Origin of the sequence: Sphaerisporangium sp. NBC_01403 (assembly GCF_045040145.1) — a bacterium.
Classification (GTDB): Bacteria; Actinomycetota; Actinomycetes; order Streptosporangiales; family Streptosporangiaceae; genus Sphaerisporangium; species Sphaerisporangium viridialbum.
The window spans coordinates 7723833-7778983 of sequence record NZ_CP109534.1 but is presented as its reverse complement, the minus strand read 5'-3'; the positions used below and the strand labels follow the sequence as shown (position 1 = coordinate 7778983).

The window sequence follows — 55151 nt, the reverse complement described above, 5'->3', positions numbered from 1 at the left end:
GCAGGCTACGACTGCGCCTGCCCGCGCGCTGGCCCTGGGCCGGCCAGCTCACCGCCGCCATCGCCCGGCTACAAGCACTACCCGCACCGACCTGACCACCACAAAACCGCCCCAACAAGCACGAAAGGAGCCCGTCGGGCCCGTGGAACCCCGCCCACCCGGCGCGACAGCCGGGCCACTGGGCTGACCACAACGGCGAATTCAACTCCCAGCCGAACCGCTCAGCCGACCAAACGAAGATCGCGAAAGATCGAGGCTAATGGTAGAGGCATGATCAGATCTACCTACGAGGAGCGACGATGCCGGTGTGGTTACGGAGCAAGAACCTTTGGATGAATTCCGCGCTCCTTCTCGCATTGATCGCAGTGTCCGCAGCGCAGTTCCAACGCACGCAAGCATTGTCATGGATCGCATGGGTGCTGTTGTTGATCTGTTTGCCGCTCTGGCTGCTGCTGACGGCAGGCTGGGGGGGTCTTCGGCGTCCTGGCGCGTGGCTCGTTGGGTCCTATGCCTGCTTCGCTAGCGTTTACGTGTTGCATGACGTGAGCGTTCTGGAACGCGTCTCGTTCCTAGCCGGACTTGTCTGTGTGGTGGTCGCCTTCATCAGGGCCGGCATCCGGGCCGCTGTGAGGCACACTTTGTTCTGGGTGCTGCTGGCAGTTGCCTCACTTGCTGCTTTCAAGGTGTTCGCGGCCTTGTTGCCTGGGGTGGAGATGGTGATCCTTTCCCTGCTCCCAATCGGCTTCTTGTGGGGTGCTTCGTTCTCCGCCCGGACGAGCGTGCTTGAGCGCCAGGACAAAGCCCGGCTACCGTAGCCGGTGCTCTGAGAGCGCAACTCTCGGTTTCTGCACGCTCCGGCCCCTGGGAATCCGGTGGGTCGGGGCTGAGGAACGAAGTCCCGGCCCTTCGATCGCCCTCGGCCCCGTACGGCGACTGACCGCAGCGCGATCGCAACCTGTAGTGGTGGCGGCGGGCCGGTGGTTGGCGAGGCACTGACGTACGGCGGGGTGCGCCTACGGCGATGCCCCGCGCGGCGCCCGCGCCGTGACCGGCCCCCAGGCCGCATGCGCGGCGCGGGGACGTCGGCGCGGGGCGTACGGTGGCGCGGCGCGCCGCCGCTTGATACATAACAGAACAATTCGGCAAGATCCGAACTACGTCCGTCTACGTTTCCGACGAGGGAAGGGCGGACACGGCGAGATGCCACGGGTAGGCGTCGGTGTGGTCGGCTCCGGAGCTGGGGGCGTGGGGCTCGAACTGTCCGGGACCGATGAGGACCTGGACGCCTTCGGCGCGTAGATGGTCGACGCTTCGGCGGAACGGTGCCCGGCTCTCTAGGGCGGAGTTCACGAACGGCAGGATGGCGACGGGGATGCCGAGGCCGGGGGCTTCGGCTAGTAGGCCGAGGGCGTAGGTGTCGGCGATGCCTTGGGCGAACTTGTTGATGGTGTTGTAGGTGGCGGGGGCCACGATGATGGCGTCTGCCCTGGGCGACTTCGGTTCTCCTGGTTTGCGGTACTGGCTGCGGACGGGGCGGCCGGTCTGCTTCTCCAGGGCTGGTACGTCGATGAAGTCGAGTGCGGGCGGGGTGGCGATGATTGGGACCGTCCATCCGGCGTCTTGAGCCAGCGTGACGAGCTTGCCAACGTCTCCGGCGGGGCCGGCGGCGCACACGATGATGTAGAGAACCTTGCTCACGCGGACACTCCGAGGGATTCGGCGTACTCGCGGGTTTCACGCCGGACGGTGATGGGCGCGGTGGCGAGGAGGTCGCGGACCAGGCGCAGAGTGGCGGGTCGGGCGGTGATCTCTTCGGGGGCGATTTCGCCGGCGGCGCGTAGGACGTAGAGGGCTTGGTCGTGTTTGTTCCAGGTGAGGAACGCGCGGGCAGTGTCGAGCAGGAGTGTGGCTTTCCGCTCGTTGATCGGTAGGGCGTCGATGTTGACCTGCCTGGCGTAGTCGACCGCGGTGCCGGCGTCGCCCATGGTGAGGGCGATGTTCACCCGGTGGCATAGGACGTTGTTCGGGCCGAAGGCGGTCCACATGTGGTTGCCGTCGTGGCCGAGTCGGCGCCCGGCTTGGCCGGCCTCGTCGAGGAGTTCGGCGGCGGTGTGCCGGTTCCCGGTCTGGGCGGCGGCGACAGCTCCGCTGAGCAACAGGGATCCGTACACCGATAGGTCGTTGTCGCTCGGTTGGGTGAGGTCGGTGTCCATGCGCTGGGCTGCGGTGCTGGCCGTGGTGATGGCGGCGCGGTGGTGCTTGCCGTCCATGAGGGCGCGGGTGATGATGCGGGCGCTGGAGCCGATCACCAGGGAATTCTCTGAGGCATGGGCGGCTTGGGTGCTGCGGTCGGCTGCCAGCCAGGCAAGGCCCTTGTCATCTTGCTTGAGCAGGATGGAGGCGGCGACGTGGTGGGCTTCGGCGGACAGTACGTGTGCCCGGTGGCGGGCGTCCCCGGTCGCACGCCCATAGAGCCGGGGAACCTCAGTACGAGGTGGCGCAAGACCAGGGCCAAAGCGGGGCTCCACTGGCTGCGGCTGCACGACCTTCGCCACGCCTGCGCCTCGTTCCTGATCGCTTGCGGTGCCTCGCCGAGAACGGTGATGAAGACGCTCGGTCACAGTCAGATCGGGCTGACCATGAACACGTACGCTCACGTCCTGCCCGAGGTCGAGCGGGCGGCTGTCGACGCGGTGGCCAAGAGGCTGTTCGGGTGATCAGTGTGAAGTGCGAGGGTCGGGCTCCTGAGACGGGGTCCGACCCTCTTGGCTGTAGCGAGTGGCTGTAGTGCGGTCGAGGGCAAGATCCAAGACCGATGTTTTTGCTGGTGGGCCGCCAGGGACTCGAACCCTGAACCTACGGATTAAAAGTCCGCAGCTCTGCCATTGAGCTAGCGGCCCAGCTAGATTGCAGGGTACTGAGCGTACCGCCCCCTGCGCGACTGCCTTCCCCTCTCGCCCGTTTCGATACGGTCTGGAGCCGGGCGACACGGCCTTCACTCGACGTGGTTCCCTGTCAGGGTGAGGCCCAAGCGGTTCCTTGAACGTTAGCAGGCTTCAGGGAGTCACCAGGGTCGGGCCAGGGGGAATCCCGATGTGCGAACGGGGCCCCTCAGGGCAGTCTGGAGCCATGAACGAGATGAACATTCAGGGCCATTCCACCACCAAGGAACTCCGCCGCACCCGCGAAGGCAGGATCGTCGCCGGCGTGTGCTCAGGTGCGAGCGAGTTCATCGGCATCGACGCCAACATCATCCGGCTCGGACTCGCCGTCGCCACCTTCTTCGGCGGCCTCGGCGTCGGCATCTACGCGGTCGCGTGGCTGCTGATCCCCGAAGAGGGCAAGAACACCTCCATCGTCCAGGACCTCATCAACAAGCAGAAGAGCGGCTCAGGGTCCACCTGGCAGCAGGTCTCGTCCTACTGGCAGCAGCCGTCGCGGCCCCAGGACGCCTCCCCGTACGGCAACCGGCCGTCCTACGCCGACCAGTCGCCGTACTCGGCGGACCAGGCCCCCTACGCCGCCCCGGCTCCCCAGCCGCACCCGCAGTCGCCGACGAGCCGGCCGCAGTCGCCGGTGGACGAGCCCCCCACGAACGCCTAGGTCACCTGGGTGCGGACCCTGGTGATGATCTCGGTACGAGACTCGGTCCAGAGCATGGCCAGTAGCGCGGCCACGGAGAGCCCCGCCGCTCCGGCGAGGGCGACCACCGGCTCTGGGCCGAGTGCTTGCGCGGCGGCGCCGCCGATGAGGATGCCGATGCCCTGGGCCGCGAGCAAGCCGGACTGGACCAACCCGAAGGCCTGGCCCCGGCGGTTGGCAGGCACACACTGCACGAACGCGGCATTCGCCGCGAGCTGGTACGCCCCACCCACCCCGGCGAGGATCCACAGGGCCAGCACGACGGCCAGCGGAGGCCGCATCGCGCACCCGATCAGCGGGGCGCAGCTGAGCATCGCCATCCACCCCATGGCATGCAGGCGCCCGGTCGGCGCCACGAACCGGCTGAACGCGAAGGCCCCCAGCACCGTCCCCGTCGGCATGGCGGCCATGAGCAGGCCCGTGATCAGCGTGACGCCTCTCGGATCATCGCTGAGCGTCGCGGCGTACGGCACGGCGATGCCCTCGGGAAGCACGTAGAAGCCGCAGAGCCAGGCGAACAGGACGAGCGTGCGCAGCCGCCTGTCGCCGAAGACGAGCCGAGCCCCGGCCTTGGTCATCGCCCACATGGAAGCGTGCGTATCGTCCTCAGGGTCAGGCGCGGGACGCCGCCGCACGCCGGCCGCGAGGATGAGCGCCGAGGCCACGAAGGTCAGCGCGTTCAGCGCGAGGCCACGATAGGCGCCAATGGTCGCGATCACCCCGGCCCCGGCGGCGAAGCCCAGCATCTGCACGCCCTGGTTGGTCATGTTCTGCAGCGCCGAGCCCGCTACGTACCGATCGCCCTCCAGGATCTCCGGCAGCAGCGCCGCCCGGGCGGCCGTGAACGGCGAGCTGAGCAGCACCACGCAGAAGACCAGTGCGCACAGCACAGGGAACGGCATGGTGGGCACGGCCATCAGACCGACCAGAAGCGCCCTGGTGAGGTCACACACGATCATGATCTGACGCCGCGCGAACCGGTCGGCGAGCCCCGCGAGCAGCGGTCCGCCGACGATCGGCGGAAGGTAGGTCAGGGCGTAGACCCCGGCGGTGGCCAGCGGGGAGCGAGTCCTTTCGAACACGAGGAGTGCCAGCGCGACCTGGGCAAGCTGGTCGCCGAGCAAGGAAAGGCACTGACCGACCCACAGCGCACGGAACTCGCCGATGGCGATGACCTCGCTGTACGTCGCTTGGCTTTCCGGCGATCGGCGGTGCCGCCCGGGCAGCCGGCCTGGCCTCGTGGCCGCCATATGTCTCCGCTGCGCTCGCTGGGCCGTTCCTGACAGACCGTGTTCAGTATGTCACCTACGGTGCCGACTGCGGGCGCGGTTGCGCAACCCTGCTGGCCGTACGGATCTCAGCGCAAGGCCGTTATCAGCGGATATGTCCAGAGGAGTCCCGCCGGGTAGGCGAGCTGTAACAGAGAAGCCGCCGTTCCGGGCCTACCAGCCGAGCTCGTGGAGACGGTCATCATCGATCCCGAAATGATGAGCGATTTCGTGGACCACGGTGATCTGAACTTCTTCGACCACCTCATCCTCTGTCTCGCAGATCCCGCAGATCGAGTTCCGGTAGATCTCGATGCGGTCGGGGAGGACGCCCGAGTACCACTCACCCCGCTCGGTCAGCGGGATGCCGGTATACAGCCCGAGAAGCCCTGGCTCGGGTGGATCGTCCACGACGACCATCACCACGTTCTCCATCACACGCGCCAGCTCGGGCGGGATCGTGTCCAGCGCCTCGGCAACGAGCTCCTCGAACTTCTCCCGCGAAACCTCGATCACCGTTCAATCGTGTCACCGGTACGCGAGGGTGCGGTAGCTCGTACGGTCAGGAGGGTGCCGGGCGCCCGAGGCGCGGCAGAAGCTTTCTTGACTATCACCGACACCGAGCATGACTCGTGGCTGCTATGAGTCGGACCGTGTTTTCGGGTAGGCAAGACGACGATGAATTTCATGCGCTTAAAGGAAGCCGCCCGGCGGGTGAACGAGCGACGTGCCGTACGCCGGACGGCCAACGTCCTGCTGATCGGCATCGTCGCGGTGGCCGGGGCCTGGCTGGGGATCGCGATAGGCGCCCACGTGAGCACCACAGTGGGTCCCGCACAGATCGGGATGAGCCTGCAACCGTCCTGGGACGGCCAGACGGTCGTGGACGTACGGCCCCTCGGCACCCTGAGGTTCGACTCCCACCACGGGCCCTTACGGCTGAGCCTCAGCCTCGACGGCATCCACGCGGACGTCGCCCAGCAACTCCTGGAGAGCCCCCGCTGGGCCGAGACGCTCCCCGACCTCATCGAGGCCGACCTTCAGGCGGGACTGCGGGAGCTCGTCATCAGAGCCGTCGTGTTCGCGGTCATCGGCGGTCTCGTGACCGGCCTCATCGTCTTCCGGAAGTGGCGGCGGGCGCTGTGGACGGGTCTGGGTAGTTTCACGGCGGTGGCCTTGGTCGGTCTGCTGTCGGTGATGACCTTCAACCCCCGGTCCATCGCCGAGCCGAGGTACACCGGCCTGCTCACCGGTGTGCCCTCGCTCATCGGCAGCGCGGAGTCGATCGTCTCGCGCTTCTCGGAGTATCGAGGCCAGCTCGCCAAGCTGGTCACCAACGTCTCCCAGCTCTACCACGCCGGAACGACGCTCCCGGTGTACTCGCCCGATCCGAACACCCTGCGTGTCCTGCACGTCTCGGACATCCACCTCAATCCGGTCGCTTGGAACATGATCCGCTCGCTGAAGGATCAATTCAAGATCAACCTGATCCTGGACACGGGTGACATCGCCGACCACGGGACGAAGGCGGAGAACAAGTTCGTCGAGGAAATCGGCACGCTCAGGGTTCCGTACGTGTACGTCCGCGGGAACCATGACTCCATCGCCACCCAGCGGGCGGTCGCCCGGCAGAAGAACGCGATAGTCCTGGACGGCGCTGAGAAGACCGTGGAGGGCCTGCGCATCTACGGCGTCGGTGACCCTCGGTTCACGCCCGACAAGACCGTCGACGTCAAATCCGACGCCCAGATGCTGCTGGATCTCGGACGCGCTCACGCCGCCCGCCTGACACCCGCGGGCGACGACGGGAAGCCGGCCGCCTCGAAGCCCTCGATCGAGGCATCCCCGTCTCCGTCGTCCAAGCTGACGAACAGCACGACGAATCCGGCAGGTTCTGGCACTTCCGGAGATTCCGGTGGCAACAAGATCCCCGTAGACGTCGTCGCCGTCCACGACCCCACGGTCGGACGGGCGTTCGGCGGGGCATCGCCGCTGGTCCTGGCCGGCCACGTCCACGAGCGGTCGACCGAGATGCTTCCCTCGGGCACCCGGCTGATGATCCAGGGATCGACCGGAGGAGCGGGCCTTCGGGGACTCGAACACGACGAGCCCACGCCGATCCAGGCCACGGTGCTCTACTTCGACAGGACCTCCCGTCGCCTCCAGGCCTGGGACGACGTGACGCTTGGAGGCCTCGGGGAGCAATGGGTGCAGATCCAACGTCACGTGGAGAGCGAGCCTGGCCGTACAATTTCCCCGGAGCCGGTTCCGACCTCGTCGCCAACGGGAGAGGGTTCCGGCACCGAGTCGCCGTTCCGGCGATGACCACTTTGGCATCGAGGGCCCACGTCCCCTATGCTTCAGAGGTCTCCGACGGAAGGCGTCACGGAACCAGGGCGAGAGTCCTGAGCCCCCATCGTCTAGCGGCCTAGGACACCGCCCTTTCAAGGCGGCGGCACGGGTTCGAATCCCGTTGGGGGCACGCGTGAGCTGACGCTCACCAGTAAGACGGAAGGTCGAAGATCTCCGGAGAGCTGGTAGGCTAAGCGAGCGCAAAGGCCGAGAGTCACAGACTCCCGGCAAGCAAGGTCCTGTAGAGCAGTTTGGAGTGCTCGCCACCCTGTCAAGGTGGAGGTCGCGGGTTCAAGTCCCGTCAGGACCGCTCTGGTGGATGTCTCATCACCACCGGGTCAGGTAGCTCAGTCGGTACGAGCGTCCGCCTGAAAAGCGGAAGGTCGGCGGTTCGACCCCGCCCCTGACCACAGTAACTGAGCAGCACAAACGCCCCGAGCCAATCAAGGCCCGGGGCTTTTTGATGTCCAGTGACAGCAACGCTGACAGCAACGTCATCAGATACCCCCGTTGTACATCTCCCGGGCGATCTCGTCACGCATCCTGAAGTGTTCGGTGAGACCCACATCCGATCCGGTGAAAAGCTGACCACGCTCTCCATGGCGTCATGGAAGGTACGCATGTCGAGATACAAGACGTTGGTAAGCGTGGGAGAACCCCTTGTGGTGATTGGATAGCGCGACTCCTGCGCTGTCGGGTCCAGTTCGTGGAGCTGGAGAATTAGACGCTCCACATTCCGCATCGTCTCGTCGTCTTCACCGAAAGCGTCGGCCTGATCGAACAAGGTCACAGCTTCGCGCCAGAGCTTGTCGATTCTGTGGTGCGGAGGAGTCTTGATCGTCAGGTGAAGCCCTCCCTGCATATCCTGGGCCTTCACCCAGCGCGCCAAGGCTTCCGGCCTGGTCCCGTCCATGGGATCGATCGGTGACTGCTTCGATAACGCCGTCATCGAGTCGTTCTGGGGACGGATGCAGACCGAACTGCTCAACCGCAAACGGTGGAAGACCCGCATCGAGCTGGCCAATGCGATTTTCGAATACCTGGAGATCTTCCACAACCGGTAACGACGCCACAGCGCCTTGGGGATGCTCACCCCCATCGAGTACGAGATGCTCTACCCGAACGCCCAGCTGGCATGAGAGTCAACCAAGCCGACTCCACCGAACTCGGGGTACACCAGAGTCTCCACGAAACCCGGCGCGGTTCAAGCGACAAAGTGAGGCGTTACAGCCCGACGGCGGTGAGGGCGCCTGCTCGTGGTTTTTTTCGATACCCGTTTCGGTGGTGCTCAATTGTGGGTAGGTTGAGGCTTCCTCAGTGTGCGGCCACGGGGGCTTCGTCAGGTGGCCGGTCTTGGGTGGCGCTGAGCGGACAGGGGAGGCCCTTTGGATGAAGATCGTTGCGTTGTCCTGCACGCAGAAGCGTCTCCCGTCGCTGACCGACGCGCTGCTCGAGGCGGCGATTACCGGCGTCGTCCGGGAGGTCAGTGACGCGGAGATCCAGCGGATTCGGTTGATCGACCATCGCATCGCGATGTGCGAAGGCGAGGACACCTGCCTGGATCCCGAGGTGGGCCGGTGCACGCTCGACGACGACTTCGAGCATGTCGTCGATCTGGCCGAGGGTGCGCAGGCGATGCTGCTCGCCATGCCGGTGTACGCGGGGAACGTACCCGCGGTGCTGAAGATCTTCCAGGAACGCTTGAAGAGCTTCATGAACGCCAGGCAACGCCCGTTCGGCAACCTGCTGGTGGGGACGATCGTGCATTCGCGCACGATGCTGACCGAGCCTGCACTGGGATCGTTGTTCCCGTGGTACCTGCGCCTACGGAACAAGAACGTGGCGTCGGCGTGCTTCACCCAGAACGATCATCAGGACCTGACCCGCACCGCGGCGCTCGACCTGTGTGTGGCCGTGGGCCGGCAACTCGGCATGACGCTCGACGGCAGCCGGTCGCCGGCCAACGACCGCACGGCACTGCCGTTGGTTCAATCACCGGCTCGTCCACGGTGCGGTGACCCGGCCGCGTCCTCTCCTGGAGCGTGAGGAGATTCCGCGCGCCAGGTGCACCCGCCGCCCGCCTGTTCGCACGACACCGTGACGTCCGGTTCCACGTAGCGGGCGGCGATGGCGGTGTTGAGTTCCTGGCAGTACGGGCACGGTGACGAGAACGTCAGTATGACGCCGGCGCGGGCGGCCCGTTTGCGGTACCGGAGGATCCCACAGTCGGCGTTGCGCAGGACGGTGCCCGAGGGCTGGGGCTCACTGGTCACTGCCGAGTCGTACAGCAACAGCTGACGCTGCAGCCGGGTCATGAAGTGATCGGTGGCGGATACCCCGGCGGGCCGTTGCGCTTGCAGTAGCTCCGCGGTGATGCGGGAGTTTGCCTGGATCCACGCAGCCAGGCCTTCTTCGCCGTGCTCTCCCAGGATGAACTCCTCTGCGGCCGCCTGGGCCTCGAAGAACCGCTGGCGCCACAGGTCGACCTTCTCGGCCGGGTCGAGGGGAGACAGTTCACTGGTCATGGTCCGCGTCCCTCCCGGTGGCGCCGTCCAGCTCGGCGAAGACCTCCTGGGCGACGCGCAGCCCGTTGTTGGCGACCGGCCAGCCACCGTAGTAGGCGAGCTGAATGATGACTTCGACGATCTTCTCTCGCGACATCCCGAGGTGCAGGGCGGCACCGATGTGGCCGCGCAACTCCCAATCGGTCCGCGCCAGCGTGACCGCGGTCAGCGCGACCAGTTCGCGCTCCTCGACGCTCAGGTGCGGGCGGGTCCAGATCTCACCGAACAAGTGGTCGACGGTGATCTGCAGGAACTCCGGGTAGGAACCCGGGCGCGGTTCGCGGCCGAAGACCTGCTGGAACATGGCCTCACCCCGCTCATGTCGGGCAGACGGCTGATTCATCGATCAACTCCTTCGTGTTGGCCGAACAGTTGTCAACGTCCACGACGCCACGAAGGCGACGACCAGCAGCGCGGCGCCGCTGCCGAAGGCGGCCGGAACACTCACCCGCTCGGCGATGAGCCCAACGACGACCGGTCCGACTACGGCGCCGACATCGGTGCACATCGAGAAGACGGCGACGCCACTGCCGGCCCGGCCGGCGACGACGTCACCGATCAGCGCGGCCGGTGCGGCGTTGAGCAGCGCTGATCCCGCCGCGTACACACTGAGCAGGACGACGAGCCAGGCGTACCCGTCCACGAACACCAAGGCTGTGATCGCCGCCGCAGCCACACCGGTGCCGGCGATCATGGCGGGCCGGCGGCCGGCCCGATCGACAACCCGGCCGGCCGGCATGATCAGCAGCGCCTGAACGACGGCGGATATCGTGAACGCCCACCCGACCCACGTCACGTCATGTCGCCACGCCACAACCACCGTGGGGACCAGTGCGCTGCGCAGCCCGAACAAGACCCATCCCTGCGCCAACGCTGCGAGGCAAGCCACCAAGTAGCGTCGATCCCGCAGCAGGACCGGTAGCCGGACCACGTCACGGCCAGGCTCTGCGCCGGCAGTTCGGCCGGTGCGGAGCACCGCCAGTGTCAGTACCGCGGCGGCCAGCAACAGCACGGCGTACGCCACGAACGGCGCGGACAGGGCGATGAGAGCGAGGAGCCCGCCCAGTGCTGGTCCGCAGATCCCGCCGAGCAGGAAGCCTGCTTCGAACACGGCGCTGGCCCGGCCCCGCTGGTCGGCCGGCGCGATCGCCAGGAGTGTCGCCAGTGCGGACACCGAGAACAGCACTGAGCCGACGCCGCCGAGGCTGCGGAACACGAGCAGCTGCCCGTAGGACCCGGCGAACGCCGTCAGGGCCGAGGAGACCGCACATAGCAGCAGGCCGGCGACCAGGACTCGCCGCTCCCCGAAACGAACTCCGAGCCGGCCGCAGAACGGACTGGTGGCCAGCCGCATCAACGCGAACAGGGCGACGAGCGCTCCGATCTGGGTGGGCCCGGCCCCGAACGTCGCCGCGTACACCGGGAGCACCGGGAGCACCAGTCCCAGGCCCAGCATGACGCAGCCACCAACGACACTGAGGACGTAGACCTCGCGAGGGAGACTCGGCTGGGCGGCGGCAACGGGTGGGACGCTGCCAGGGCCGGCCGCCGTCACTGTCCGATCACAGGATGATGCTGAGCTTTCCGTGCTCGTACAACGTCTCGTGGTCGAGCACCACGACCCGTCGCCGGACCCGGAACGACTCGCCCTCGACGACGAGCTCGAACCGGCATTTTCCGACGTAGGCGTCAGAGCGCCCGTGCCCGAACCGGTACACGATGACATTCGCCGCCACGTCGAGGTGCGTGCCCCGATCGGTCAGGATCTCCACGTTGCTGATCATCCGATTCGTCCGCGACCGAGGGTTCTCGCACCACACCTCACCGTTGAGGAGTTGTTCGATCCGCTGGCGTAGCCGGGCAGCATCATCGTCGATGAGCCCGAGCGCATCGGCCGTCTCGCCGCGGACGTCGGTGGCCGGCACCGAGTAGCGGATGTCGTCGGTCAGCATCTCGTCGTACCACTCGAGCAGGCGCCACTCGTCGAGCAGCCGCGCCTCACGGAAAAGGAACTGGCTCACCCGGTGCCACAACCGCACCTGGGCCGCTTCGTCGACCGTCAGCTCGGTGGTCATCGTGGTTCTGCCCCTTGCATCTCGGCCCGGTGAGCGACCTCGAGGTGACCGTCGTCGCCGTGCATCAGCCGGTCCCACTGCCGCCAGAACTCGCGGGCGGGAAGCTCGTCGGTCGTCTCCGGGACCTCCTTGTTCATACCGCGTGACAGATCCGAGTAGCGGACCGTGCGGTTGAGATAACCCCGCTGGCACGACTCGACGATCTCGATGTCGTCGGGAGTGGCGAAGCCGGCGGGGCCGAGGAACGTCAGGTAGTGACTCTTGCGGAGTTCCCGGATGTCCGGATCCTCGTCCTTGGGGGCCAGGGCGACCGAGGTGATGGCCATCTGGCCGGCGCCGATCGGGTCGATCTTGCGGATCGTGATCGCGATCGCGTCGATGATCATCAAGTTGGGGAAGATCAGCACCGCACGATTGGTGCCGGTGATCCGTTCGGCGCGTTCGGCGCCGAACCGGTCGACGAACCGTGCGGCCGTCGCCTCGATCCGCGGCCGGACCTCGGCGCCGAACATCGGCGTCCAGTAGGCGAGCGGGCGGGCTGCCGCCGGTGGCAGCTCGTTGGCTCCATGCCCCAGTCCGAGGGCGCAGCCGAAGCCGCCTCGTCGTCGTGGTGGCACTGACCCCAGCGACTCCATGTAGCCGACGTAACGCTTGTGCAGGGCCCGGAAGTGGTAGATGTCGACGCTGTTCTCCATCATGAGCTTCCAGTTGGCCCGAGCCCCGTGGAGTTGCGCACCTTGGATCACTTCCATCCCGACCTCGGACTGGTCGTCGATCAGATCGAGGTACTCCGTCGCACCCGCCAGGTACTCGGTCAAGGTGCGCGGCTGCTCCGGATCGAAGGTGACGAACACGAAACCGCGGTAACTGTCACTACGGTGCTGCGCCAGGCCGAAGTCCGCCTTCCGAAAGCCTGGCCCGTACCCGTCCGGGATCGGGACCCCGACCAGGTCGCCCTGGTTGGAGAACGTCCAGTCGTGATACGGGCACCGGAACGATCTGGCCTGCCCGGCCGGCTGCGAGCAGATCAGAGCCCCGCGGTGAGTGCAGCTGTTCGCAAACACCCGGATCACCCCGTCGGACCCGCGCGCCATGACCACCGGGCGCCCGCCGACGTCGCGTGCCACGTAGGAGCCCGGCCCGGGCACCTCCGATTCGTGCCCGACGTACAACCAGCAGCGATCGAAGATCCTGGTCATCTCCCGTGCGGCCAGGTCGTCGTCGGTGTAGGCGCGGCGATCCACCCGGAACGAGAGGCGCTCAAGATCATCGACCACGATCGGGTCGCCCACCGGCCGCTGCAGTTCGATCGTCACTGCTCCCCCTTTCGCTGTAGCGTCTCGACCGTGCTGATGACCAGCTCGGCCGTGCGCACGGCAGAATCGCCGCACTCCGGCTGCGCAGCGCGCAGCCGGGCCCGGTAGTCCCGGGCGGGATCGAGCAGATCGGTGACAGCGTCAGCGACCGCCTGCTCGGTGACGCCGGCCGGCTCCAACGCCGTCCCGAAGCCCGCGCTACCCACGAAGTACGCCTGGACAGGCTGATCCACAGCCAGCGGGATCACCAGCATCGGTGTCGCCGCCCGGATCGACTCCGCCACGGAGTTGTACCCGCCATGGGTGATGAACAGGTCGGCGCGCTCGAGCACCTCACGTTGCGGCAGATACGGGGCGGTGAGCACTTCGTCGGGCAGCGCGAGCTCCTCGGCGAGATCTCCTACCGCAGCGATCACCTGTGCACCGGTCGCCGCCGCCCCGGTGATCACCGTGCGCAGCAGGTCCGGCCGCCGGTAGAAGATCGTGCCGAAGGAGACGTACACCACCGGGCGGTCGGGGTCGATCCGACCCAGGCCCGAGAAGGCGACCTCGTCGCCGCGGGCCCCCGCCGCACCCGGCAACCCGACCAGCTGCACACCGTCATCGGTGACCGCGTCGTCCCCGACGAGAGCAGGAATCGTCGGCATCAAATTGAGAATCGGCGAACGAGCCGAATGAGTCCGGGTCGACCACAACACCCCGTGCCTGGTCAGATAGTCGCCGACCTGCTCGTCGTACGGCCAGCGACCTCGTCGATGCTCGCTCGGGCATACTCCACCCAGGTTAGCCCAGATCATCCCGTACGGCACGCCGGACGCCTGTGCGCCGACCATGGCCGACGCCGTGACCGGCAGCGAATCGACGAGCACGAAGTCCGGCGCCGTCGCACGGAGCGCGTCAGCTGTCTGGTCTGCCACCGGCGACGACTGGAGCATCGGGCCGATCTTCGCCGGGTCGCCGCTCCACGGCGCCATCTCGACCTGCCCGATCGCGTGGACCTGCGCCTTGCCCAAGGCCTGGCGACGCTGCTCGTCGAGCGCGCCACCGTCCGCAGACAACAGCAGCAGCGCAACCTCACTGCCGGCAGTTCGGAGCGCATTGACCACCGGAACATACGGGTTCAGGTGACCATGCTGAGTCGTGGTGAGGAGGGCGACGCGCATCAGATCTCCGATCCATCGAAAGAAGACGACCAGGCCAACTCAAGATCTGGCTCTGGATGCACCACAGCAGCCACGACCGCGACACCCCCCTGCCTTCAGAAACGAGTCGAGACGGCGACGCACGAACGGCAGAACTCCGCCCCCGGACAGGCGAGAACGCCCGGCAGGCGAAAGGGACCGTCGACGTCCAGGTACTGCTACGAGGCTCTACGCATTCCCCACCATCGCTGAGGGGACACATCGATCGACGCTATTCGGAACAACCTCGAAACAACCGAATTCACCACCTGCCGCCCAGGCAGTTTCGTAAAGCCTGCCGGGATGTGCAATCGATGTCAACGCCTCGCAACTGTCAGCTACCACCACTCTGCTGGACGCAACTTCGTCAAGGACGGCTAATGGGACGTCTTACGCGACAGATGAGCGTCCCGCGACAGAGTCAGTGCCCTCTCAGTAGGCGAGACCGAGGTCACCCAACTTCCTGTTCGCGAAGCATTTGCGAAATGATCAAGCACGGTTCAAGCACGGTCTCAGCCATAGCCGCAGATCAACAGACCTAAGCGGCCCTGATCGCAACCGCTCTCCTAACGCGGGTGTCTTTGTCGAGTCCTATGGCAGAGCCGTGACGATCGCTGACTTCGGTAGCCGCCGTTGACTGCTGGGGCGATCGATGCCAAGCCCCTCCTTCGTCGGAGCTTGCCACCGGCGGCCATGGTTAAGGTGACAGCAGCGCTGACAGCAACGTCCCCACACACGGACTCACTTCGGCCACCGTCCACCGCTCTCTGACCACGGTCTCCGCTACCTGACCAGGGTGATTGGTCCGCCTGAAAAGCGGAAGGTCGGCGGTTCGACCCCGCCCCTGACCACATTCTGACCAGCGAAAACCCCGAACCATCAATTTGGTTCGGGGTTTTTACATCAACGGGCACATCAACCCGCTAAGCGATCTCTTTCCCGAGCCGCTTGAGCGCTTTGTCTTCTCTTCCAATGACGCGTGCGCGTACACGTCCATTGTGACCTCTATGGCGCTGTGTCCGACGATCTCGCGGACCACGTGCGGAGGCACGCCCAGATCGAGGAGGAGCGAGACGGCCGTGTGCCGGATGTCGTGAAATCGGTACGTCTCCAGCCCGGCACGCTTCCGGACCGCGTAGAAGTGCCGCAAGAGGTTGCGCGGATCGATCGGCCTGCCCGACGAGGTAGTAAAGATCAGTCCCGTGTCTTCCCACTCCGAGCCCGCCTCTGCCCGCTCCTCCGCCTGGATCTTCCGTCGCTCCTCCAGCGCAGTGATGCAGAAGTCGGGCAGAGGTACGACTCGCTTCGAGCGCCTGGTCTTGGGGATGTTGATCCGAAGTTCGCCGGCGACCCGCTGTAAGGTCTGCTCTACCCGCAGCGTGCCCGCGTTCAGGTCGACCGCGGACCAGGGGAGAGCGAGGATCTCACCCTTGCGAAACCCGAGCAGCGCCAGAAGGCGTAAACCGCGTGAAGCCGATCTTTCCGAACCGTCACGAGCAGGTCCCTCACCTGAGTCCTGCTGAGGCCCTTGCCAGCTTCGTACTGTGGACCCTGCACGGTGACGAGCTGAGCGACATTGCGGGGGATGATCTCTTCCCGGACAGCGTTCTGAAGGGCGTTCCGTAAGACAGCGTGAATGAGCTGCACCATCCGGGCGGACAAGGTCTCCTTGCAGCACTCGGACGAAGCCGTGGGACACAGCCGCCGGAGTCCTCATCGCCAGAGAAGCAGGCGCCCTCGTCACCGACATCGACGGGACCCCGCACACCACCAACTCAAAAGCGACCGTCTCCGCCGCACCCGGTCTCCTCGCGGAAATCGTCGCACTCGCACACGAGGCACAGTCCGCAAACCCGTAACGCGGTCCTAGTCTCACCAGATGCTTGACAGTTGACCTTGATGCGCGACACTTCGGGTCGGCGATGTTGAGGAGGACGGCGTGGATTCTTTGGACTTGGAGCTCTTCGCGGACTACCACCAGATCCACCTGCTCGACGACGGTTCGACGAGCGACCTTGGTGAGGCATGGACTAGCGAGGCGTATGCCGACCGACTGGCCGCAGCCGATGACGCGATAGCGGTCGGCACGTCGGTCAACGTGACGGTCGCTGTCAGAGTCGAGCTGTTGGACGCGCCGCCTGCGGACGACCTCGCCGACTTCGACCATGTAGTCGAGGGAAGTATGCAGGTTCCGTCAGGCCGAATCGTGATCATGGGCTGCACTGACTACGAGCCGGACGCTGCAAGATTTAGGGTGCCTGTGGGGCCGGTCCGTGTCCGGGTGGCGAGTAGCAACCTGGCCGAGGCAGAGCGCTTAGGGGTCGACTCCGACGACGCCCAGCAGACAATGGAGCGGCTGCGGGTGCAGGTCTGGCCTGCCCCGACCGGTGTGCCAGCTCTGTTGAAGCGCTGGAAGCCGTCGGTCGCTTAGCGAAGCGGCGACGAAGGCTCTGCCCACTGTGATCACGTCAAGTATCTGGTGGGACGCGAGTGTCAAGCATGTCCCGGGACAGGACAGACAGGACATCGCGGATCTTTCCGAATTGTTCTTTAGGTATCAAGGGCGGCGCTTCGCGCCGCCTCGCGGCCCTGCGCCCGCTCGGCGGCCGGGCATGCGGCCTGGGGGCCGGTCCCGGCCGCCGGCAGCTCGGGCCGCCGACCAACTCGTCTACCCTCACCACATGGAATTCGGCGACGTCGCCTCAGTACTGGTGGTCTTCATCGAGGACCGCAACGGCCGCGCATTAGTCCGGCTGCCGAACGGATCAAAGACGAGCCTGCCCTACGCCAGCCTCGATCCCGTCGTGACGTTCGATGAACTGGAACGCTTCCCGACCATCGACGATCTCAACACCGGCCCTCTCCTGGAGCCTTACCGCCGCAGCACGTCCAGCCAGTAAGCGCCTCCGGCGGGGGCCTCCGGCTCCAGGATGATCCACCTGCAAAGCCCGAGGGCCGTAGATGGTTGCGGACGCCTGATCGTCCCGCCGCCATCGCCCAGGACAAGCCGAGCGGGTGGGACGATGGCGACGGGAAGATCAGGCAGGGGAGGGGTGCGGCTTGTCGTCGAGGAGTCGGACGCTGCGAGCGCTCAAAGTTGAGTTGCTGACACTCGTGGGGTGTTTTCTGGGCCTGGTGCTAGTGGATCTCTTGGATGAGCCCATGAGGGCCAGCGGTTGGCAGGCGGTGGGCATAACCTTGGCTCTCCTGTTCACGCTTGGGATCACCATCTGCTTCGTATTCGCTGTTGTGGATGGCCTGAAAGTGGTCCTGAAGGGACGACGCGGGCGATCTCGCGACTGATTCTGCTCATGCTGCTGGTGGCTTGGGGTACTGCAACGAGTACTGCAACAGAGGCAAGCCACCGCTCACCTCTACATCCGTCCAGCACCGGTCAGGAGCGCGGTGCGATCCTCTGATCACGGCGTGGACAGTCCTGATAAGCGGGACGGGCACATGCCCATCTGGTGATGCCGCACAGGCCGTACCGTCTCACGAACGCCTGGCGATGGCTGTTCTCTCCTCAGAGCTGAGAATGCTCGGTGGGGACCGTCGCATAGCCAGACGTCCACAAATCATCATCCAAGTCGTACTCGTCCACGACGAAACAGTCGGGCTCATTCTTGAAACCCGGGAGAGTCCGCGCTCGCTCGATTCGCGCTTGTGCCAGGTCTTCGCGAGAGTAGACGCCCAAGATCTTGAAGTCGTCCTCCTCGTCTAGATGCGCGATCGGACTACCGTCTTCCTCGAAGTGCTGGACGTTACCATCCTCGTCTGCATTGAAGTGGTGTATGTGCCACAGGAGGTAGACCTTCACGAACGCAGGCTAGCCGCAGGGTGTCACGCTTCGACCCAGTGCCCTGCGCCTCTACGGCAGCGGTCTGCTTCCCGCGCGCGAGCCATCACGGACAAGCTGGCCAGGTGGAAGTGCAGAAGGCTCGCCTCTTCAATATCCGGAATATGTCCGGAACCCCCTCCCACACAAGAGACCCGGGGCACGGCTCAGCCGCAGGTCGGCGAGCTTTCCGAGGCCGTAACCGCGACGCCCTGTAAAGCCGCTCCCGATGCTCTCCGGTACATCAACCGCTACATCAACCCGGGCTCACGCCAGCCCACGCAGCCACACGCCAGCGATCACCTAGAGTCGAGGTCAGGCCGTAACGCCGAGGCGAGCGATCATGGTGCCTACTCCTGAAAAGCGGAAGGTCGGCGGTTCGACCCCGCCCCTGACCGCATCATATGACCAGCCAAAACGCCCTGTAGTGATCATCGCTCCGGGTCTCGACGACGGCTGAATCCTGACCCCGTAGCGGCGGGTGGGTTCAAGTATTTGTCGCAACACTCCTGGTATGTGAAGGGGTGTGGAGTTGGGGAGACGGGGACGTAAGCGGCAGCTGGAGATCCCATTCCTGCCAACGGTCAGATCGTTCGGCGAACTGCCGCTTACGGTGCTCTCTGAGCGCCTCCACACAGATCGAGGGCAGCGGGACGGTACGCGCTGAGTCTGCTGTCTTCGGTCGGACGAATTGAAGACGGCTGGCGACACGCTGAAGAGTCTGGACGACCTCCAACTTCTCACCATCGAGGTCGACGTCTTCCCAGCGAAGCCCGAGCAGCTCACCGCGCCGCAGGCCGAGGCAGACCGCCAGGACGCACAGGGCGTAGAGACGGTGTGACCGAGCGGCCTTGAGCACCGCGCGGGCCTGGGACACGGTCAAGCCGCGGTTCACCTTGTACTTGGGTACGGGGACCTTGACGAGCTTGGGGGCGTTCCGCGCGATGATCTCTTCCCGAACGGCGCACTCCAGGGCCTTCCGGAGTACGGCATGCACCGACTGAACCATGCGGGTCGACAATCGCGACTGGACAGTCGAAGGTCGGCCGTTCTGGCGTGGTTGACGACGCCATGTCCGTCACTCCCACGCCATGTCCGTCGACTTCCACGGCGAGGTCGTGGGACCACGAGGTAAGGTTCCGCCCCGCACTCAACAGATGCACTCAGAAGACTTGAGGGCCATCGTGGCGAGGTGGCGGGCGATGCCGTTCGTATCGGTGTCCTGCACGTTGCTGAGCACGACTACCGCGATGTCGTCATCGGGCAGGTACATGTTGCTCGCCGCGTAGCCCTGGAGAAGACCTGGGTGGTAGCGGAGTCGGTGCCCGTCGAGCCGGTCGACGAGCCAGCCGAAGGCGTACGCGGTCGATGGCAAGTTGAGGCAGCCATTGGAGGGGCACGTTGCCTGTGGCGTGAACGCCTTCTTGACGGTGGCGGGTGGCGCGACCAGGTGCGCGCCGAACGACCGGTCCCAGCGGACGATGTCGTCGGCATTGGAGTAGATGCCGGTCGCGGAGAACGCCTGGGAGCCGTTGATGGGCGGGGCCGGTGATCCGAGCGTGAAGTAGCCCTTTGCGTACCCGTCGGGCGGATTTCCCCTGCTGTAGCCGGTGTGCTGGAGGTTCAGCGGGCCGGTGATCTCGTTGTGCAGTACGGTGCCGTACGGCTTGTGCGTCACCCTCTGGATGATCGCCCCGGCCAGGATGTAGCCGGAGTTGCTGTACTTCCAGCAGGTGCCGGGCTTGAAGTCCAGGGGCTTGTGCACGAACCGCTGGATGATCTCCCGGGTCGTGGTCGGTTGCGAGAGCTTGAGAAAGAAGTCGGGAAATTCCTGGATGTCGGGGATGCCGGAGGTGTGCGTGAGGATCTCGCGGATCGTGATGGGCCGCCACGCCTTCGGGCAGGCCTTGATGTATGACGGGACGAGATACGGGCAGACCGGGTCGTTCAGGCCAAGCAGCCCACGGTCGCGCAGCTTCAGCACGAGCATCGAGGTGAACTGCTTGGTTACCGAGGCGATCCGGAAGACCGTGTCCGGCCGGACGGGGATGTGCTGCTCCTCGTCGGCCTCGCCGGCGGCGAACCGCACCAGCACCTCTCCACCTCGTACCACCAGCGCCGAGCCGGTGAACTCCTTCTTCGCGGCCAGATCCTGCAGGTACTCCCGCATCGCTGCAGCGGTCTGATCATCCTGCGGTGCCGGCTCGGCACCCAGCGGGTCCGATTTCTGGGGAGCCGCGCGATCGACACCGAGGCCGGTCACGACGGTGCCCCCGGCGGATACGGCGATGGCAGGAGTGGCCAAGGGTATGGCCCCGCCGGCTAGTGCGGCGCTGATCGCGAGGAACCTGACAACATTAGGACACTTGGGCATTTTCTCCCCCTTGAACGTACCACTGTCCCGAAATTCCGACATTTCTCCGAATCTAGTGAGTCCCGTTCGAGAACGCCCGGCGGACCATTCTTATGGGGGCTTGCTTTCCGTTCCTCGGAGTCACAAACGGCGATCGACGGCATTTTCCTTCCGCATATCTCCTTGTTCACGTCGCTGGCCACCTCAGCCAAAATGACAGCCATTTCCGGACTCGATCGCAGCCGTCCGGAATTACACGCCACGGAAGGTGCCATAGAGGAGACATCGCGGGGCCGGGATGCCGCCACCGTGTCTCAGCCGATGGGCTTCCGCACCCTTCAGAGGATGTCCGGGCGGATGCCGGGCGCTCCCGCGAGCATGGGGGTGGCCTCGTAGGATCGCACCGTGCAACGGCTGGCGCTCACTCTTGTGAACCTCGACGAGGCGTTCCGGAGGTGGGTCGAGGAGTTCGCCGATGAGCATGGCTTGGGGGCTGACGCGGTTGATTGGCTGGCCGCTCTCGACTGGGACGGCTTTCCCCACCGTGAGGTGTTTTCGCTGTGGCCGGCCATCACACGGGGTCGGGGGCGATCGGAGGTCCATGACTTCGTCCCTCAGCCACGGCCCACCGGGAAACCTGGTAACTGTCGTGCCTGCTGCTGATGCCTTGGGGTACGTCAACCGCTACATCACCCCAGGCTCACACCGTCCCATGCGCCCACATGCCAGAAATCACCCAGGGCTGTGGTCAGGCGTCGAGGCGTACGATGATCACGCTGCAGCGCCGAGGATGGGGAGCCGTCATGGGGCACGTGCTAGTCACCGGAGCCACCGGCGGGATTGGGGTGGCGCTGGTCGGCGCGCTGGTAGAGGCCGGGCATCGGGTGACTGCCGTGGGGCGCGATGTCGGGCGGCTGAACGTGCCGGGGATCGAGGTGGATCTAGCCGAGCCCGGAACGCTGGCCGCCGCGATGGGAGCGCTGGAGGATGCGAGGGAGTTGGGGGATGTGCAGGCGCTGGTGCATTGCGCCGGTATCTCGCCCGTTGCAGCCGTCGCCGACGCCGACCCCGAAACGTGGCGACGGACGCTCGCGGTAAACGTGGCCTCCGCCGCCGAACTGGCCCGGCTGACGTTACCCGCGTTACGGCGCTCCCACGGTCACGTAATCTTCGTCAACGCCGCGCCTGGAATGACCGGGGTCGCGCGCTGGTCGGCCTTCGTCGCCAGCAAGGCAGCGCTACACGAGCTGGCCGATTCACTGCGCGACGAAGAAGCAGCCCACGGAGTACGCGTTACCACGATCTATCCCGGCCCGACTGCGACCGACCTGCTGGGCGAGGTCAGGAACGCCTTTGGTCGCCCGTACGATCCTGAACTGTGCATCCGACCGCAGACGCTCGCTGCAATGATCGTCTGGGTGCTGAGCGCACCCGCCGACGCCTACGCCTGCGAATTGTCCGTACTGCCGTCGCACTGACCTCTCAGTCGCCGAAGAGGGCCCTGGAAAAGTAGAAGCAGCTTTCGTACGCCCCCAAGGGTTGCAGTTCAAGGTGGCCCACAGCCGTTCAGGTTCGACCGCGTATGCCCGCTGACCTACATTGAACTGTCTGGAACCATGCTCGTCCGAGCCGCACCGTCCGCTTTGCCTTGCCCTTCGGCTTCACGAACGCCCAGCCGCCAATGCCGCATCAGGCACGTGAATCAACAACACCGCCCATCAGGGGTCCGCTCAAGACGTCCTGTGTCAGGACGACGCCGGTCAGCCGAGCCGCGAGCAGTAGAGCTCCATCTATCGTCGGGCGATGGGCGTTGTCGTCCTGCTCGTCGTCTCCCCGGTGTTCGGGACCGAAGCCCGCCTCCATCATCGCGGCCACCAGACGATCCGGATCACTGCCGTACCGTCGTGCAGGGTGCATGTAGTTGAAATACGTCACCAACCCTCCATCAACGGCATACATGAAGTCGTTGGCGTAGTAGTCGTGTCGTAAGACGGACACGACCTCTGTCCCGGCCGACAGCGCCCGCAGAACATCAGGTTCTGTTGCCTGCCAGCCGTACACCTCGATGAGCACGGTCCAGTCATCCAGACGCCCGGCAAGGACCATGTCCTCGAACAGCCCCTCATCCATCAGCGCCTCGTAGGTCAGCGGCCGGATGCTCTCCTCCTTGGCGCCCATGCGCCGAAGTGCCTCAGCCTCATCGAGCCCCCTTACGAAGGCCAGACACCACAGATCGCCCAACTCGTCTTCCTCGACCAGCCAAGCGATGTCCGCGTAAGTGGTCTCCACCCGCAACACTCCCCGTCTCTGCGCTCCTCAGGAATACCGCCAAGGTAAGGCGATCGCCGGACAGGCAGAGGGACTTCGGCTCCAAGCTGGCTGATGTCCATGGACGATCTTCCGCCGGCTTGTAAACAGCAGGTCATGGCTGTGTGGGCCAGAACTGTAGCCGGTACGTTTCCAATCCTTCGGGAGGCCGCTCTTCGGCCTTGCGTGCACCAGGTCCGGGGCGAACGCTTGCGCGCATGAGCCAGTTGCGATCTTGATCATGCAGGTTCATGACCTGCTCGGAGGGGCCGCCACAGGTTTCGACCAGGCGCAGTTTGCCTGAGCTGGAGTAGAGCTCTGCTGTCTCGTTCCTGGTCCACTTGCTGTCATCGGCGGGCGGTTGCCCGTCCCAGAGTTCGAGTGTCACATCGACGACGTGCCAGTTGGACCCCTGGCTAATGAGGAAGGCGAGATTCGCGGTCGTGACGAACCAGTTGGTCACGTTCGCCCGTCCAGCGAGCTCGGGCAGATCCTGGGCTCCTTCCGGTTGTCCGTTGGCGCCATCAAGGTCCACAAGCATGAACTCACCAAAGTTGACGGTGACCGTGTCCAGAAGACGTTCGATCAGACGGGGCATCTGCGTCCTTTGGGGCCAAGCGTCAGAGGCGAGCCGATGGTATCCCGGGTGATCACATGGTGTGGTCGGCTACGACGGGGGCCGTGCCGGCCTGCCGATTTGGGCCTGCATTAGCAGCAGGATGCCGCCGGCTGATGCCCGCCGATCGGCACCTGATCGGCATGCCAACCATCCGCCGGCGGGCTCTGCCGAACAGGGAATGTGATCAGCGGGTCAGTGTGAGAAGCGGCTGAGGAGCAGTGCCAGCCGCCGCTCGTGGTCCTTGCGCCGGAGCCTGCCGTTGCGCATGAGCGTGAGGAGCCCGTGCAACCCGCTCCAGAAGGTCTCGGTGAGCGTCTCCAGGTCGTCGTCTCGCGCCAAAGGCCGTAGGGCCTCGCGTAGCTCGCCGAAGGCTTCCTGCAGGGCCGGCGGCGCCTCGGCGGTGGCGAACGGCAGGTCGACAGCGTGCGTGAACATCGCGTCGTACAGCGCGGGCCGCTGCTCGGCGAATACGGCGTACGCGGCGCCGACGTCGGCGAGGGCCTGGTGAGGGTCGGTCACCGCCATACGGGCCGCGCGGAGTTCGGCGGCGAGGTCGGCGAAGCCCTCGACCGCGACCGCGGCCATGATGGCGTCCTTGCCCTTGAAGTGGCTGTAGAGCACCGGCTGGCTGTACTCGATCTCCTCGGCGAGCCGCCGCGTGGTCACCGCTTCCCAGCCTTCGGATTCGGCCAGTTCTCGCGCGGCCGTGACGATCAGCCGTTCCCGCTCTGCTCGCTCGCGCTCCCGGCGCGCCTGAATGGACATGACAGTCATCCTAGCGCCGCTAGCGTTTCTGTCGATGATTGGCTAGTGTTGCTCTTGTACCTAGCACTGCTAGCAAGGAGAAGGTCGTGCTCACCCCCATCGCGTACGGACTGGCGATCCTGCTCAACGTCTTCGTCATCATCATCGGCGCCCGGTTCCTCCTGGCGCCCCGCGCCGCGGCCGCCGGCTACGGCGTCCCCGCCAAGAAAGACGGAGACCCGGCCTACCTCACCATCAAGGGCCTGCGCGACTTCAGTTACGGCGTGCTCGGCCTCGCCCTGCTCGCCTTCGCAGGCGCCCGCGCCGAAGCCTGGTTCATGCTGATCGTCGCCCTGCTACCCCTCGGAGACACCGTCATCGTGCTGCGCCACGGCGGCACCAAGGCGATCGCCTTCGGCGTCCACTTCGCCACCGCCGTGATCGTCCTACTCAGCGCCGCCCTGCTGTTCGCCGTCTGAACGCGAATCGATCCCCACAAGCAAGGAGTCACACCGATGTCGCTGATCGTGCCGAACTTCGACGAGTCCGTGATCGTCCGTTCCGCGGAGGCGGAAGTGATCGGCCGGGCCCCGACCACCATCCGGCTGCTGGCCGACAGCAGCTCGACCGGCGGCGCCCTGTCGACCCAGCGGGTCAGCCTGGTCGACGGTGCGGACGGTGCCAGACCGCACCGGCACGACGGCTCCGCCGAGCTGTTCTACATGCTCGACGGCACCGCGCAACTGCTGTCCGGCGAGCAGGTCGTGACCGCGGAACGTGGCGACCTGGTCATCGTTCCGCCCGGTCTCGCGCACGCCTTCGCCGCCGCCCCGGGAGAAGACGCCGACATCCTCATCGTCATCACCCCGGGCGTCGAACGATTCGAGTATTTCCGCCATCTGGAGCGCATCGCCTACGGGAAGGTGCCGCCGGAAAGCCTGCTGGAGGTCCAGGAGCTCTACGACACCTACTTCCTCAACAGCACGAGCTGGAACGACGCAAGGTCCTGAAGCCGCCGGCCGACTGACGCCGGATCAGGCATAAGGATTGAACGGGATGCCTGCCGGCTTGGCCTTTGCGAGTTCTCCTTCGAAGGATCCGTCCTTGAGGCCGAAATGGGGGAGTGGCGCCTGTCGTGCCTCAGTCCCGGTTGTTCCGAAACTGCCTGGTGATCCCCGCATCATGAGAACATCACTCTGAGGGGTCAGCGCCACACGTGAGGGGGCCGAAACGTGTTTCTGGGCGGAGTGGTCGCGATGTATGGTCCCCCGCTGCTCCTGGCCATCGGGGCGCTTCTGATTCATTCATCCCGCGCCTTGCGTAAGATCGTCTACCTCACTGTGTTCATCGGGTTATCGATCTTGCTGACGCTTCTGATCAGCGTCTTTGGGCCTAGCGCACTTGGCCCATGGATCTTCATGATCGGTCCTGCGATTGTCATCACAGTGGTACGACTGGTGATGGCACTCGTCATTGATCCGCGCTCCAGGCGGTCTGTCGGTGAGTAAGCATCGCCCTTGCGAGGCCGAAGGCCGGCGCGCCGATTTCCGGCTAGCCGAAGTGGTGCTCAAGTGGGAATTGTTCGCCGGTTGACGATTCCACTGCCGCTTAGGCGACTGGAGCCGGTTAGTCGTTCTCGGCGAAGTCGATCCCGAAGCGAGCACTGAGGAATTCGAGTCCCGCAAACATGGGTTCGAGCCTAAGGGTGCGATGCCCCGGGGGCTCCGGGGCATCGCTCTCTGGGTGACGTTCTCGCACTTCAGCCGTACGTACGCACTGGTGGTCCTGTGAAAGAGTCGGCCTCACCGCCTACGGCCGGTGTAGCGGGTCAGATGTTGAATCCTCCGTCGACATTGAGCATCGCGCCTGTTACGTACTGGCCGTCGTTGCCGGTGAGGTAGGCGACGGCGGCGGCGATTTCGGCGGGGGTGCCGTAGCGGCCGAGGGCGGTGAAGTCTCTGATCATGCCGGCGTGGGGGCCGTCGGCCGGGTTCAGGTCGGTGTCGGTCGGGCCGGGGTTCACCATGTTGACAGTGATCCCACGCGGGCCGAGTTCGCGGGCCAGGCCCTTGGTCAGCCCGATGAGGGCGGTCTTGCTCATCGAGTAAAGGGCGAAGCCCGGGAACACCACCCGCTCGGCGGTGTTGCTGCCGATGTTGACGATCCGGCCGCCGCCGGCCATGTGGTCGACGGCGGCCTTCGACGCGACGAACGGAGCTCGTACGTTGACCGCGACGGTGGACTCGAATTCCTCCAACCCGAGTTCTCCCAGCGGGCCGGTCAGGTAGACCCCCGCGTTGTTGACGAGGATGTCGAGCCGGCCGAACTCGGTGGCGGCCCGGTCCACCGCCGCGGTCACGGCCGCGATGTCCGCGCTGTCCGCCTGTACGGCCAGTGCACGGCGTCCGATGGATTTGATCTGGTCGACCACCGCGTCGGCCCGTTCGGTGTTCTGCTGGTAGGTGAACGCCACGTCGGCGCCGTCCTCGGCCAGGCGCAATGCCACGGCCGCGCCGATACCGCGGCTGCCGCCTGTCACCAGCGCTACTTTGCCGTCAAGGTTGTTGTTCATGACGCTCATCGTGGTCGCTTCACCCACTGCGGATCCGGCGGCATTCGGACCTCTGATTGGCATGAATACCTTGATGGCAAAGGCTGCCGTGGGCGTGGTTCAGGTCTCGATCCCCGCCAGGATCACCTCGTCGAGTACCACCGAGGCGGTCGGCTGGTCGGGCAAGTCGTACTGTCCCGCGGTGATGGCGACCGCGAGGTCCAGCCCGGGCGCCACGTAGAGCCGCTGGCCGCCGTTGCCGAACCCGCCCACCCACGTGTCGCCCATGTACCAGTGGTAGCCGTACGAGGAGCCGTCGCCGAGCCGCACGTGAGGGCGCAGCGCCGTCGCCAGCCAGGACGCGGGAACGATGCCGCGACCCCCGTCGAGCACCAGCCGCCCGATCGCGAGGAGGCCGCGAGGGGTCAGCCGCAGCCCCGAGGCGGCCAGAGCCGTCCCGTCCTCGCCGGTCGACCAGGCGAAGTCCGCGATCCCCAGGGGCTCGAACAGCTTGGCACGGCCGTAGTCCTCCAGCGCCAGCCCGGTGCCCTTCTCTATGAGCCGCGCCACCAGCGCAGAGGCGCCTCCGCAGTAGGACCATCGGACACCGGGCTCGTCCACGATCGGCTGTCGCAGGATGTAGCGGAAGCGGTCGGGAGCGAGTTCCATCGCGATCTCGCTGTTGGCGGGGCTCGTGTAGGGGACGTTCTCGTTCCACTCCAGGCCGAGCGTCATCGTGAGCGCGTGCTCGACCGTCAGCACGGCCCGTCGGGGGTCCTCCGCGAGGTCCGGATACTCGGGGAAGTGCGCCAGCAATGACTCGTGCGGCTCCGGGACCTGGCCGTCGGCCAGGGCGATGCCGTACAGGAGGCCGACGACGCTCTTGGTGACCGAGCGGATGTCGTGAAGCGTGCCGGGTGTGAAGCGCACGTGGCCGAGGGGCTCGTTCAGGATGAAGTCCTCGCCTTCGCCATAGTGCTCCAGGACCACCTCGCCGTCCCGGACGGCGACGACGGCGTGGAGATCGGGCACCCGGCCCTGCTCGATGGCCAGGCTGAGGCGGTCGGCCGGTGTGTGGCTGCTCATGATCCCGTTCTATGCCATACCCCCGTGGCAGAGTCGACCCGGGCCGTACCGGCTGAACCTATGCCTCGGACGTGCCTGCCTGGTCTGGGGCGCCGAGCAGTTCCTCCAGCCTCAGCAGGGTGTCGGTCACCGTGCGGTGGTCCCGTTTGAGTTCTTCGAGAACAGGGCGCAGCGCCGGGAATCGCTCCGCCAGGACGGGGAACCCGCCGTCGTCCTCGCCGGTGTGGTGCCGGGTGAGCGCCGAGCAGAATGCCAGGCAGTGCGCCCGTAGCTCGCGTGGCCGCTCGCCGTGGCCGTCGAGGTAGGAGTCGACGTTCTCACGGAGCCGGGCCAGCTCTTCGCGGAGCCAGAGGTGGACTTCGATCAACTGATTACCGAATGCCGCGAGGCGGCCAGAGTGTTCCATGGTTGTCCCATGATTCGGCGCCTCCATGCCCTCGGCGGTCTGTATGCCGGGTACACCGCGACGCTGACGTGGGATTTCACCATCCTTTGGGCGGGCCGTCAAGCAGACCATGCCGTCCGGCGGAAACCGTGCCGTCAAACGGTGCCGTGCCGTCAAACGGTGCCGGGCCGGCGAGCGGTGTCGTACCGGAGATGACGCAACTGGCAAAGGTTCGGAGTTCTCGTGGTGGCGCCGGGTGGAGGCCGGGCCATGGAGCCGGATATTTTCTTGCTCAGCGGCGTGAATCCGATCGGCACGGGGTGATCCTTTCCAGTGCCTTTTCATGACGTCGGGTCGCCACCTGATTCGGCGGAACAGTAAGGCGTATGATCACGGCAGGCCGAGGAGGGGGACTCGCGTGGTCGTAACCCGTGGTGGCCCGCCCGGAGAACGACGGATCGGCACGATTGTGGATCCGGATGTGCCGTGGGATGTGGCCAACATGTTGCGCGGCAACGAGCGGCTTCTTTCCCGTATCCGCGCCGGATGGACCCCCGAGCACCAGGCGGACTTCGGCGGTCCGCGAATTCCGCGTCGCATTCGCGTCGTCAGCGCGGGCCTGGCCTCATTCGCCACCGTGCTCATGCTGTTCAGCCGCCTGATCGGCACGGCCGTGTTCGTGCTTCTCATGGGGGGCGTGCTGGTGGCCTATCTGCTCATGGGCGGCGGGTCGAACGCACAGGAGGAGGACGAAATACCGGAGCGGATCGTGTACGGGCACGCCCGCCGGTACCAGGGCCGTTTTCTCCTTCCCGAGGATTTCGACGCGGCGAGCAGGGAGCTTCTCGCCCGTTCCAGGACGGCGGTCGATTCGGTCCTGCGGTCGCGGGTGAATCAGGAGGGCCTGATGGACGACCTCGGCAACGCGGTGATCCTCCCCGCCCATGAGTGGGAGATAGCACGCCTGCTGGCCAAGCTTTCCGCTCTGCGTTCCGAACACGCCGAGATCGTCGGTACGGACGTCTCGCACGAGGTGTCGGCGGTGGTGAGCCCGCTGGAGCGGGTGCTCGCGGCGAGCGAGGCCGCGGTCACGGCCCGGGTCGAGGCGCTGGAGCGATACTCCCGTCATATCGCGCAGGCCGAGCGCGCGTATCACGCCCGCAACCAGATCGAGGCATTGCGCGAACGGCTGCCCCGTTACGAGGAACTGCTGGCGGAAGCCGGTTCAGACAGGCTGGCCGTGCCCGAGATCGCGATACTCGCCGAGGACGCCGACCGCTTGGAACAGGCGTTGAAGGACAGCGTGAAATCCGCCCACGAGGCGTTCCGCTACCTCGACGACCCTGGATATGAAGACAGCTCCGCGAGCTGAATTGGAGGACTCTTGGACCCGTTTCACCGCCTTCGGGCCGCCCAGGGCGAGGTTCTGCCCGTCGCCGAATACCAGGAGGAGTTCGACCGGGTCTACGAAGCCTCCCGCGACACCGTCTGGAAACTCGAACGAGCGCAGGAGTTCTACGAGCCCGACGTCGAGAGCTGGCGGGCCATGATGGACGGCGACTGGGATCGCTCGATGGCCCTGCTGGAGAAGTGGCGCCCGCCGCTGCAAGAGCTCTACGCCAATCGTTCCGAGTTCCGCAGGCTGCGCATCGTCGAGACCCCGATCACGCCCTATCTGCAATGGGAGATCAACGGCCTGGCCGGGCGCGTGGCGGCGGGTGAAGGGGTCAAAGTGCTTCCCGCGGACGCCGTACGCGTGCACGAGCAGGCCGCCCCGCTGCCGGAACTCGTGATCTTCTCGCGCTCGTTCTGCTACGAGGTGCTCTACGACGAGGTGGGCGGGCATACCGGGGCGCGCAGGGTGACCGATCCCGAGGTGGTCGGTCCGTGCCTGGACGCGCTCGTCGATCTCTACGACCAGGCTGAGGAGCTGACCGGCTACCACGAGCGGGAGGTCGTACCGCTGCCGCCGCCGGCGATCAGCGCGGAGATGCGGGCCGCCTATCCGGACTACTCCTGATCCCGCCGAGCCGCGTCCGGACGTAGCCGAAGTGGAAACGAGGCCGGACTGAAGCGAGGAGCAGAGAGGTCAGCGGGCCGACTGGAAGGCGCGGCCCGTCAGCGTCGCGGCCCCGTCGTGCCGGAAGAGCCCGCTGTTCGGTTCGGTGGGCGAGGACGGCAGGCCGAACCACCCCCAGCGTCGCACGTACGGCAGGGAGGACAGCATCTTGGTCGAGGCGGTGAGGAAGGCGGCCTGCCGCGCGTCGCCGGGGTAGCGGGTGCCGTTCGAGAAGTCGATCAGCGCGTACTCGGTGAGCCAGATCGGCTTGTGGTAGCGCTTGTAGATGGCCCGCAGGTAGGACTTGAGCTGGGCGACCGCGTTATCCGTACGGAAGTCGGAGCCGTACCAGTGCACCGCGACGAAGTCCACGCGGTACCCGCGGGCGGCCGCTCCCGACATGAAGCGGTCGAGCCACCCACCGGGTTTGTCCCCGCCGAACGCCACGGACGGACTGCCCAGCACGCGCCCGGTGGCCATGAGCTTGGGCCACAGGGACAGCGCCTTCTCCACGCTCATGTTGGCCTGGGCGGGCAGGTCGGGCTCGTTGAATCCGAGCAGGTACGGGCCGGCCCGCTTGGCCTCGGCGAGCTTCGCGGGCGTGACGCTGGCGGCTCCCCACACCATGGGGACGAACTCCACCGAACTGGACGTGCTGACGCCGTCGTGGTTCGTGTTCCAGGTGTAGTACCAGCTCGCGCCCGACTTGGCGAGCGCCGCGCTGACGCCGGGCATCTTCCACACGCCCACCCCCTTCTTGGCCGGCACCCCCACGGGAGCCGGCTCGCGGGGGGCCTCGCGCCGGCTCGGGGACGGGGAGGGGGAGGGGGTCGCGGACGGCGAGCGCGACGGCAGCACCTTCGAGGTCGTCCGAGGCTCCACGACGGGCTCGGCCACCGGGGCGGGCGTGGTGGCGAGATGCCCGGCCACCACGGCGGCGACGACGACCGCGGCCACGCCGGCCGCCGCGGCCGGACCGTGCGGTATGGCGGACAGCGGCCCCCGCGAGCCGGCGGCGTGGGATGCCCGGTGCGCGCCGCGCCCCGCGAAGAGCTGCGAGGCGACATGCCTGATCGCGTCGGTGGCGGGCGGTATGACCTGGATGCGTTCCAGCAGGAAGCCGGCTGGCACGGGCAGCAGCGGCAGCCCGCTGAGCAGCCGGTCGATGGGCAGCAGCCCGGCGGCGCGCCGCCCGCAGATCGGGCAGCCGCGCACGTGCCGGGCGAAGCGCTTGCGCCACAGCGGGCTCGGCGCACCGTCCCAGTTCGAGGTGAGGGTGCGCAGCTCGGGGCAGCCGGAGTCCGCACGTAGCGCTCGCACGACCGTACGAGCCGTCTGGACCTGTTCCTTCATGCGCTGCACGCGTACGGCGGCGTGGCGGCCGGACAGGCCGAGCGCGCCGGCGAGGTCCGCGCGGCCGAGCTCGCCGGTCTCCTCCAGCCACCACAGGGCAAGAAGCGACCGGTCGTCGTTGTCGAGCCACCGGGTGGCCTCGGCGACCTCGCGGCGCTGGTCGGTGAGCCCGAGCCGCAGGACGGTCACGGCGGCGAAGTCCGACTCCGGGTCGGGCACCTCGGTCGCGGTGTCCAGGTCGGCCCTGCGGTTCTGCGTGGTCCGCCGGTCCTGCTCGTGGTCGCGTACCTGGCGGACGGCGATCGCCACCAGCCAGGAGCGGTACGCCTTCGGGTCCCGCAGGTCGGGAAGGGCGCGGACCACCCGCAGCAGGGTCTCCTGGACCACGTCGTCGACGTCGTTGTGCCCGTTCAGGGCCCTGCCGACGATGTTGTAGACGAGCGGGAGCGAATCGGCCACCAGAGCGTCCAGTGCCTGCTGGTCTCCGTCGCGGGCGGCCGACACCATCGCCGTGTCAGGTCCGCCCCTACCGGTTCCGGGCATCGCGCTCCGCTCCCTGTCAGTCGTCCCTGCGTCGGGTCGGGCAATTCTCTCGACAAGGGACGATCCTCTCCACCTACGAGGAGTCCCTCCTGAGAGGAGACCCGGCGAGCCACCCTCGGACAACGAAAATTCGGGGTTCTTGTCAAGGTTTCTGTTGTCGCCTGGCCGCCCCCCGGTCTCCTGTGCAGGAGCGAACGCGTCCGGCCGCCGGACGTGACGGCTCCCCATTCCGACTCCCTGTACGAAGGACCTGATCAGCATGGGTAAGACCATTCCGCGCGGTACTTCGCCAGGTCGCCGAGCAGGCCGCCGGGCCACGCTCCTGAGCGCCCTGGCCGCCGTCCTGAGCGCCTGCCTGATGAACGTCACGGTCCCGGCCGGCGCGGCCGAGGCTCCGCTCTCGCAGGGGCGCACCGCCACCGCGTCTTCGAGCGAGAGGGGCGACCTGTCGCCGTCGGCCGCGGTCGACGGCAAGCCCGGCACCCGCTGGTCGAGCAAGTTCAGCGACCCCCAGTGGCTCCAGGTCGACCTGGGCGCGACCAGCACGATCAACAAGATCGTGCTGAACTGGGAGCACGCCTACGCCACCGCCTTCACCATTCAGGTCTCCGACGGGGGCGGGCAGTGGAAGACGATCCGGTCCACGACGGCCGGCGTCGACGGCGTGCAGACCCTGAACGTGTCGGGCAGCGGCCGGTACGTACGGCTCTACGCCACCAAGCGGTCCAGCCAGTACGGCGTCTCGCTGTGGGAGTTCCAGGTCTTCGGGACCGGCTCGACCAAGCCCGAGCCGAGCGCCTCGCCGACCAAGCCGGCCCCGAGCGGCAGCCCTACCAAGCCCGTCCCCAGCGCCACGCCCACCAAGCCCGCCCCGAGCGCCTCGCCGACCAAGCCGGTCCCGAGCGGCGACCCGAGCAGGGGCCCGGTGCCGCCCGGCGCCGTGCGGGTGGCCGAGTTCGTTGCCGAGTGCCCGTTCACCCATCGCCTTGCCGACGACCCGATCGTGCTTCCCGGCCTCGCGGGCGCTTCGCACATGCACAGTTTCTTCGGCAACACCTCCACTGACGCCGGCTCCACGCTGACGACCCTGCTGAAGGGCAACAGCACCTGCAGCCCGAAGGCCGACCTGTCGTCGTACTGGGTGCCCACCCTCTACAACGGGGACAAAGCGGTCGAGCCCACCGGCACCACGTTCTACTACCTGGGCGAGGGCGTCAGCGACAGCGCGATGGCGAAGACCCGCGCGCTCCCGCAGGGGCTGAGGATCGTGGCCGGCAACGCCAAGGCCACCGGCGCGGACGGCACCAGCAGTGCGCGCTGGTCGTGCCTGCACGCCGGGGAGGTCGGCTCGTCCAAGAACTTCGTCAACTGCCCGGCGGGCAAGATGCTGGAAAGCTACCTGGACTTCCCGCACTGCTGGGACGGCAAGAACCTGGACTCCGCCGACCACAAGAGCCACATGTCGTACCCGGTGGGGAACGCCTGCCCGGCGTCGCACCCGGTGATCGTGCCCAAGCTCCGCATGGTGCTGCGCTACCCCGTCAGCGGCAACCCGGCCGCGTTCCGGCTGGCGTCGGGACCGGGCTACACGATGCACGGCGACTTCTTCAACGCCTGGCCCGAGGCGGAGATGGAGCGGCGTGTGCGTGACTGCATCCGCCCGATCGTCAAGTGCGGCGCCGACGGCACCCCCTGACACAGGCGGCACTTCCTGAGAGCGCGGGAGTTCGCTCCCACCCGAGACCACCCGAGCAAGAGGGGGATGCGATGAAGACGGCCGCCATCGGCTTACCCGTGCTCGCGGTACTCACAGGGCTACTGGTGACGCGCTGTGTCGCCGCAGGCCCGACCGCCCATCCGGCCGCGGACCACCTGCCCGCGCAGGAGGTCCGCGCGACGGCGGACACGGCTTCGGGCGCGACGGCGGACACGGCGGGCTCGTTCAACGTCACCGACGTCGCGTGGTTGCAGCTGATGATCCCGATGACCGAGCAGGCGGTGCGCCTGCTCGAACTGGCCCCGGCGAGGTCCGCCGATCCGGACGTCAGGCGCTTCGCCGCGGAGGCCGGTGGCGACCGCCGTACGACGCTCCATCGGCTGCGCGAGCTGCTGCGGCGGGCGGGCGTGCCGGAGTCCAAAGAGCATGACGGGCACGACATGCCGGGCATGGTGACCGCCGCCGACTTCGCGGTCCTGAACAAGGCGAGCGGCGCCTCGTTCGACCGGCTCTTCAGGCAGGACGCGCGTGAGTACCTCAGCCAGTCCGTGGTGGTGGCCCGAGGAGAGCAGGGGTCGGGCGCCGACCGGGAGACCAAGGCCTTCGCCGCGTCGATGGAGAAGCTCCATGCGGCCCAGCTCACCCGGCTGAGGCCGTGAGAAGCGCGCGTGCGCAACCTCCAGAAACCGGGAGAAGCGCCCGTCCGACCGAGGCTACGAGAAGCGCCCGTCCGGCCGAGACCGCGAGAAGCGGCGGCTCGGACGGGACGGCGAGAAGTACCCGCCCGGCCGAGACCGCGAGAAGTGGCGGCTCGGACGGGACGGGGAGAAGACCCCGTCCGGCCGGGGCCGTGGGGGGCGCGCGGACCCGGCCGCGCGCCAGGCGCTCCCCGGCCGGACGGCCACCCGCCCGGGGAGCGCATCGGACCCTGGTGCTCGTCCTGATCTACGGGGGAGCGGCCCTGGCGACGGCGGGATGCTGGTCCGGCCTGGCCTCGGTCGCCGGGCTCGCCGGCTGGCTCGGCTGGGCAGGACGGCTCACCGGCCTGCTCGCGGGCTACGCCTGCGCCGTCCTGCTCGGGCTGGTGTCGCGTGTGCCCGTGCTGGACCGCGGGGTCGGCACCGACCGCCTGGCCCGCTGGCACGGGATGGGCGGCCGCTGCACCATCGTCCTGTCAGCGGCGCACATGGTGTTCGCGATCGCGGCCCACGTCGCCCGCTCGGGCACCGGCGTGCCGCGAGGGACGGTCACGCTGATCCTGGACGGCCCCGCCGTGCTGGAAGCGACCGCCGGCCTCCTGCTGCTGGCCGGTGTCGCGATCATCTCGGTACGGGGCGTCCGGCGCCGGATGAGGTATGAGATCTGGCACTACCTGCACTTCGTCACCTACGGCGCCGTCTTCCTGGCGTTCGCCCACCAGCTCACGGGTCCGGACTTCGCCGGGAGCGTCGTCGCTAGCGTGCTCTGGCGAGCCCTGTACGTCTCGGTATCGCTGGCCCTGGTCTGGTACCGCTTCCTCACCCCCGTGCGGCGCGCCCTGCGCCACCGGCTGCGGGTGGCCGGGGTCCGCCTGGAGTCGCCCACCGTGGTGTCGGTCTACCTGACCGGCGAGCGCCTGGACGAGCTCGGCGCGGAGCCCGGCCAGTTCTTCCGCTGGCGCTTCCTGGCCTCCGGCCTGTGGTGGACGGCCAATCCGTACTCGCTGTCGGCCCCCGCGAACGCGAGGTTCCTGCGCATCACCGTCAAGGCGGTCGGAGGCCACAGCCGCGCGCTGGCCGCCCTGCGCCCCGGCACCCGCGTGTGGGCCGAGGGGCCGTACGGGGCGCTCACCGCCGCGCGCCGCCGCAGGCCCCAGGTGCTGCTCATAGGCGGTGGAGTGGGCATCAGCCCGCTGCGCACGCTCTTCGAGACGCTGCCCGGCCAGGTGACCCTGGTCTACATGGCACGCCGCGACGAGGATCTGGTGCTGCGCCACGAGCTGGACGCCATCGCCGCCGCGCGCGGGGCCACGGTCCACTACACCGTCGACGAGATGTCGGGCGGACGTACGGTGCCGCTGACCGGGCGTGCCCTGCGGACCCTGATCCCCGGGCTGGCCGTCCACGACGTGTACCTCTGCGGTCCCACCGGGATGACGATGGCGGCGCGTCACGCCCTCCGCCGCGCTGGTGTCCCGAACCGCCGCATCCATCTGGAGTGCTTCGACTTCTGAGCGGTTACTTGGACAGGTAGAGGACCTTCCAGGTGCCCGCGTAGAGGCAGTTCAGCGAGGGCTGGGCGGACTTGGCCTCGGAGCAGACCTTCAGCTCGACCTCGTACACGTCCGGGTAGCTGAAGGTGAAGGCCTTCGGCGAGCCGTACGTGCAGTCGCGGACGGTGTGGTGCTTGAAGGGCAGGTTGCCGGAGTTGTCGCGGTAGGTGATGCGGAAGACCGCGAGGCCGCACGAGGAGCCGCGCGTGAGGTCAGTGACCTTGCCGGAGATCTTCACGGTGTCGGCGGTCGGGATGACCTCGTGGTCCTCGCCCGTGGCGGACAGGGAGCCGGAGGTCTTGGCCCGGTGACCGGGGGCGTAGTACGTGCCCCAGCGGGAGGAGGAGGCCGAGGCGGCGGCCGCGTCCGATGTGCCGGTGCCGGCCTGGGCGGCGGCGGGGGCGATCGCGACGAAGGCGGCGGCCACGGCGAGGCCGGTGAGGGTGCGGGTGATCGTCATCGGAGCGGTCCTCTCTGTTTCGTGATGACCGCAGTATGTGATCGGCCGCTTGCAATCGCCTTGACCGCTCGCTGCAAACGGGTATCAACCACCGTCCATCGGACGGCTATCGCCGTCGCGACCGGCCGTCGACTCGTGGCGCGCGTTGATCGTCGCGTCGATGCTGTCGGTGAGGAAGCGCTCGATGACCTGCCGTTCCTCGTCGGTGAACTGACCGAAGGCCGCCGACAGGTGGCGGGCGAGCGGGGAGAAGAACTGGCCGCCCAGGGTGACGGCCTGCTCGTGCAGGGTCAGCTCGACCTTGCGGCGGTCGGTCGCGCTCCTGCGCCGCTCGACGTGGCCCGCCTGCTCCAGCCTGTTGAGGAGGGCCGTGGTGGCCGGGGGGCTGAGGTTCAGCGCGGCGCCGAGGGCGCCGGGGCTGAGCGGCCGGCCCTCGTCGGCCGCGTCCATGATGACGACGACGGCGTTGACGTCGGTGCGGTGCAGGCGGTGGTCCGCGGCGAACTGCTCGGCGAACCGGTCGAGCTCGACGTTGAGGCGCCGCATCAGCGTCATCAGCTCAAACGGGCTGCCGGCATCCCTGCCTGACGTGTCTGCCGACACGGCTGTCCTCCTTCGTGTTGCCGACAGCGCCCGGGTGTGCCTAACCTTCCGCCATAGAAATATTCCATGGCGGAAAGAGTTGCTGTGACGCGAGCAGAGCATATTAGGTGGGCGGCGCTGTGGGGGGCACGCGGCAAGTGGGTCACGGTCGCCGTGGCGCTGGTCCTCTCCGGTCTCGCGCTCGCGTTCGGCGGGGCGGCGAAGGTCGACAGCGATCCGGCGGCGTCCCTCCCGAAGGGCGCGGAGTCGGCGGCGGTCGCGCGGCTGCAGCAGCGGCTGCCGAGCGGCCGGCTCCTGCCCGCCCTGGTCGTCTACAGCCGTGCCGGGGCGCTGACCGGACAGGACAGGTCCGCCATAGAGTCCGGCGCCGGGCGGATGGCCGCCCTCGCCGTGGGGGGCCGGGTCCCGCCTCCGGTCTTCTCGCCCGGTGGCGACGTGGCGCTGGTCTCCGTACCGCTCGCCGGGTCGCTCACCAACGCCGAGCTGGCCAAGGTGGTCGGCGAGATCAGAGCCGAGGCCCGGCGGGGACTGCCCGCGGGGGCGCGCGCCGATGTGACCGGCGGCGCCGGCTTCAAGGTCGACCTCGCCTCGGTCTTCGAGGGCGCCGACATCACGCTGCTCGCCGTCACCGCGGGCGTGGTCGCGCTGCTCCTGCTGCTGACGTACCGCAGCCCCTGGCTGTGGCTGGTGCCCCTGAGCGTCATCGGGGTCGCCGACCAGGTCGCCTCCAAGGTGGTCGCCCTCCTGACCCGCACGACCGGCCTGACCGTGGACGACTCCACCCTCGGGATCACCTCCGTGCTGGTCTTCGGGGCGGGTACGAACTACGCCCTGCTGCTCATCGCGCGCTACCGCGAGCAGCTGCGCCTCCACGGGGACCGCCACGTGGCGATGACCGGGGCCGTCCGCTCGGCGGCGCCCGCCATCCTCGCGAGCTCCGCGACCGTGACCCTCGCCCTCGGGACGCTGGCCTTCGCCCTCTCGCCGTTCAACCGGAGCATCGGCATGGCCGGCGCCGTCGGGATCGTCACCGCCGTGGCGTACGCGCTGCTCGTCCTCCCCGCCGCGATGGTGCTCTTCGGCAGGGGCCTGTTCTGGCCCTTCGCCCCCAAGGTGGGCCAGGCCGACCCGACGCGCACCGGGCCGTGGTCCCGCGTGGGCCGCGCGGTGTCGGACCGGCCGGTCGTCATGACCGCGGTGAGTCTCGGGGTGCTGGCCGTGCTGGCGTCCGGGATCGCGGGCGTGCGGAGCGGCCTGTCGCAGACCGAGCGGTTTCGCGACCCCGTGGAGGCCATCGCCGGTCAGGAGACGCTGAGCCGGGCCTTCCCGGCCGGAAGCGCCCAGCCCGTGGTGATCATCGCCCGCACGCCGGCCGCCGAGGCTGTGCGCGCCGCGGCCTCGGGCATCTCGGGGAACCCGCGCGTCACCATCGCGGAGGGGACGCCCGAGTACACCCGGGCCGACGTGGTGCTGGGCGCCGAGCCGGGCAGCGAGGCGAGCTTCGCCGCGATCAGGGAGCTTCGTGCGGCCGTACACGCCGTGCCCGGCGCCTCCGCAGTCGTCGGCGGACCCGAGGCGGGCGACCTCGACGAGCGGGACGCGGCCGTGCGGGACCAGAAGCTGATCATCCCGATGGTGCTGGCCGTGGTGCTGCTCGTGCTGCTGCTCCTGCTGCGGTCGGTCGTGGCGGCCGTCACGCTGGTGCTCACGGTGGTCGCCAGCTTCGCCGCGAGCTTCGGCGCGGGGTGGTTCGCCTTCACCCACCTGTTCGGCTTCCCCGCCCTCGACCTCAGCGTGCCCCTGCTGAGCTTCCTGTTCCTGGTCGCTCTGGGGGTCGACTACAACATCTTCCTGACGACGCGTGCCAGGGAGGAGACGCCCGGCGCCGGCACCCGCGAGGGGATCGTCGTGGCCCTGGCGGTCACCGGCGGCGTCATCACCAGCGCGGGCGTCCTGCTCGCGGCGGTGTTCGCCGTGCTCGGCGTGCTCCCGCTCATCACGCTCACCCAGATCGGGGTCATCGTGGGCTTCGGTGTGCTGCTCGACACCCTCCTCGTACGCAGCGTGCTCGTCCCCGCCCTGGTCACGCTCCTCGGCGACCACTTCTGGTGGCCGGGCTCTCCCCGGGACCCGGCCGTCAGGACGAGAGGCCCTCGCGGCCGTGCGGGGCGTTCCAGTCGAGCAGAGGACCGGCCGGCACGATCCGGGTCGGGTTGATCTGCGGGTGGGTGCCGTAGTAGTGCCGCTTGATGTGGTCGAAGTCCGTGGTCCCCCCGAAGGCGGGGCGCTGGTAGAGATCCCTGGCGTACGCCCAGAGGTTCGGGTAGTCCACCAGGCGGCGCAGGTTGGCCTTGAAGTGGGTGACGTAGACCGCGTCGAAACGGGCGAGCGTGACCCACAGCCGTACGTCGGCCTCGGTGAGCCGGTCGCCGAGCAGGTAGCGGCCGGTGCCGAGGCGCTTCTCGAGGTCGTCGAGGGTGGCGAAGAGCTCGGCGACGGCCTCCTCGTAGGCCTCCTGGCTCACGGCGAAGCCGCAGCGGTAGACGCCGTTGTTGACCGTGGCGTAGATCCGGTCGTTCAGCGCGTCGATCTCCGGCCTGAGAGCGGCGGGGTAGAGGTCGACACCGGTGTCGGCCCACCGCTCGAACTGGGTGCCGAGGTCGATCGTGATGTCGGGGAAGTTGTTGCTGACGATGCGCCCGGTCTGACGGTCCCAGAGCACCGGCACGGACACGTGGCCGTCGTAGCCGGGGTCACTGGCCTCGTAGGCCTCGCGCAGCAGCGTGAAGCCGTTGACCGGATCGGCGGTGTACCCAGGGCCCTCGCGGAACGCCCATCCCCGGCCGTCGCGGACCGGGTCCACGACCGACAGCGAGACGACGTTCTCCAGCTTCTTCAGCGCCCTGACGATGATCGACCGGTGAGCCCAGGGGCAGGCTGACGAGACGTACAGGTGGTAGCGGCCCGGCTCGGCGGGGTAGCCGCTGCTCCCGTCCGCGGTCACCCGATCCCTGAAGCTGTACGGCGGCCGGGTGAAGTCGCCCTTGGCCCCGGCGGAGGACTTCAGCCCGTAGTCACCGTGAACGGAGAAGTCCACCGGGCTCGCGACAGCGGATGTGTTGGTCACCGATGTGGTCCTTCCTGTGAAGCGATCAGGCCGGGCGTCGTCCGCCGGAACCTGCCCGGTCTTCACGACTACACCATCGCCGTGAAGCGTGCCGTGGTGGGTCTCCTGCCCGGGCCTGCCGCCGAAGGCGCCTAAAACGGAAATATTCCTAATTAAAGCTCTGACCTGCGACTTTCCGCCCACGGATGCGCCCGCGAGGGCCCTGCGTCGTGCCCGTGCCGCACGACGACCGGCCAGCGCGTAGGCTGACAGGGCGTCGTAGTAGAAATGTCACAGAAGCCTCGAACATGTGATCTAATCCTGCTTGCGGCATCGCACACCCGTGCGGGGTCGCATGCATCTAATTGCATCCAGTAGTCGCGGAGCGAACCTGATCGCTCACCTGCGGCCACGCGCCCGTCCGGGCCACACTGCGCGGACGAGGTCGCGGAAGCCGTACGAGCGAGGCCAACGCCGTTCGACACCTCGATTTTCGACCAGGTGGGTGAACCACTTGGCCAGAGTCATCGTGCCGCACTACGCTTTGTCGCAGATCATTCCGCCCTGTGTCCGCGGAGCTTCCTCAAATGGAGGTGGCACCGCCATTGGCACGGGCGTTGACCATGTCAAGCGCGCTGTGGCTCCGCACATCGCCGGCCGCGCTCGTCGATTTCCTCCGTCCGACGGACGGTGTGATCGGCGTTCCTGATTTCGCCCCCCGGATCCTCAGGCGATCCGGGTTGTTCGGGTTGTCACTCCCCGGCGCTCGCGAAAGCGGGACTGTTGTGCCCGATTTCGGGCAGATGCCATGCGATCACGCATGCCTCTCCATGAGCCGGCGCAGGGGTGAGGTTCTCAAGAGGATGGGAAATGACACGTATTGATCCGGAGTCCTTGGTCGCGAGCCTCAGAGGCGTGCAGAAGGCCTCGGAGGCCACCGGGGTCGTACACCACTTGGAACGCATCGTGCGCGTGGTGGACCGGTTGTTCGGCTATGCCGGGGCGGGTCTGATGTTCGCCGATGAGGGCAAGGCGCTGCGTTATCTGGTGACGACCGACGAGGCCGGGCGCAGCCTGGAGCACGCGCAGGCGGCGATCGGACGGGGACCATGCGTGTCGGCGTTCTTCAACAACGCCGCGGTGACCACGCGTGACGTCCAGACCGACGAGCGATGGCCCGACCTGGCCGAGTTGCTGCACCCGAGCGTGCGGGCGGTGGCGGGGGTTCCCGTACGCCTGGGGGACGGGCCGGTCGGCACCCTCAACGTCTACCAGGCAGAGCCCCACGACTGGGAGGAGTCCGACACCCAGGCCCTCCTCGCGTATGCGCACGTCATCGAGGAGGTGCTCGCGGCGGCGGTGAAGGCCGAGGAGAAGAGCGCGCTGGCCGACCAGCTCCAGTACGCCCTCGACTACCGCATCGTGATCGAGCGGGCGATCGGGTATCTGATGGGCAAGCATGATCTGACCGCCGCCCAAGCCTTCACCGGCCTGCGCAAGCGGGCACGCGACAGCCGGCGCCGCGTCGCCGACCTGGCCGCGGAGATCCTCGGCGAACAGGCACCCCCGGCCTGAGGGCCAGGCCGATCGTGATAGTGATCACTTCGTACGATCCTCCGCCGCGGACGGCGATCGGGATGACTCTGCACGGCGACCTCGACTTCGAGGGCGCCGCGGAGTTGCGCCGGCGCCTTCCCGTACTGCTCGCCCGCCACCAGCCGCTTCACGTGAACCTCGACCTGGCCCACGTGACCTTCCTCGACTGTTCGGGGGTCCGCGCGCTGAAGTGGCTGGACCGGTGCATGCGCGGTCACGGTGGCACGCTCACGATCGTCCGGCCCTCGCGGCGGGTACTTCGCCTGCTCCGGCTGCTGGAGTTCGACCATCGGCTGAGTATCAGCCAGGAGGACTGGCATGACATCGTTCCACCGGAGAACTGGAAGACCATCCGGCTGGCCTCGCCCCGGACGGACCGCGATCCGAGCCTCAACTGATCCCGGCTACCCTGATCGGTGATGTATCGACTGCTCTTCGCGCAGGTGCTCCGGCGGTTCGACGCCGAGACGGTGCACCACCTGACCATTCGCGCGCTCCGGGTCCTCTCGCTCGCCCCCGTCGTGAAGCGCCTGCTCTACGAGAGGCTGGCGCCACACGACGAGGCGCTCCGCATCCAGGCCTTCGGGGTCCACTTCCCGAGCCCCTTCGGGCTCGCGGCGGGCTTCGACAAGGACGCCGGCTGCGTGGAAGCCCTGGCGGCCTTCGGCTTCGGCCATGTCGAGGTGGGGACGATCACCGCCCACGCCCAGCCGGGCAACCCTCGTCCGAGGCTGTTCCGGCTGGTGTCCGACCGGGCGATCGTCAACCGCATGGGCTTCAACAACCGCGGCGCCCAGCAGGCCGCGCGGCGCCTGCGCAGGCCCCGCGGCCTGCCCGTGGTGGTCGGCGTGAACATCGGCAAGACCAAGGTCATCCCCGAGGAGCTGGCCGTGCGCGACTACGTCGCCAGTGCCAGGAAGCTCGCGCCGCTCGCCGACTACCTCGTCGTGAACGTCAGCTCCCCGAACACCCCCGGCCTGCGCAACCTGCAGGCGGTCGAGCTCCTGCGGCCGTTGCTGAAGGAAGTGCGGCAGGTCGCGGGGCGCACGCCGCTGCTCGTCAAGATCGCCCCTGATCTCGCTGACGAGGACGTCGACGCCGTCGCCGACCTCGCGGTCGAGCTGGGCCTCGCGGGCGTCATCGCCACCAACACCACCGTCGGCAGGGAAGGCGTGTCCAAGGCCGAGGCGGCAGTGGCGGCCGAGACCGGCGGGCTGTCGGGGCGGCCGCTCAAGGCGCGCTCGCTGGAGGTGCTGAGAAGGCTTCGCGCGCGGGTGGGCGACCGCGTCACCCTGGTCTCGGTCGGAGGCGTCGAGGACGTCGACGACGTCTGGGAGCGCCTGCTGGCCGGGGCCACGCTGGTCCAGGGCTACACCGGCATGATCTACGAGGGCCCGCTCTGGGCGTGGCGGATCAACCGTGACCTGTCCCGCAGGCTGCGCCGCCACGGTTACTCGTCGGTCCGCGAGGTGATGGGCCGGGTCGGCGGCTAGCGCCGCCATGCCATACCCTGGCTGGGTACGCCTGTGAGGAGGATGGACCCATGACCACCAGCACATATACCGTCACCGGAATGACCTGCGGCCACTGCGTCAGCTCCGTCAAGGAGGAGGTCGGCGAGGTGCCGGGTGTCACCGGCGTCGAGGTCGACCTCGGGAGCGGGCGGGTCGAGGTGTCGGGAGGCGGCCCCCTCGACGACGCGGCCATCCGCGCGGCGATCGAGGAAGCCGGCTACCAGGTCTCCTAGCCCAGGCTCGGGCGGGTGGAGTCCGCCGCGTGGGTGAGCTCCTCCAGGTGGCGCATCACCTCGGCCACCGCCACCGCGCCCGGCCGGTGCCGCCTGACGCCCGTGCCCCCGCGCTGCCACGGACGCGGCCCCGCCGGCGGCCGGTACTCCACGCCGTAGGCGTCCAGCCGGCCGAGATGCGCGGGCAGCGCCGCGGCGAAGCCCTCGGCGTCGCCCGACCAGGTCACCTGGGCCATGGCGCAGCCGCGCGGCCAGGCTCGGTAGTCCAGGGTGCGCCCGTCGGGGATGCGCTCGGTCCATAGCTGGAACTGCGCCCCCAACACCCGGCCCGCCTCCGCTGGCGTCCAGGACGCGGGCACGGGCTCGAAGGCCGCCACGTCCGCGACGGTGATCGTGTCGCCGATGGCCACCGGCTCCTCGGGCGACGCGGCCTCGGCGTAGTCGAAGTACAGGGGGAACACCGAGGTCGCCACGATGTCGTGCCCGGCGGCGGCCGCCCGCCGCCCGACCTCCACGCCCCGCCACGGCATGACGACCGTGTCCTCGCGGAGCATCCCGCTCACGAACGCCTCGTCCCAGACCACGGCGCGCGAGCCGAGGCCGGCCAGCACGTCGGCGAGCCCGCGCAGGAACCACGCGTGCAGGTCGCCGGGGGTGGCGAGCCCGAGCGACTCCCGATGGGCCTCGATCTCGGCCGAGGCCGCCCAGTCGTCGAGCACGCACTCGTCGCCGCCGATGTGGAAGTACGGCACGGGGCCGAGGGCCTCGACGATCTCCGCGAACACCGTCGCCAGGAAGTCGATCGTGCCGGGCAGCGGGGACAGGATCGCGGGGGAGATCCCCCAGCGGTCCAGCACGTCGTGCCGACTCGCCGGGTCGGCGCCGAGGTGCGGGTACGCGGCGAGGATCGCGGACGCGTGACCGGGGACGTCGATCTCCGGCACGACGGTCACGGCCCGCGCGCGGGCGTAGGCGGCGATCTCCGACAGGTCGGCCAGGGTGTAGAACCCGCCGTGCGGGGTGTCGTCGTACTCGGTCTCGCCGCGGAAGTGCCTGGTGGTGGTGCGTGCCCGGTGCGATCCGATCTCGTGCAGCAGCGGATGGGCCCGGCTCTCCACCCGCCAGCCCTGGTCGTCCGCCAGGTGCAGGTGGAGGCGGTTGAGCTTGTGGACCGCCAGCAGGTCGATCAGGCGCAGCACTTCACGCTTCGGCATGAAATGTCGGGAAACGTCGAGGTGGGCGCCCCGCCACGAGAAGCGCGGCGCGTCCTCGATCCGCCCGCACGGGACCGGCCACCGCGCGCCGGGCAGCGGCACGGACCGGAATGCGTCGGCGGGCAACAGTTGCCGGAGCGTCTGGCCCGCGTACAGCGCGCCCGCCGCGCCCCCGGCGGCGATCCGTACGGCCTCAGGATCCACTGTCACGGCGTAGGACTCGGGACCGAGACTCAGATCAGGCTCGACGCTGATCGTGGCCTGGTGCGCCGTCTGAGCCCCGCCCGGAGCCGCACCGGCCCGCGCGATGTCCGTGTGGTCGCCGTGGTCCCCGGGACCGAGGTCGAGCACGGCGAGCGCCAGCCGTACGGCGTCGGCCAGATCGGCGGGACCGGACACCGCGGCGCGAGGGGTGAACTCGAACGAGCCTGGCGCGGGGTCGAGCACCTTCGGACGCGGGATCAGGTCAGTCATGCCCTAGATCATGCCAAAACGGCCGCCGTCGTCCAGCGGTGCCACCCACGGGGTCAGCCGAGGTACTTCTGCAGGCCTTCGGCGAGGGACGCGGCGATGCGCTGCCGGAAGGCGGGGTCCTTGAGCTTGGCGGCGTCGGTGGGGTTGCGCATGTTGCCGGTCTCGATGAAGACCTTCGGCACCGTGGAGAGGTTGAGCCCGCCGAGGTCGCTGCGGAAGTCGAGCGCGTCCTTGCCGAGATACGTGGAGTAGGGCATGCCCGTGCCGGACTTGTACGCCTCGCGCAGCGCGAGGCCGAGCTTCTTGGAACGCCCCACCACGGGGTCGACCGGCCCGTTGATCTTCTTCGGCATGATGATGTGGAAGCCGCGGCCCGAGGCGGGGGCGCCGTCGGCGTGGATCGAGACGGCGGCGTTCGCGTGGGCCTTGTTGCCGATGGCCGCGCGCTGGGTGATGCACGGGCCGACGCCCGTGTTGCTGTCGCGGGTGAGCTCGACGGTGGCGCCCTTGGCCTTCAGCAGCTTGACCATGCGGTTGGCGACGTCCCAGGTGAAGGCGGCCTCGGAGTAGCCGTCGTTGGTGGCGGTGCCCGTGGTGTCGCAGGGCTTCCACTCGGTGAGGACGTTGACCTTCTTGTTGACGACCTCGGGGTGCCGGTAGTTCCCGCCGTTGTGGCCCGGGTCGATCACGATGACCTTGCCGGCCAGCGGCTTGGCGGGGGACGGCGTGCCCGCCGTCGCCGCCCGTGCCGAGCTGGACGCGGGTTGCGCCGCCACGCTTCTCATGTCGGCGGTCCGGGGCCCGGCGGCCTCGGCGGCGCTGGTGCTCGCCGCTCCGCCACAGGCTGAAGCGCCCAGCCCGCACAGGGCCAGGAACGTTACGGCCAGTGCTCGACTGGTCACGATGATCCCCTTCGAAGACGACCTGTCCGCAGTCCAACCTACGCGTATCCGCGTGGTGGACCGGCCGCTATGCGAAACGGGGACGAGCGGGGGCTACCAGGCGGGCTCGCCGAGATTCTGCTTCTGGAGCAGCGCGGCGAGTTCCCTGGCGTCCTCGGCGTCCAGGCCGAGGACGACGCGCGGGCGGCCCCACGGATGGTCGATGGAGTGGGCGACGTAGCTGGCGACCGACTCGGTCGAGCCCTCGTCGTCCTTCCCCCGGGTGGCCCGCCAGTGCGCCCACGCACGCTCTAGCTCGGCCGCCGCGCGCTGGGCGCAGGAGACCAGTTCCGGATCACGCATGTCTACCCCCCGGTCAGACGCCGGCCGCCTGGCCCGGCGGGCACTGCCTGCCCACCCGCTGCCCCCATGACAAGCGAGCGTTCCAGCCCTTTTGGGACCGGTCCGGCACGCCGGGGGGCCGGCGCCTGCTCCGAGTCAACACGGGGACGGCGCCGTTTCCGTGGATGTTGACCTACCCTTGGGGATCACTTGGAGCCGGGCCGGTGCTGTGCCGCACCACCAGGCGCGGCGTGACCTGGCGCAGCCTCGCCAGCTTGCCCGGGTCGGTGATGCGGTCGCTCAGCAGGGCGGCGGCCGACCGTCCCATCGCCCGTCGCGGCTGGTCCAGCGTGGTCAGCGAGATGTGGTGCACGGCGGCCAGGTGGGTGTTGTCGTACCCAACGACCGACAGGTCCTCGGGGACGCGCAGCCCCAGCTCACTCGCCGCGACCAGCACACCGAGGGCGACGACGTCGTTCGCGGCGAAGATCGCGGTGGGGCGCGGGTCGCGCTCCAGCAGCGCCCTGGCCGCCCGGCGGCCGCCCTCCTCGGTGAAGTCGCCGTGCTCGACCATGATGTGCGGGGCCAGCGCGTGCCTGCGCATCGCTACGAGGTAGCCCTCGCAGCGGAAGCGCGCGGACGACGACGGCGTGCCCTCGATGTGCGCGATGCGCCGGTGGCCGAGCTCGACCAGGTGGTCGACCGCGAGGCGGGCGCCGAGCTGGTCGTCGTCCACGACGATGTCCACGCTGTCGAGCTCGACGTCGCGCTCGCCCACGACGACCGTGGGCGTGTACGCCGCCGCCTCGGCGAGCGTCTCGCTGGACGGCGCGACCCCGAGCAGCACGAGGCCGTCCACCCGGAGCTCCAGGAAGGCCTCGACGGCCTCCTCCTCGAAGGCGGGGTCCCAGCGGCCGCTTCCGATCAGCAGCCGGAGGCCGTCACCGTGGAGACTCTCCTGCAACCCGTCGAGGAACTCGGCGTAGAACGGGTTGTGGAGATCGGCCACGAGCGCGCCGACCAGGTGGGTGCGCCCCTCGACGAGGCTGCGCGCCACGGCGTTCGGCCGGTAGCCGAGCTCTCTGGCCGCCTGTAACACCGCCTCACGCCGGTGTTCGCTGACGTGCGGGGACCCCCTCAGCACCAGGGAGACCAGCGACTTGGAGACGCCCGCGCGTTCTGCAACGTTCCGGATCGTCGGCCGGGGGCGCGGCCCGTGGGCGTCGCCGAGCCCGGACTCGGTCGCGCCGAGATCGGAAGGGTACCGAGCGGTCGTCTGCATGGACGGTCCTGACATGGTTCTCCCCACGCTGAGTGGATGTGCACCTGTCAGACCAAACGATCGAGTCGCGTTGAGGGTACGGGTGTCTTGTGCGCCTCGGCAGATGGTCATCGGGGCTGCGCTTATTGGGCACCGCCTCCGATAGTGTGCGCATTGTGGGTGCGACATCAAGGGCCCCAGGTGAGCGGGATGGCTCCGGCACCGGGGACATGCGTCCAGCACGGCGAAGGCTGAGCGTCGACCGCCGCCGCGAAGAGCTGATGGCGGCGGCACTGGAGCTTTTCAGCAAGCACGATGCGGAAGACGTGTCGATAGACGACGTGGCCACGGCCGCGGGGGCCTCACGGGCGCTCGTCTATCACTACTTCGGGGGAAAGCAGGAGCTGTACGTCGCGGCGTTGCGCAGCGCGGCGCAGGAACTGCAGGAGATGCTCCGCCCCGTGAACGGCGGCACCGCCATCGAGGGGCTGGCCGCGGGGCTCACGCGCTACTTCGACTTCGTGGAGGACCACGCGGCGGGGTTCGCGGCGCTGCTCCGCGGAGGTCCCGCGAACCGCGCGGGCGAGGTGGGCGAGATCGTCGAGGGCGTGCGCCGGCGCCTCTTCAAGATGATCATGAATCAGATGCAGGTGAGCGAGCCGTCCCCGGTGTTGCGCACGACGCTCAGGTCCTGGATCGCCTCGGTCGAGACGGCGGGGCTCGACTGGCTGGAGAACCGCGACATAGAGCGCGCGACCCTCGAACGCCTGCTCGTCGACCAGATGGTGGCCCTGCTGGGGGTCGCCGCCCAGCACGACGGCCTGGCAGGCGGGTCGCTCCCGGAGCTCGGACGAGAGCCCGGGGAGCCGGGTTAGATCTTCTCTGGCGGCGGGCGAGGACCGGTGGATAGGGCTTCCGTGCGGCGGAGGCCCTAGATCCGATTACCCACCGGGACGCACCCGCACCGGCCTGGTGAGGTGGCGCCGGGCGGGCGGCGCCTCCCACACCTGGCCTATGGCCTCGGTCACGGTCACTCGGGCGCGCAGTGGGGGCCGTACGGCCCCCGGAGGCCCAAGTCCGCCTCACGTGGTCATGGGTGTGTGGTTGGACGCGCTCACATACGTGACGCGAGCGCGCCGGTTCTCCCCCCTAGGTCGGTGACGGTCCCCGCCTCACTCCGACCGCTGCTGCGGGATACCCGCGAGCAGCGCACGGACCTCGGTCTCCCGGTAGCGCCGGTGACCGCCAAGGGTGCGGATGGACGTCAACTTGCCCGCCTTCGCCCACCGAGTAACGGTCTTGGGGTCGACGCGGAACATGGTGGCGACCTCCGCCGGGGTGAGCAGTGGCTCGGCCTCGGGTGTACGAGCTGACATTTGTGCGGCCTCTCCTCCGTGGACCGGCGACAGCGATCCTGCGACTTGTGTTGGCGCTTGTCACGGATGTCCCACAATGATCCAATTCATACGGATTTTTCTGGACCATGTGCGGTATCACCCGATGTGACCATACAGCCACGTAGAGCGATTGGCGAGCCCTCTAAGTACAACGCCTTGTCCACGGGTTGATGTCACGCTCGGTGATTCTAGCGACACGTTTCGTGGTATCGCAGTGAAAACGGCAAACTACTCAGTTCGCAGAAGCGAGCTGGTGACTCCCGTTACCTACTTTTGCAGGTCACGTCGAGGATTTGCGGTTCAGTTCGCCGATTCGAGGGCTTGTATTGACTTCCAGCGCACGATCACTCGCTGATACATGGCGAAGGCCAGTTCTTCTTGACCCGTGTCCAACCCTGTGAGGGCGGCGGCGAGCTCAGCGGCCGACTGGTCGCCCTGGAGTGTCGCGTCGTCCATCAGGTGGACGAGACCGCCGTAGTCGAGCTCGACGAGGGAGTGCGGATGGAACTCCTCCAGCCACCGCCCGACCTCCTCGACCTCGGCCAGGGTGCTCACGTCGCCGACGTGGCGGCGGATCACCACGAGGGCCCGCGCGACCCTGCGCCTGGCCTGCGCCATCGAGGTGACGTACAGCAGGTTCCTAGCGGGGGCCGTGGTCGTCGGGGCCGTGGGCTCGGTGGCCGGCTCCTCCGGGCGGCCGAGGACGAGCCAGCGCTCCGCGGAGTCGAAGGGCACGAACCAGGGGGTCGGGATGTGCCAGGTGCTGGTGCGGATGTGAGTGCGCAGGGCCGACGAGTTGCCCTTCTGCTTGAACCTGTCGAAGTCGTCGGCCGTCTGCTCGGCGATCGCCCGGGGAACGAAACGGTCGGCCAGCTTGATCGGCGTGGCGCCCCGGAACCGGGCGAACGCCAGCCACGACCGCAGCCTGCTCTGCCAGGGGCAGACGTACAGCGTGTCCTCGATGCGCCGCAGGTAGGCGTTGGCGCTCTCGCCGCCGGGCGCGGGCATGGCCGAGACGCCCAGGAGCCGGCGGACGGCCTCCGAGTGCTCCGCCTCAAGGGCGAACGCGCGGCGCGGCCGGTCCTTGGAGTCGGCGTACCTCGCCCAGAAGGCGCGGTCGCGCTCGGTGAACGCGGACAACGGCTCGTAGACGCGGAGATAGGCGGCGTAGGGCAGCACATCTCGAATGGTGCCACGGAGCGGCGAGCCGACGCGAGCGAGCGGGCGGGTGGCGCCGCGCGCGGCACGCCGGGTGTGTCGCGATCTGGACGATCATGGTTAGGGCAAGAGCAGCTAGATAGGGTGGTTCCCGGGATCCGCCGCGACGAGGCGGCGGACGAGATTGACCGGGAGTCACCATCGTGACCGACGTCTTCGGGCTGTCCCACAAGGACGCGAGCCCATCGATCGGACAGGCAACACACGAGCAGGTCGTCTTCTGCTCGGATGACCGCAGCGGCCTCCACGCGATCATCGCGATCTACAACACGGCCCTCGGTCCAGGGCTCGGCGGCACGCGGTTCTACCCGTACGAGAACGAGCAGGCGGCGCTGGAGGACGTTCTCAACCTCTCGCGCGCCATGGCGTACAAGAACGCACTGGCGGGGCTCGACCTCGGCGGGGGCAAGGCCGTGATCATCGGCGACCCGGCCAAGGACAAGAGCGAGGCGCTGCTGCGCGCCTACGGCCGCTTCATCCAGTCGCTCGGCGGGCGCTACTTCACCGCGTGCGACGTGGGCACCTACAGCGAGGACATGGACATCGTCGCGAAGGAGTCCTCGTTCGTCACCGGGCGCACGGTGGCCAACGGCGGCGCGGGCGACTCCTCGATCCTCACGGCCTACGGCGTGTTCCAGGGGATGCGGGCCGCCAGTGCGTACACCTACGGCGCCTCCAGTCTGCGCGGCAGGCGTGTGGGCGTCGAGGGAGTCGGCAAGGTCGGCTACCGCCTGGTGGACCACCTGCTGGAGGACGGCGCCGAGGTCGTGGTCTGCGACGTGAGCGAGCAGGCCGTCGAGCGGGTCAGGAAGGTCCACCCCGAGGTCCAGGTCGTGGCGGACGCCGAGGCGATGAGGGCCGCGGACATCGACGTTTACTCTCCGTGCGCGCTGGGCGGCGCGCTCGACGACGGCACGGTCGCGGGGCTCCGGGCGAAGATCGTGTGCGGAGGGGCCAACAACCAACTGGCCCATCCCGGCGTGGAGAAGCAGCTCGCGGAGCGGGGCATCCTTTACGCTCCGGACTACGTCGTGAACTCCGGGGGCGTCATCCAGGTCGCCGACGAGATCCAGGGCTTCAACATGGACCGCGCCAGGGTAAAGGCGACGCAGATCTTCGACACGACGTTGAAGATCTTTTCGATCGCTGATGAGGAAGGGGTCCCGCCGGCTGCGGCGGCCGATAGGCTGGCGGAGCGCAGAATGTCGGAAGTCGGACGGCTTAGGGGTATTTGGCTGGGCCGCTGACTGCGGACGCCCTTACGGCGTACCGAGCGGCGCGCAAAACAGGTACGGTTGTAGTCGAACGAGAGCTGACGCCGGAAGTCAGGCGGCGTCAGCGCGTGGTGCGTTAGCGACGAGGGGTCGGGCACGACCCCGCATGAGGGGGTCGAGCCGATGGGGCGCGGCCGAGCCAAGGCCAAGCAGGTGAAGGTTGCACGCCAGCTCAAGTACAACAGCGGCGGCACCGATCTTGACCGTCTTCGCGAGGAGCTCGGAGTCAATCACGACTCCAACCAAAACGATGATGACGTCGTTGACGATGAGCTGGCCGATCGGTACGCCGATTACGCCGGCGATGTCGACGACGATGACGAGGACGACAGGTCCCGTCGCCGGTAGGCGATTTTCGGGTTGACGCAAGCAGGCACCCGGCGAGCAGAGGCTCGCCGAGTGCCTCCTTCGCGCGCCCGAAGGCTCCTTGCCATGCAGCATGGCGAGGAGCTTTTCGTCGTGTTCGTGGAGCTCTTCGCCCCCGTTCGGTGGTGACCGAGATCACTTTGCCGTGCGGCGAGCCCTGCGGGGGGCGTCCGGGCGTGCCGTCCGGGTCGTCGCCGACCGGTTCCGGCCAGATGTCCGCTTGTGGCCATCGAAGTCGCCTGTCCCGTACCCGAGTCCGGAGAAGGCCCACTGACCTTCTCCGGACCTCTCTGGTCAGGCCTTGAAGCGGGCCTCGCCCGCACCCGGGACGATCTCGCCGAGGACCCACGCGTGCTGGTCGTGCTCACGCAGAGTGTTCAGGGCGGCCTCGACGGCGTCCTGCGGCACGATCGCGCACATGCCGACGCCGAGGTTGAACGTGCGGTCCATCTCCTCCTGGGCCACCCCGCCATACCCGGCGATGACCTCGAAGATCGGCTGCGGCGTCCACGACGAGCGGTCGAGTACGGCGTCCACCGAGCCGGGCAGCGACCGGGCGAGGTTGGCCGCCAGCCCGCCGCCCGTGATGTGGGCGAAGGCGTGGACCTCCACGGCCCTGGTGAGGCCGAGGCAGCCGAGGGAGTAGATGCGCGTGGGCTCCAGCAGTTCTTCGCCCAGCGTGCGGTCCAGCTCGGGGAGCGACGCCTCCAGCGCCAGGCCTGCCGTACGCAGGACGTGGCGCACCAGGGAGTAGCCGTTGGAGTGGACGCCGGAGGAGGCGAGCCCGAGGACCACGTCGCCCGGCCGCACGCGCTCGGGACCGAGCAGCTCGGAGGCCTCGACCACTCCGGTGCCCGCTCCGGCGAGGTCGTACTCGTCCGGCCCCATGGCTCCGGGGTGCTCCGCGGTCTCGCCGCCGACGAGGGCGCAACCGGCCAGGCGGCACCCCTCGGCGACCCCGCCCACGATGTCGGCGATGCGCTCGGGGACGACCTTGCCGCAGGCGATGTAGTCGGTCATGAACAGCGGCTCGGCCCCGCACACCACCAGGTCGTCGACGACCATGCCGACCAGGTCGATGCCGATCGTGTCGTGCTTGCCCAGCGCCTGGGCCAGCATGACCTTGGTGCCCACGCCGTCGGTCGAGGTCGCGAGCAGGGGCCGCTTGAAGCGCAGCAGGGCCGACACGTCGAAGAGCCCGGCGAAGCCGCTCGCGTCGTCCACCACCTCGGGACGCCGCGACCGCGCCACCCGGGACTTCATCAGCTCGACCGCCCGGTCGCCGGCCTCGATGTCGACGCCCGCCGCGGCGTAGCTGGTCATGAAGCCTCCTTCGTCGGCCCCTGTGCCAGGGCGCTCCGCCGCGTCACGCCTTGGCCTCCAGGACGAACTTGCCGACGTTGTCGTTGTCGATCGGGATGGGGTAGTGGCCGTCGAAGCAGGCCCGGCAGAGCCGCTCGGCGGGGAGCGTGGTCGACTCGGTCAGGCCCTCAAGAGAGATGTAGCCCAGCGAGTCGGCGCCGATGGAATCGCAGATCTCCTGCACGGTGCGGTGCCCGGCGATCAGCTCGGCCTTGGTGGCGAAGTCGATGCCGTAGAAGCACGGCCAGGACACCGGCGGCGAGGAGATGCGCACGTGGACCTCGACCGCGCCGGCCTCGCGGAGCATCTTGACGATCGCCCGCTGCGTGTTGCCACGCACGATCGAGTCGTCCACCACGACCAGGCGCTTGCCCGCGATGACCTCCCGAAGGGGGTTCAGCTTGAGCCTGATGCCGAGCTGGCGGATCGTCTGCGACGGCTGGATGAAGGTGCGGCCGACGTAGGAGTTCTTGACCAGGCCCTGGCCGTACGGGATGCCGCTCTCCTCGGCGTATCCGATGGCCGCGGGCGTGCCGGACTCGGGAGTCGGGATCACCAGGTCGGCCTCGACCGGGTGCTCGCGGGCCAGCCTGCGGCCCACCTCGACCCGTGTGGCCTGGACGCCGCGTCCCGCGATGGTGGTGTCGGGACGGGCGAGGTAGACGTACTCGAACAGGCAGCCCTTGGGCTCGGCCAGGGCGAAACGCCGCGAGCGCACGCCGCGCTCGTCGATCGTGAGCAGCTCGCCCGGCTCGATCTCGCGGACGAGCGCGGCGCCGACGATGTCGAGCGCGGCCGTCTCGGAGGCCACCACCCAGCCGCGCTCCAGGCGGCCGAGGACCATCGGGCGGATGCCCTGCGGGTCACGGGCGGCGTACAGGGTCTTCTCGTCCATGAAGACCAGGGAGTAGGCGCCCTTGACCTGCGGGAGCAGGTCGGCGGCGGCGTCCTCGATGGACTTGCTGCGATCCTGCGCGAGCAGGGAGGTCAGCACCTCGGTATCGGTCGTAGCCCTGATCGACCCGGCGGGAAGCCGCTCGGCGAGCTCAGGGGTGTTGATCAGGTTGCCGTTGTGGGCCAGAGCGAGCCCGCCCCCGTCGGTGGAGCTGAGGGTCGGCTGGGCGTTCTCCCAGACGCTGGAGCCCGTCGTGGAGTAGCGGCAGTGCCCGATGGCCAGGTGGCCGCGGAGCGTTCCCAGGACCGACTCGTCGAAGACCTGGGCCACCAGGCCCATGTCCTTGTAGACGAGGATCCTGCTGCCCTCGCTCACCGCGATGCCCGCGGACTCCTGCCCGCGATGCTGCAGCGCGTACAACCCGTAGTAGGTGAGTTTGGAGACGTCCTCCCCTGGTGCCCAAACGCCGAAGACGCCACAGGCGTCCTGCGGCGGTCGGTCACGGGGGTCAAGGTCATGGCCTAGCCTGCCGTCGCCCTTTAGCACGTGCTTCAGTCTAAGTTGGGCGTCTCGGTGCCTGGTAATCCGGGTCCGATCGGGCAAGACGTGTCGACCCCCGGCCATGCCGTCCCTGACGGTCATGGGGCAAAGATCCCTGGATTTTTGCCGTGTCGGCTCGGTGCGCCGGGGGATGCCGGGGGAGAGTTGGGCTTCAGGCATGCCCATACAGGTCGAAAGAGCAGACCGTGACGAC

57 protein-coding genes, 6 tRNA genes and 2 pseudogenes (2 of these 65 cut by a window edge) are annotated in these 55151 nt (G+C 68.0%); 32 read left to right on the top strand and 33 right to left on the bottom strand.

The annotated features are described in order from the left end of the window. A protein-coding gene (locus tag OG589_RS34870) for an IS1380 family transposase (RefSeq protein WP_405142476.1) crosses the window boundary here: on the top strand, nt 1-95 show its 3' end. Its footprint begins 1279 nt before the window's first position; only the last 95 of its 1374 coding nucleotides appear in the window; the start codon falls outside the window, past its left edge; its stop codon occupies nt 93-95. Between the two features lie 204 nt (nt 96-299). Next, nucleotides 300-815: a hypothetical protein gene (locus OG589_RS34865; protein ID WP_405142475.1), complete on the top strand. Its 516-nt coding sequence runs from the start codon at nt 300-302 to the stop codon at nt 813-815. A gap of 349 nt (nt 816-1164) precedes the next feature. Here OG589_RS34865 and OG589_RS34860 read toward each other — a convergent pair whose 3' ends face one another. After that, a complete protein-coding gene (locus OG589_RS34860) occupies nt 1165-1698 on the bottom strand; it encodes a flavoprotein (protein WP_405142473.1) in 534 nt (177 codons plus the stop codon). After that, nucleotides 1695-2309, bottom strand: coding sequence for a hypothetical protein (locus OG589_RS34855; RefSeq protein WP_405142471.1), 615 nt, complete (start codon nt 2307-2309; stop codon nt 1695-1697). Before OG589_RS34855 ends, OG589_RS34860 begins: the two co-directional genes overlap by 4 nt. A 72-nt stretch (nt 2310-2381) precedes the next feature. On the opposite strand from OG589_RS34855, the gene OG589_RS34850 reads away from it, so the two are divergent. Then, entirely contained in the window at nt 2382-2717 is a 336-nt protein-coding gene (locus tag OG589_RS34850) for a tyrosine-type recombinase/integrase (RefSeq protein WP_405142469.1), read from the top strand. A 108-nt stretch (nt 2718-2825) separates the two neighbouring features. Here OG589_RS34850 and OG589_RS34845 read toward each other — a convergent pair. Further along, nucleotides 2826-2900, bottom strand: a tRNA-Lys gene (locus tag OG589_RS34845). Nucleotides 2901-3129: 229 nt separating this feature from the next. On the opposite strand from OG589_RS34845, the gene OG589_RS34840 reads away from it, so the two are divergent. Continuing rightward, entirely contained in the window at nt 3130-3603 is a 474-nt protein-coding gene (locus OG589_RS34840) for a PspC domain-containing protein (protein WP_405142467.1), read from the top strand. Here the strand turns inward: OG589_RS34840 and OG589_RS34835 are convergent. Continuing rightward, nucleotides 3600-4892: an MFS transporter gene (locus OG589_RS34835; RefSeq protein WP_405142466.1), complete on the bottom strand. Its 1293-nt coding sequence runs from the start codon at nt 4890-4892 to the stop codon at nt 3600-3602. The two genes, OG589_RS34840 and OG589_RS34835, sit on opposite strands and share 4 nt — an antisense overlap. 192 nt (nt 4893-5084) lie before the next feature. Continuing rightward, nucleotides 5085-5426: a metallopeptidase family protein gene (locus tag OG589_RS34830; protein ID WP_405142464.1), complete on the bottom strand. Its 342-nt coding sequence runs from the start codon at nt 5424-5426 to the stop codon at nt 5085-5087. 162 nt (nt 5427-5588) lie between these two features. Between OG589_RS34830 and OG589_RS34825 the strand changes: the two genes are divergently transcribed. The 6 genes and pseudogenes from OG589_RS34825 to OG589_RS34800 all read left to right on the top strand — a co-directional run bounded on the left by OG589_RS34825 (nt 5589) and on the right by OG589_RS34800 (nt 9308). Further along, nucleotides 5589-7235, top strand: coding sequence for a metallophosphoesterase (locus tag OG589_RS34825; protein ID WP_405142462.1), 1647 nt, complete (start codon nt 5589-5591; stop codon nt 7233-7235). Between the two features lie 84 nt (nt 7236-7319). Beyond that, a tRNA-Glu gene (locus OG589_RS34820) sits at nt 7320-7392 on the top strand. 105 nt (nt 7393-7497) lie between these two features. Further along, a tRNA-Asp gene (locus OG589_RS34815) sits at nt 7498-7572 on the top strand. A gap of 26 nt (nt 7573-7598) precedes the next feature. Beyond that, nucleotides 7599-7672, top strand: a tRNA-Phe gene (locus OG589_RS34810). A gap of 453 nt (nt 7673-8125) precedes the next feature. Then, nucleotides 8126-8323 (top strand): annotated as a pseudogene (locus tag OG589_RS34805) (IS3 family transposase); the annotation flags it as partial. 328 nt (nt 8324-8651) lie between these two features. After that, nucleotides 8652-9308: a flavodoxin family protein gene (locus OG589_RS34800; protein WP_405142461.1), complete on the top strand. Its 657-nt coding sequence runs from the start codon at nt 8652-8654 to the stop codon at nt 9306-9308. On the opposite strand, the gene OG589_RS34795 is transcribed toward OG589_RS34800, so the two are convergent. From OG589_RS34795 to OG589_RS34770, 6 genes are read right to left on the bottom strand one after another with little or no spacing between them, the layout of a single operon-like run. Further along, complete coding sequence (locus OG589_RS34795) at nt 9251-9787, bottom strand: hypothetical protein (protein WP_405142460.1); 537 nt, start codon at nt 9785-9787, stop codon at nt 9251-9253. The two genes, OG589_RS34800 and OG589_RS34795, sit on opposite strands and share 58 nt — an antisense overlap. Beyond that, nucleotides 9777-10169 carry a carboxymuconolactone decarboxylase family protein gene (locus tag OG589_RS34790; protein WP_405142458.1) on the bottom strand — a complete coding sequence of 131 codons (393 nt, stop codon included), beginning with the start codon at nt 10167-10169 and terminating at the stop codon, nt 9777-9779. The genes OG589_RS34795 and OG589_RS34790 overlap by 11 nt, the downstream gene beginning before the upstream one ends. Nucleotides 10170-10172: 3 nt before the next feature. Continuing rightward, complete coding sequence (locus OG589_RS34785; protein WP_405142456.1) at nt 10173-11381, bottom strand: MFS transporter; 1209 nt, start codon at nt 11379-11381, stop codon at nt 10173-10175. 7 nt (nt 11382-11388) lie between these two features. Further along, nucleotides 11389-11901 carry an aromatic-ring-hydroxylating dioxygenase subunit beta gene (locus tag OG589_RS34780; RefSeq protein WP_358046591.1) on the bottom strand — a complete coding sequence of 171 codons (513 nt, stop codon included), beginning with the start codon at nt 11899-11901 and terminating at the stop codon, nt 11389-11391. Next, entirely contained in the window at nt 11898-13217 is a 1320-nt protein-coding gene (locus OG589_RS34775) for an aromatic ring-hydroxylating dioxygenase subunit alpha (protein ID WP_405142455.1), read from the bottom strand. The genes OG589_RS34780 and OG589_RS34775 overlap by 4 nt, the downstream gene beginning before the upstream one ends. Further along, on the bottom strand, nt 13214-14380 hold the full coding sequence (locus OG589_RS34770; protein ID WP_405142453.1) for a glycosyltransferase: 1167 nt from the start codon (nt 14378-14380) through the stop codon (nt 13214-13216). The genes OG589_RS34775 and OG589_RS34770 overlap by 4 nt, the downstream gene beginning before the upstream one ends. 812 nt (nt 14381-15192) lie before the next feature. Here OG589_RS34770 and OG589_RS34765 point away from each other — a divergent pair. Continuing rightward, nucleotides 15193-15249: transfer RNA gene (locus OG589_RS34765), tRNA-OTHER, on the top strand. 47 nt (nt 15250-15296) lie between these two features. Here OG589_RS34765 and OG589_RS34760 read toward each other — a convergent pair. Further along, nucleotides 15297-16115, bottom strand: a complete 819-nt coding sequence (locus OG589_RS34760) for a site-specific integrase (protein WP_405142452.1) — start codon at nt 16113-16115, stop codon at nt 15297-15299. On the opposite strand from OG589_RS34760, the pseudogene OG589_RS34755 reads away from it, so the two are divergent. The 3 genes and pseudogenes from OG589_RS34755 to OG589_RS34745 form a co-directional block, all read left to right on the top strand. Beyond that, nucleotides 16090-16257 (top strand): annotated as a pseudogene (locus OG589_RS34755) (inositol monophosphatase family protein); the annotation flags it as partial. The gene OG589_RS34760 and the pseudogene OG589_RS34755 sit on opposite strands and share 26 nt — an antisense overlap. Nucleotides 16258-16337: 80 nt before the next feature. After that, a complete protein-coding gene (locus OG589_RS34750; protein ID WP_405142451.1) occupies nt 16338-16829 on the top strand; it encodes a hypothetical protein in 492 nt (163 codons plus the stop codon). A 250-nt stretch (nt 16830-17079) separates the two neighbouring features. After that, the gene (locus tag OG589_RS34745; protein ID WP_405142450.1) at nt 17080-17298 is read left to right on the top strand and encodes a hypothetical protein; all 219 of its coding nucleotides are present in this window, start codon (nt 17080-17082) and stop codon (nt 17296-17298) included. A gap of 623 nt (nt 17299-17921) precedes the next feature. Here OG589_RS34745 and OG589_RS34740 read toward each other — a convergent pair. Further along, entirely contained in the window at nt 17922-18215 is a 294-nt protein-coding gene (locus OG589_RS34740) for a hypothetical protein (protein WP_405142449.1), read from the bottom strand. 331 nt (nt 18216-18546) lie between these two features. On the opposite strand from OG589_RS34740, the gene OG589_RS34735 reads away from it, so the two are divergent. Further along, nucleotides 18547-18631 (top strand) — tRNA-Phe (locus OG589_RS34735). An 89-nt stretch (nt 18632-18720) separates the two neighbouring features. Here the strand turns inward: OG589_RS34735 and OG589_RS34730 are convergent. After that, the gene (locus tag OG589_RS34730; protein ID WP_405142448.1) at nt 18721-19242 is read right to left on the bottom strand and encodes a site-specific integrase; all 522 of its coding nucleotides are present in this window, start codon (nt 19240-19242) and stop codon (nt 18721-18723) included. Between the two features lie 141 nt (nt 19243-19383). Further along, the gene (locus OG589_RS34725; RefSeq protein ID WP_405142447.1) at nt 19384-20403 is read right to left on the bottom strand and encodes a serine hydrolase domain-containing protein; all 1020 of its coding nucleotides are present in this window, start codon (nt 20401-20403) and stop codon (nt 19384-19386) included. A gap of 950 nt (nt 20404-21353) precedes the next feature. Between OG589_RS34725 and OG589_RS34720 the strand changes: the two genes are divergently transcribed. Continuing rightward, entirely contained in the window at nt 21354-22064 is a 711-nt protein-coding gene (locus OG589_RS34720) for an SDR family NAD(P)-dependent oxidoreductase (RefSeq protein WP_405142446.1), read from the top strand. Nucleotides 22065-22275: 211 nt separating this feature from the next. Here OG589_RS34720 and OG589_RS34715 read toward each other — a convergent pair whose 3' ends face one another. From OG589_RS34715 to OG589_RS34705, 3 genes are all read right to left on the bottom strand, one after another. Further along, complete coding sequence (locus tag OG589_RS34715; protein ID WP_405142445.1) at nt 22276-22875, bottom strand: DUF6461 domain-containing protein; 600 nt, start codon at nt 22873-22875, stop codon at nt 22276-22278. A 133-nt stretch (nt 22876-23008) separates the two neighbouring features. After that, nucleotides 23009-23491: a hypothetical protein gene (locus tag OG589_RS34710; protein ID WP_405142444.1), complete on the bottom strand. Its 483-nt coding sequence runs from the start codon at nt 23489-23491 to the stop codon at nt 23009-23011. 213 nt (nt 23492-23704) lie between these two features. Beyond that, nucleotides 23705-24277, bottom strand: a complete 573-nt coding sequence (locus tag OG589_RS34705) for a TetR/AcrR family transcriptional regulator (protein WP_405142443.1) — start codon at nt 24275-24277, stop codon at nt 23705-23707. An 86-nt stretch (nt 24278-24363) separates the two neighbouring features. On the opposite strand from OG589_RS34705, the gene OG589_RS34700 reads away from it, so the two are divergent. Both OG589_RS34700 and OG589_RS34695 read left to right on the top strand, forming a co-directional pair. Further along, the gene (locus OG589_RS34700; RefSeq protein WP_405142441.1) at nt 24364-24735 is read left to right on the top strand and encodes a DUF4267 domain-containing protein; all 372 of its coding nucleotides are present in this window, start codon (nt 24364-24366) and stop codon (nt 24733-24735) included. A gap of 36 nt (nt 24736-24771) precedes the next feature. Next, nucleotides 24772-25266 carry a cupin domain-containing protein gene (locus OG589_RS34695; RefSeq protein WP_405142440.1) on the top strand — a complete coding sequence of 165 codons (495 nt, stop codon included), beginning with the start codon at nt 24772-24774 and terminating at the stop codon, nt 25264-25266. 818 nt (nt 25267-26084) lie between these two features. Here OG589_RS34695 and OG589_RS34690 read toward each other — a convergent pair. From OG589_RS34690 to OG589_RS34680, 3 genes are all read right to left on the bottom strand, one after another. Continuing rightward, nucleotides 26085-26828 (bottom strand): SDR family NAD(P)-dependent oxidoreductase, encoded by a 744-nt coding sequence (locus OG589_RS34690; protein ID WP_405142438.1) that lies wholly within the window; start codon nt 26826-26828, stop codon nt 26085-26087. Between the two features lie 99 nt (nt 26829-26927). Further along, nucleotides 26928-27893, bottom strand: a complete 966-nt coding sequence (locus OG589_RS34685) for a serine hydrolase domain-containing protein (protein ID WP_405142437.1) — start codon at nt 27891-27893, stop codon at nt 26928-26930. 58 nt (nt 27894-27951) lie between these two features. Continuing rightward, nucleotides 27952-28260: a hemerythrin domain-containing protein gene (locus OG589_RS34680; RefSeq protein ID WP_405142435.1), complete on the bottom strand. Its 309-nt coding sequence runs from the start codon at nt 28258-28260 to the stop codon at nt 27952-27954. Between the two features lie 361 nt (nt 28261-28621). On the opposite strand from OG589_RS34680, the gene OG589_RS34675 reads away from it, so the two are divergent. Both OG589_RS34675 and OG589_RS34670 read left to right on the top strand, forming a co-directional pair. Next, nucleotides 28622-29650, top strand: a complete 1029-nt coding sequence (locus OG589_RS34675; RefSeq protein ID WP_405142434.1) for a hypothetical protein — start codon at nt 28622-28624, stop codon at nt 29648-29650. 12 nt (nt 29651-29662) lie between these two features. Further along, nucleotides 29663-30298 (top strand): DUF6879 family protein, encoded by a 636-nt coding sequence (locus OG589_RS34670; RefSeq protein WP_405142432.1) that lies wholly within the window; start codon nt 29663-29665, stop codon nt 30296-30298. Between the two features lie 69 nt (nt 30299-30367). On the opposite strand, the gene OG589_RS34665 is transcribed toward OG589_RS34670, so the two are convergent. Then, nucleotides 30368-32233, bottom strand: a complete 1866-nt coding sequence (locus OG589_RS34665) for a sigma-70 family RNA polymerase sigma factor (protein WP_405142430.1) — start codon at nt 32231-32233, stop codon at nt 30368-30370. Between the two features lie 259 nt (nt 32234-32492). Here OG589_RS34665 and OG589_RS34660 point away from each other — a divergent pair, with 259 nt between their 5' ends. The 3 genes from OG589_RS34660 (at nt 32493) to OG589_RS34650 (ending at nt 36162) form a co-directional block, all read left to right on the top strand. Beyond that, a complete protein-coding gene (locus tag OG589_RS34660; RefSeq protein WP_405142429.1) occupies nt 32493-33929 on the top strand; it encodes a DUF1996 domain-containing protein in 1437 nt (478 codons plus the stop codon). A gap of 71 nt (nt 33930-34000) precedes the next feature. Further along, nucleotides 34001-34609 (top strand): DUF305 domain-containing protein, encoded by a 609-nt coding sequence (locus OG589_RS34655; RefSeq protein ID WP_405142428.1) that lies wholly within the window; start codon nt 34001-34003, stop codon nt 34607-34609. 272 nt (nt 34610-34881) lie between these two features. After that, nucleotides 34882-36162: a ferric reductase-like transmembrane domain-containing protein gene (locus tag OG589_RS34650; protein ID WP_405142427.1), complete on the top strand. Its 1281-nt coding sequence runs from the start codon at nt 34882-34884 to the stop codon at nt 36160-36162. Nucleotides 36163-36166: 4 nt separating this feature from the next. Here OG589_RS34650 and OG589_RS34645 read toward each other — a convergent pair whose 3' ends face one another. Both OG589_RS34645 and OG589_RS34640 read right to left on the bottom strand, forming a co-directional pair. Continuing rightward, nucleotides 36167-36661 carry a hypothetical protein gene (locus tag OG589_RS34645; protein WP_405142425.1) on the bottom strand — a complete coding sequence of 165 codons (495 nt, stop codon included), beginning with the start codon at nt 36659-36661 and terminating at the stop codon, nt 36167-36169. 84 nt (nt 36662-36745) lie between these two features. Further along, complete coding sequence (locus tag OG589_RS34640) at nt 36746-37264, bottom strand: MarR family winged helix-turn-helix transcriptional regulator (protein ID WP_405142423.1); 519 nt, start codon at nt 37262-37264, stop codon at nt 36746-36748. A gap of 84 nt (nt 37265-37348) precedes the next feature. On the opposite strand from OG589_RS34640, the gene OG589_RS34635 reads away from it, so the two are divergent. Next, nucleotides 37349-39481 carry an MMPL family transporter gene (locus tag OG589_RS34635; RefSeq protein ID WP_405142421.1) on the top strand — a complete coding sequence of 711 codons (2133 nt, stop codon included), beginning with the start codon at nt 37349-37351 and terminating at the stop codon, nt 39479-39481. Here the strand turns inward: OG589_RS34635 and OG589_RS34630 are convergent. Further along, nucleotides 39402-40391, bottom strand: a complete 990-nt coding sequence (locus tag OG589_RS34630) for a glutathione S-transferase family protein (protein WP_405142419.1) — start codon at nt 40389-40391, stop codon at nt 39402-39404. The genes OG589_RS34635 and OG589_RS34630 overlap by 80 nt on opposite strands. Nucleotides 40392-41240: 849 nt before the next feature. On the opposite strand from OG589_RS34630, the gene OG589_RS34625 reads away from it, so the two are divergent. The 4 genes from OG589_RS34625 (at nt 41241) to OG589_RS34610 (ending at nt 43713) form a co-directional block, all read left to right on the top strand. Next, entirely contained in the window at nt 41241-41945 is a 705-nt protein-coding gene (locus OG589_RS34625; protein ID WP_405142417.1) for an ANTAR domain-containing protein, read from the top strand. Nucleotides 41946-42007: 62 nt separating this feature from the next. Continuing rightward, complete coding sequence (locus tag OG589_RS34620) at nt 42008-42364, top strand: STAS domain-containing protein (protein ID WP_405142415.1); 357 nt, start codon at nt 42008-42010, stop codon at nt 42362-42364. A 21-nt stretch (nt 42365-42385) separates the two neighbouring features. After that, entirely contained in the window at nt 42386-43459 is a 1074-nt protein-coding gene (locus OG589_RS34615; RefSeq protein WP_405142414.1) for a quinone-dependent dihydroorotate dehydrogenase, read from the top strand. A gap of 50 nt (nt 43460-43509) precedes the next feature. Next, nucleotides 43510-43713 carry a heavy-metal-associated domain-containing protein gene (locus tag OG589_RS34610; RefSeq protein ID WP_363913691.1) on the top strand — a complete coding sequence of 68 codons (204 nt, stop codon included), beginning with the start codon at nt 43510-43512 and terminating at the stop codon, nt 43711-43713. On the opposite strand, the gene OG589_RS34605 is transcribed toward OG589_RS34610, so the two are convergent. From OG589_RS34605 to OG589_RS34590, 4 genes are all read right to left on the bottom strand, one after another. After that, on the bottom strand, nt 43710-45401 hold the full coding sequence (locus tag OG589_RS34605) for a beta-N-acetylhexosaminidase (protein ID WP_405142412.1): 1692 nt from the start codon (nt 45399-45401) through the stop codon (nt 43710-43712). The genes OG589_RS34610 and OG589_RS34605 overlap by 4 nt on opposite strands. Before the next feature lie 53 nt (nt 45402-45454). After that, complete coding sequence (locus OG589_RS34600) at nt 45455-46303, bottom strand: N-acetylmuramoyl-L-alanine amidase (protein ID WP_405142410.1); 849 nt, start codon at nt 46301-46303, stop codon at nt 45455-45457. A 93-nt stretch (nt 46304-46396) separates the two neighbouring features. Further along, entirely contained in the window at nt 46397-46645 is a 249-nt protein-coding gene (locus tag OG589_RS34595; protein WP_358550474.1) for a hypothetical protein, read from the bottom strand. A 172-nt stretch (nt 46646-46817) separates the two neighbouring features. Continuing rightward, nucleotides 46818-47906 (bottom strand): LacI family DNA-binding transcriptional regulator, encoded by a 1089-nt coding sequence (locus OG589_RS34590; protein WP_405142408.1) that lies wholly within the window; start codon nt 47904-47906, stop codon nt 46818-46820. A gap of 209 nt (nt 47907-48115) precedes the next feature. Between OG589_RS34590 and OG589_RS34585 the strand changes: the two genes are divergently transcribed. After that, nucleotides 48116-48760, top strand: a complete 645-nt coding sequence (locus tag OG589_RS34585; RefSeq protein WP_405142406.1) for a TetR/AcrR family transcriptional regulator — start codon at nt 48116-48118, stop codon at nt 48758-48760. Between the two features lie 297 nt (nt 48761-49057). Here OG589_RS34585 and bldC read toward each other — a convergent pair whose 3' ends face one another. Both bldC and OG589_RS34575 read right to left on the bottom strand, forming a co-directional pair. Next, nucleotides 49058-49261, bottom strand: a complete 204-nt coding sequence (gene bldC, locus OG589_RS34580) for a developmental transcriptional regulator BldC (protein ID WP_013133571.1) — start codon at nt 49259-49261, stop codon at nt 49058-49060. Nucleotides 49262-49582: 321 nt separating this feature from the next. Beyond that, the gene (locus OG589_RS34575) at nt 49583-50461 is read right to left on the bottom strand and encodes a hypothetical protein (RefSeq protein WP_405142402.1); all 879 of its coding nucleotides are present in this window, start codon (nt 50459-50461) and stop codon (nt 49583-49585) included. A gap of 182 nt (nt 50462-50643) precedes the next feature. On the opposite strand from OG589_RS34575, the gene OG589_RS34570 reads away from it, so the two are divergent. Both OG589_RS34570 and OG589_RS34565 read left to right on the top strand, forming a co-directional pair. Continuing rightward, nucleotides 50644-51747 carry a Glu/Leu/Phe/Val dehydrogenase gene (locus OG589_RS34570; RefSeq protein WP_405142400.1) on the top strand — a complete coding sequence of 368 codons (1104 nt, stop codon included), beginning with the start codon at nt 50644-50646 and terminating at the stop codon, nt 51745-51747. A 150-nt stretch (nt 51748-51897) separates the two neighbouring features. Further along, nucleotides 51898-52122 (top strand): DUF3073 domain-containing protein, encoded by a 225-nt coding sequence (locus OG589_RS34565; protein ID WP_405142398.1) that lies wholly within the window; start codon nt 51898-51900, stop codon nt 52120-52122. A 312-nt stretch (nt 52123-52434) separates the two neighbouring features. Here the strand turns inward: OG589_RS34565 and purM are convergent, their stop codons facing one another. Both purM and purF read right to left on the bottom strand, forming a co-directional pair. Continuing rightward, the gene (purM, locus tag OG589_RS34560) at nt 52435-53463 is read right to left on the bottom strand and encodes a phosphoribosylformylglycinamidine cyclo-ligase (RefSeq protein WP_405142396.1); all 1029 of its coding nucleotides are present in this window, start codon (nt 53461-53463) and stop codon (nt 52435-52437) included. Nucleotides 53464-53506: 43 nt separating this feature from the next. Continuing rightward, nucleotides 53507-54943, bottom strand: a complete 1437-nt coding sequence (gene purF, locus OG589_RS34555) for an amidophosphoribosyltransferase (protein ID WP_405142394.1) — start codon at nt 54941-54943, stop codon at nt 53507-53509. Between the two features lie 200 nt (nt 54944-55143). Here purF and OG589_RS34550 point away from each other — a divergent pair, with 200 nt between their 5' ends. Next, a protein-coding gene (locus OG589_RS34550; RefSeq protein WP_405142393.1) for a hypothetical protein crosses the window boundary here: on the top strand, nt 55144-55151 show its beginning. It continues 616 nt past the right edge of the window; 8 of the gene's 624 nt are visible here — the first part of the coding sequence; its start codon is at nt 55144-55146; the stop codon falls past the right edge of the window.

What these genes read in the sequence shown, in the direction of transcription:
- OG589_RS34725 (WP_405142447.1), bottom strand. Translation starts at nt 20,403, where the DNA reads ATGCGGGAGTACCTGCAGGATCTGGCCGCGAAGAAGGAGTTCACCGGC.
- OG589_RS34745 (WP_405142450.1), top strand. Translation starts at nt 17,080, where the DNA reads ATGGAATTCGGCGACGTCGCCTCAGTACTGGTGGTCTTCATCGAGGAC.
- OG589_RS34780 (WP_358046591.1), bottom strand. Translation starts at nt 11,901, where the DNA reads ATGACCACCGAGCTGACGGTCGACGAAGCGGCCCAGGTGCGGTTGTGG.
- OG589_RS34760 (WP_405142452.1), bottom strand. Translation starts at nt 16,115, where the DNA reads ATGAGGACTCCGGCGGCTGTGTCCCACGGCTTCGTCCGAGTGCTGCAA.
- OG589_RS34605 (WP_405142412.1), bottom strand. Translation starts at nt 45,401, where the DNA reads ATGACTGACCTGATCCCGCGTCCGAAGGTGCTCGACCCCGCGCCAGGC.
- OG589_RS34800 (WP_405142461.1), top strand. Translation starts at nt 8,652, where the DNA reads ATGAAGATCGTTGCGTTGTCCTGCACGCAGAAGCGTCTCCCGTCGCTG.
- OG589_RS34730 (WP_405142448.1), bottom strand. Translation starts at nt 19,242, where the DNA reads ATGGTTCAGTCGGTGCATGCCGTACTCCGGAAGGCCCTGGAGTGCGCC.
- OG589_RS34835 (WP_405142466.1), bottom strand. Translation starts at nt 4,892, where the DNA reads ATGGCGGCCACGAGGCCAGGCCGGCTGCCCGGGCGGCACCGCCGATCG.
- OG589_RS34690 (WP_405142438.1), bottom strand. Translation starts at nt 26,828, where the DNA reads ATGAACAACAACCTTGACGGCAAAGTAGCGCTGGTGACAGGCGGCAGC.
- OG589_RS34590 (WP_405142408.1), bottom strand. Translation starts at nt 47,906, where the DNA reads ATGCAGACGACCGCTCGGTACCCTTCCGATCTCGGCGCGACCGAGTCC.
- OG589_RS34620 (WP_405142415.1), top strand. Translation starts at nt 42,008, where the DNA reads ATGACTCTGCACGGCGACCTCGACTTCGAGGGCGCCGCGGAGTTGCGC.
- OG589_RS34825 (WP_405142462.1), top strand. Translation starts at nt 5,589, where the DNA reads ATGAATTTCATGCGCTTAAAGGAAGCCGCCCGGCGGGTGAACGAGCGA.
- OG589_RS34610 (WP_363913691.1), top strand. Translation starts at nt 43,510, where the DNA reads ATGACCACCAGCACATATACCGTCACCGGAATGACCTGCGGCCACTGC.
- OG589_RS34565 (WP_405142398.1), top strand. Translation starts at nt 51,898, where the DNA reads ATGGGGCGCGGCCGAGCCAAGGCCAAGCAGGTGAAGGTTGCACGCCAG.
- OG589_RS34660 (WP_405142429.1), top strand. Translation starts at nt 32,493, where the DNA reads ATGGGTAAGACCATTCCGCGCGGTACTTCGCCAGGTCGCCGAGCAGGC.
- OG589_RS34615 (WP_405142414.1), top strand. Translation starts at nt 42,386, where the DNA reads ATGTATCGACTGCTCTTCGCGCAGGTGCTCCGGCGGTTCGACGCCGAG.
- bldC (WP_013133571.1), bottom strand. Translation starts at nt 49,261, where the DNA reads ATGTCAGCTCGTACACCCGAGGCCGAGCCACTGCTCACCCCGGCGGAG.
- OG589_RS34840 (WP_405142467.1), top strand. Translation starts at nt 3,130, where the DNA reads ATGAACGAGATGAACATTCAGGGCCATTCCACCACCAAGGAACTCCGC.
- OG589_RS34645 (WP_405142425.1), bottom strand. Translation starts at nt 36,661, where the DNA reads ATGACGATCACCCGCACCCTCACCGGCCTCGCCGTGGCCGCCGCCTTC.
- OG589_RS34705 (WP_405142443.1), bottom strand. Translation starts at nt 24,277, where the DNA reads ATGTCCATTCAGGCGCGCCGGGAGCGCGAGCGAGCAGAGCGGGAACGG.
- OG589_RS34720 (WP_405142446.1), top strand. Translation starts at nt 21,354, where the DNA reads ATGATCACGCTGCAGCGCCGAGGATGGGGAGCCGTCATGGGGCACGTG.
- OG589_RS34710 (WP_405142444.1), bottom strand. Translation starts at nt 23,491, where the DNA reads ATGCCCCGTCTGATCGAACGTCTTCTGGACACGGTCACCGTCAACTTT.
- OG589_RS34795 (WP_405142460.1), bottom strand. Translation starts at nt 9,787, where the DNA reads ATGACCAGTGAACTGTCTCCCCTCGACCCGGCCGAGAAGGTCGACCTG.
- OG589_RS34865 (WP_405142475.1), top strand. Translation starts at nt 300, where the DNA reads ATGCCGGTGTGGTTACGGAGCAAGAACCTTTGGATGAATTCCGCGCTC.
- OG589_RS34790 (WP_405142458.1), bottom strand. Translation starts at nt 10,169, where the DNA reads ATGAATCAGCCGTCTGCCCGACATGAGCGGGGTGAGGCCATGTTCCAG.
- OG589_RS34685 (WP_405142437.1), bottom strand. Translation starts at nt 27,893, where the DNA reads ATGAGCAGCCACACACCGGCCGACCGCCTCAGCCTGGCCATCGAGCAG.
- OG589_RS34665 (WP_405142430.1), bottom strand. Translation starts at nt 32,233, where the DNA reads ATGCCCGGAACCGGTAGGGGCGGACCTGACACGGCGATGGTGTCGGCC.
- OG589_RS34655 (WP_405142428.1), top strand. Translation starts at nt 34,001, where the DNA reads ATGAAGACGGCCGCCATCGGCTTACCCGTGCTCGCGGTACTCACAGGG.
- OG589_RS34695 (WP_405142440.1), top strand. Translation starts at nt 24,772, where the DNA reads ATGTCGCTGATCGTGCCGAACTTCGACGAGTCCGTGATCGTCCGTTCC.
- OG589_RS34595 (WP_358550474.1), bottom strand. Translation starts at nt 46,645, where the DNA reads ATGCGTGATCCGGAACTGGTCTCCTGCGCCCAGCGCGCGGCGGCCGAG.
- OG589_RS34770 (WP_405142453.1), bottom strand. Translation starts at nt 14,380, where the DNA reads ATGCGCGTCGCCCTCCTCACCACGACTCAGCATGGTCACCTGAACCCG.
- OG589_RS34625 (WP_405142417.1), top strand. Translation starts at nt 41,241, where the DNA reads ATGACACGTATTGATCCGGAGTCCTTGGTCGCGAGCCTCAGAGGCGTG.
- OG589_RS34675 (WP_405142434.1), top strand. Translation starts at nt 28,622, where the DNA reads ATGACGTCGGGTCGCCACCTGATTCGGCGGAACAGTAAGGCGTATGAT.
- purM (WP_405142396.1), bottom strand. Translation starts at nt 53,463, where the DNA reads ATGACCAGCTACGCCGCGGCGGGCGTCGACATCGAGGCCGGCGACCGG.
- OG589_RS34585 (WP_405142406.1), top strand. Translation starts at nt 48,116, where the DNA reads ATGCGTCCAGCACGGCGAAGGCTGAGCGTCGACCGCCGCCGCGAAGAG.